We start from the raw sequence: 44,353 nt of genomic DNA, 5'->3' as shown, positions 1-44,353 counted from the left end.
ACTGGTTCTCCCGCCCGGGGGGTCAGACACCTGGGGCGCGGCGTGTCGGACAGGCGGCGCCACTGATATGCGTTGAAGTCTGATGCTCGGGGAATCCCGGCGACTCAGCCCACGTCCGGCGGGGTCGCGACGATCTTGGCCATGTACAGCTGCTCGCCGAGCTTGTCCATCAGTTCGAGCTGGGTCTCGAGGTAATCGATGTGGTGTTCCTCGTCCTTGAGGATCTCCTCGAACAGCTTCGCCGAGGTGATGTCACCCTTGCTGCGGCACAAGGCAATTCCAGGCTTCAGCCGGTCGACCACCTCGAGTTCGATGGCGAGGTCGGATTCGAACTGCTCGCGCAGGGTCTGCCCGATGCGCAGCGGCAGCAGCTTCTGATAGTTCGGCAGGCCTTCGAGGAACAGGATGCGGTCGGTGAGGATCTCGGCGTGGGTCATCTCCTCGATCGATTCGGCGCGGGTCTTGCCGGCCAACTCCGTGAAACCCCAGTTGTCCTGCATCTTCGCGTGCAGAAAGTACTGGTTGATGGCGGTCAGCTCACTGGTCAGCTGCTCGTTCAACAGGGCGATGACCTCGTCATCTCCACGCATGACACAACTCCGCTCGGGTCAAAGAATGATGAGTCGAACGGTAACACGACCAATGGCCCCATGTGAGGCATTCACATGAGGTCGAACTCGGCGTGTGTCAGGCGGCGCTGGTGACGGCGGTCCTTTCGCTGAGAATCTCGGAGAGTCGTTCGAGGCAGGTTCCGCATCCTTCACCGGCGCCACAGCGATCGCTGATGGCGTCGACGGTCCGCGCACCCTGGGAGCAGTGCTCGTGGACCTCGTCCTCGGTCACCGCGCGGCAGATACAAACGAACATCGGAACTCACCTCATCTGACTATTAGGTGAGGATTACATAAAATCCCGTGGTGCACAAGGGTTGCCTAACCTTGGACCCAGTCCAGATTGGGATGTCGGAGCGTAGACGTAGGGTGTGGAGCCGTGACAACCACGATCACCACCGTCAACGTGAACGGCATCCGGGCGGCCACCAAGGCGCGATCCGAGATCAATCCCGGCCTCCTGACCTGGCTCGATTCGGCAGATCCGGACATCGTGCTGCTCCAGGAGATCCGGGCGAGCGAACAACAGGCACGGGAGGCGCTCGGGCCGATGATCGATCGGGGTTGGCAGCTGACGATGACCGAATCGGTGGTCAAGGGCCATGCCGGGGTGGGAGTGATGAGCAAGGTCACACCGACGGCGGTGCGGACAGGCTTTGGCAGTGCCGAGTTCGACCCGACCGGGCGTTACCTCGAGGCCGACTTCGCCACCGGCGTCGCATCTGGAGCGGGACCGCTGACCGTCGGGAGTCTCTACCTCCCGAAGGGGGCGGGGGCCCCGACGCCGTCGAGCACCGACAAGGACGTCGCGAAGTTCGAGGAGAAGAAACGGTTCCTCACCGAATTCGGCGACTACCTGACCACCGCGGCACGACGCCGCCGCGACGTCGTGGTCGGCGGCGACTGGAACATCGCCCACGCCGAGTCCGACATCAAGAACTGGAAGGGCAATCTCGGTAACCCCGGGTTCCTGCCCCATGAACGGGAGTGGGTGGCGCACCGCCTCGGAACCGGCTGGGTCGACGTGGTGCGCGAACTGCATCCGGGCGTCGACGGCCCGTACAGCTGGTGGTCGTGGCGGGGCAAGGCCTTCGACAACGACTCGGGGTGGCGGATCGACTATCAACTCGCCAATCGGGCCCTGGCCCGGCGGGCGGTCAAGGCCTTCGTCGACCGCGCCGACTCCTACGACCGCCGCTGGTCGGATCACGCGCCGGTCACCGTGATCTACGAGTGAGTGCGTTTGAGAGAATCTGGTGTCATGAGTGACGTTTCGGATTCCGCCGCGCCGCGCCGGCGTGTGCTGTCGGGCATTCAACCCACCAGCGACTCCTTCCACCTGGGCAATTACCTGGGCGCGGTCAAGCAGTGGGTGGAACTGCAGGACGATTTCGACGCGTTCTACTTCATCCCCGACATGCACGCGTTGACCGTCGAGTTCGACCCGAAGACCCTCGCCGACCGCACCCGGCTGTCGGTGGCCCAGCTGCTCGCGGTCGGCGTCGACCCGGCTCGTGCGACGGTGTACGTGCAGTCCCACGTCCCCGAGATCGCGCAGCTGACCTGGGTCCTGCAGTGCATCACCGGATTCGGTGAGGCCAGTCGCATGACGCAGTTCAAGGACAAGAGCGCCAAGCAGGGCACCGACGCGACCGGCGTGGGCCTGTTCACCTACCCGATCCTGATGGCCGCCGACATCCTCGCCTTCGACGTCGATTTCGTGCCGGTCGGCGAGGATCAGCGTCAGCATCTGGAACTGACCCGTGATCTCGCGCAGCGGTTCAACAAGCGATTCGGGAAGGCATTCGTCGTCCCGCGGGCGCACATCGTCTCCGAATTCGCCAAGATCTATGACCTGCAGAATCCGACGGCCAAGATGAGCAAGTCCGCCGACACCGACAAGGGTCTGATCAACCTCCTCGACGACCCGAAGCGTTCGGCGAAGAAGATCCGTTCGGCGGTCACCGACACCGATTCGGTCATCCGGTTCGACCCGGCCGAGAAGCCGGGAGTGAGCAACCTGCTGACCATCCAGTCGGCGCTCAGCGGGGTGGGCGTCGACGATCTCGTCGCCAAGTACGAGGGCAAAGGGTACGGCGACCTCAAGGTCGACACCGCCGAGGTACTCGCCGACTTCGTGACGCCGCTGCGTGGCCGCGTCACCGAGTACCTCGACGACCCTGCCGAACTCGACGCCATCCTGGCACGGGGCGCCGGCCGGGCCCGCGACGTCGCGGCCGCCACGCTGGCATCGGTATACGACAAGGTGGGGTTCCTCGCGCCTACGGTAGGGGAGTAGACCCGCCGTCGGTGTAGTCCACGCCCGGCGGGTCGCGTGATCGCGGAGCGTGCGCTCCGCACCGAGGCGGAGGGTGGCACATATGGGTGCGATGATCGACCGGATCAAGCGACTGATCGCGCTCGCGCAACAGCAGTTCGCCGACGCACGCCGACGATGGCCATGGCTGGAGCACCTGATCGCGATGCAGCAGCGATACACCACCCGGCGCGGCAACCTGTATGCGGCGAGCATCAGCTTCAACGGCATCCTGGCGCTCGTCCCGATCGTGATGGTGGCCTTCGCGATCGCCGCCTTTGTGCTGGCCAGTAGGCCGGACCTGATCGACCAGATCCAGGAGTCGGTGGTCAAGGAACTGCCCGGCGAACTCGGCAGCCAGGTCGAGCAGGTCATCGATTCCGCGATCGCCTCACGCACCGCGGTGGGCGTCGTCGGTCTTCTCGGTGCCGCGCTGACCGGCATCGGCTGGATCGCCGGGGTCCGAGCGGGGATGACCGAGATGTTCGGTGGGCGCCTGAATCGTAATGCGTTGGTGTCCAAGGGAACCGACCTGCTGACCTTCGCCCTCCTCGGAGTCGCGTTCGCGGTGACGATGGCGTTCACCACGTTGGCCAACGGTGGCGGCATCGTGTCGACGATCCTGCGCTGGGTGAAGGCCGATGACGCCGCCTGGGCGCCGGTGGTGGTGCGTGGTGTGGCGGTGGTGATCTCGGTGCTGGCGAGCTGGTTGTTGTTCACCTTCATCTTGTCGCGTTTGCCGTTGGTGCCCTTACCCTTCCGCAACACCCTGAGGGCCGGCCTGATCACCGCGATCGCCTTCGAGATCGTCAAGGCGGTCGGCGGGATCTACCTGAAGTCGGTGCTGAGCAGCCCGGCCGGGGTGGCGTTCGGGCCCATCCTCGGCGTGATGGTCTTCGCCTACCTGGCCTCTCGCATCATCCTGTATGCCACCGCATGGTGCGCGACCGATCCGGTCAACGCCCCGTACCAGGTCGCCGACGAGGTCGATCCGGCCGAGCAGGCCGTCGTCGTCCGCCCGACGGTGGAGGTGAACCCGATGCCACGCGCCGCCGTGGTCGCCGGGGCTGCGGCGTTCGGCACGCTGGTCGGCTTGGCGCTCAGGAGGTTTCGCGACTGATCGGTACTGCTGGTCATCGGCTGCGGCGGCGGACCATCATGCGCCGGGCGGCGGCCACGAGGGCGACGACGGCCAGCGCCGCGACAAGTCCGATGAGCAGGCGTGTCGATGTGCTCCGGTTGGTGGCCGGGTCGGCGAGGCTCGCATTCTGTGGCGCCGCACCGGCGGTGGGACTTGCCGACGCCGGCCGGTCATCGGCCACCAACTCGCCGACGCGGATTCCCGCAGGTGACCGGAATCCGTAATCGAGAAGAGACGCGCCCTGTGTCCAGTAATTGTCGTCGGCGGTGGACAGCCCGTACATCTGCACGATCAGGATGCGACGATCCCCCTGCTGTGCGGCCCCGACGAAGGTCTTCAGGGCGTCGTCGGTGTACCCGGTCTTGCCGCCGAGCATACCCGGATAGCCTTCCAGCAGAAGGTGATTGGATGTCTGCATCTCATAGCCCGGGTGGTCGTTGTCGCCGGGGACGTCGGCCCGGGCCGGATAGCCGGGGAAAAAGTACGTCGGCTTGGCGATGATCTCGGCGAAGGTGGCGTTGTCCATCGCGGCGCGGAAGATCAGTGCCAGGTCATAGGGTGAGGTCGACATCCCGGCGGCGTCGAGTCCGGACGGGCTCGCCGCGCGGGTGTCGAGGGCGTGCAGGTCGCCGGCCAGCGTGTTCATCTTCGTCAGCGCCGCGTCCACGCCGCCGAGCTGTCGGGCCAGCGCATTCGCGCAGTCATTGCCCGACACCACGATGAGACCGCTGAGCAGGTCGCGGACGGCGTAGTGCCCGCCCGGTCCCATCCCGCAGGAGTCGCCTTCGGCGCTCCAGTCCTCGACGGTCGGCTCCACCACGCGATCGAGATCGAGTCCGCTGTCGAGGACGGTGAGCGCGAGCAGCACCTTGATCGTCGACGCCGGCCGATAGCGGCCATGCGGGTCCTTGGCCGCGATGACCGCTCCGGAGTCCATGTCGGCCACCAGCCAGCCGGCCGAGGTGAGCCGATCGGGCACCGGCCCGGCCGCCGGATCGGCGATCACCCCGCAGCCGGCGAGCGCGTCGCCGCCCACGGTCGCGGACGGGACCGGTAGCGGGGTGGGCGCCGCCGAACCGGGTGCGACGACCTCGGAGGTGTCCACCGCCGGGGGCGTGGCGACCCGGTGCGGGCAGTGATCGGTCACCGGTGTGGCCACCGGGGCCGCGAGGGCGGGAGCACCGGACAGGCCGGTCACCACGGCGGCGACGGCAAGGGCCAGGAGGCGGTGGCGCGAGGTCACCGGTGGGAGGTTACCAGCGGTGACCCCGGCCCGACGGTCCGGTGTAGACGGATCGGTGGGGTCGTCTCAGAGCAGGGTGTAGGCCTCCGTCAGCACCGTCCGCAGGATCTGCTCGATCTCGTCGAACTCGGCCTGCCCGGCGATCAGCGGCGGGGCCAGCTGGACGACCGGGTCACCCCGATCGTCGGCGCGACAATACAGACCGTTGTCGAACAGCGCCGAGGACAGGAATCCGCGCAGGATGCGCTCGGATTCGGCGTCGGAGAAGGTCTCCTTGGTGGTTTTGTCCTTGACCAACTCGATGCCGTAGAAGAACCCCTCGCCGCGCACATCGCCGACAATCGGCAGGTCGTGCAGTTTCTCCAGCGTCGCGCGGAAGGCCGGTGCGTTGGTCTTGACGTGATCGTTGAGCCCTTCACGTTCGAAGAGATCGAGATTGGCCAGGGCCACCGCCGCCGACACCGGATGGCCACCGAAGGTGTAGCCGTGCGGGAAGGTGGTGGAACCGTCGTTGAACGGTTCGAACAGTCGCTCACTCGCGATCATCGCACCGATCGGTGAGTATCCCGAGGTCATGCCCTTGGCGCAGGTGATGATGTCGGGTTGATAGCCGAAGTCCTCGCAGGCGAACATCGAACCGATGCGGCCGAACGCGCAGATCACCTCGTCGGAGACCAGCAGGACGTCGTACTCGTCGCAGATCTCGCGCACCCGCTCGAAGTATCCCGGCGGCGGTGGGAAGCACCCGCCCGCGTTCTGCACCGGCTCGAGGAAGACCGCGGCGACGGTGTCGGGGCCCTCGAACTCGATGGCCTCGGCGATACGGTCGGCGGCCCAGCGGCCGAACTTCTTGGGATCGGCGGCCAATTCGGCGTCGGGTGCGCGGTAGATGTTGGTGTTGGGGGCGCGGAAACCGCCCGGGGTGAGCGGCTCGAACATCTGCTTGAGGGCGGGCACGCCGGTGATGGCGAGTGCTCCCTGCGGGGTGCCGTGATAGGCGACCGATCGGGAGATCACCTTGTGCTTCAACGGTTTACCGACGAGCTTGTAGTACTGCTTGGCGAGTTTCCAGGCGCTCTCGACGGCCTCGCCGCCGCCGGTGGTGAAAAAGACCCGGTTGAGATCGCCCGGCGCGTAGGCGGCGAGTCGCTCGGCGAGTTCGATCGCCGGTGGGGTCGCATAGGACCAGACGGGGAAGAAGGCGAGCTCCTTGGCCTGCTTGGCGGCCGCCTCGGCGAGTTCGGTGCGACCGTGCCCGGCCTGGACGACGAAGAGGCCGGCGAGGCCGTCGAGGTAGCTGCGGCCGCGGTCGTCGAAGATGCGGACCCCCTCACCCTTGGTGATCACCGGCGGGGCGATGCCCTCACCGTGCCGGGCGAAGTGTCCCCACAGATGTGCGGCGCTGCGTTCGCCCCATGAACTGGAGCCGGCGGATTGTTGTGCGACTGCGGTCATCGTGTACCCCAATTGTATTGCTGTTTGACAAGTTTCAGATAGACGAGCGTTTCGGTGGCGGTCACCTCGGGGTGGCGGCGCACCGTCTTGTTCAGAATCGACAGGAGGTGATCGTCGTCCTCACACACGACCTCGATCAGGATGTCGAAGGACCCGGCGGTCAACACCACGTAGTCGATCTCGGCGTGGTCGGCCAGTGCGCGGGCCAGCGCCTCGGTGTCCCCGGTGCAGCGGATGCCGATCAGGGCCTGGCGCGAGAAGCCCAGCTTCAACGGATCGGTGACAGCGACGATCTGCAGCAGGCCGCTGTCCCCGAGCTTCTGGACGCGGTTGCGGACGGCGGCCTCGGAGAGGCCGACCTCTTTGCCGATGGACGCGTACGAGCTGCGTCCGTCGGCCTGCAGTAGCTCGATGATGCGTTTGGCGGTGTTGTCCAGATGTGCGGGTGGTGTGTCAGGCACACGACGATCCTGACGGATTTCGTGGTTTGGCGCAACATTTTATGACGATTTCGCAATCAGGATTCCGTTGACTGTCGCGAATTCGTTGTCCTGCCGGTAGTATCGCCGTCGTGCCGTACACCGCAACCGTCCCGTCCGGCTGGGTTGCCGGAGCAGCCGTGCCGGGCTCCGGTCCCGACCACGTCGTCGTCAATCCTGCCACCGATGAGGCGCTGGCGACCCTGACTCTGGCGAGTCCCGCCGACGTCGACGCCGCGGTGGCCGCGGCTCGTGACGCCCAACGGGAGTGGGGCGGTGCGACGCCCGCGGAACGGTCGGAGGTTCTCATGGCCCTCGCCGACGCCCTCGATGCCGAGTCGGAGTCGTTGGCGGCGGAGGAAACCGCGCACACCGGCAAGGCGATCAGGCTCGCCCGCGAGTTCGATGTACCGGGCAGCGTCGACAACGTCCGGTTCTTCGCCGGTGCCGCACGGCACCTGGAGGGCAAGGCGTCGGCGGAGTACTCCGGTGATCACACCTCGAGCATCCGGCGTGAGCCGGTGGGCGTCATCGGGTCGATCACCCCGTGGAACTATCCGCTGCAGATGGCGATCTGGAAGGTGCTGCCGGCGCTGGCCGCCGGATGTGCGGTGGTGCTCAAACCCGCCGAGCTGACTCCGCTGACCACCCTGACGCTGGCGCGGCTGGCCACCCGGGCCGGTGTGCCCGACGGCGTGCTCAACGTCGTGGTGGGGACCGGGGCGCAGGCCGGAGCCGCGATCGCGGGCCATGCCGGCGTCGACATGGTGACCTTCACCGGATCGACACCGGTGGGCCGGATGGTGATGGCCCAGGCTGCGCGCAACGGTACGCGCGTACAACTCGAACTCGGCGGCAAGGCACCCTTCGTGGTCTTCGACGATGCCGACCTCGACGCGGCGATCGCCGGTGCGGTGGCCGCGTCACTGATCAACGGCGGGCAGGACTGCACCGCCGCCACCCGGGCCATCGTCGCCGCCGACCTCTACGACGACTTCGTCGCCGGCGTGGCCGAGCTGATGTCGGGTGTGACGGTGGGCGATCCGACCGATCCCGCAACGGATCTGGGTTCGCTGATCTCGCGGGCGCATCGCGACAAGGTCGCCGGCATGGTGGAGCGGGCGCGCGCCGACGGCGCCCGCATCGTCGTCGGCGGTGCGGTCCCGGAGGGGAGTGGCGCCTTCTATCCGCCGACCCTGGTGGCCGACGTCGCGGAATCATCGGAGATCTACCGCGACGAGGTCTTCGGTCCCGTGCTGACGGTCTCGTCGTTCTCCGACGACGACGATGCGATCCGCCGGGCCAACGACACCGTCTACGGCCTGGCGGCCTCGGCGTGGACCCGCGACGTCTACCGGGCGCAGCGGGCGTCGCGGGAGATCCACGCCGGCTGCGTGTGGATCAACGACCACATCCCCATCATCAGCGAGATGCCGCACGGTGGTGTCGGCGCCTCGGGATTCGGCAAGGACATGTCGATGTACTCACTGGAGGAGTACCTGTCGGTCAAACACGTCATGAGCGACATCGCCGGTGTCGTCGACAAGGACTGGCACCGAACGGTGTTCGCCAACCCGGGGCGCGCGGTCCGATGACCTGGGCAACGCGGCCGGGCCGGCGCGCGGTCGAGATGGTGGCCCAGGCGTCGCCGGAATCCTTCTGGCTCGACCGGCCGAAGCGGCCCGCGGCGTGCGACCGGCTCTCCGACGAGGTCGACGCCGATCTGCTGGTGGTCGGTGGGGGATTCACCGGCTTGTGGACGGCGGTGACCGCGGCCGAACGCGACCCGGGGCGTCGGGTGGTCCTCGTCGAACGCGACCGGATCGCCGAACACGCCTCCGGTCGCAACGGCGGATTCTGCTCGGCCAGCCTCACCCACGGCATCGGCAACGGTCTGGAACGCTTCGCCGACGAGATGCCGACCCTGACGCGACTCGGCCGCGAGACGCTCGACGGTATCGAGGCGGCGATGGACCGTCTGGGTATCGACGCCGACGCCGAACGCACCGGTGAACTCGACATCGCCAACTTCGACTGGCAGGTCGACGGACTTCGCGAATTATCTTCTGCAGCAGCGTTTCTCGGTCAGGAACTGACCATGCTGCCGGGCCCGCAGGCCCGAGATCGGGTGAACTCGCCGATGGTGCGTGCCGCGGTGCACGACCCGGATGTGCTCATGCTCGATCCGGCCAAGCTGGCGTGGGGCCTCGCCGAGGCCGCGCAGCGGCTGGGCGTGCGGATCTACGAGGGCACCGAGATCACCGGGATCGGGCGCGAAGGTGAGTGGCTACGTGCACAGACCGGTTATGGTGACGTGCTCGCCCGCCGGATCGTGCTGGCGACGTCGGCCAGTCCGTCGGTTCTGCGCCGGCTGCGTCTGTTCACCGTCCCGGTGTGGGATTACGCCCTGATGACCGAGCCACTGACCGCCGAGCAGCGTGCGTCGCTGGGCTGGGCCGGGCGCGAGGGACTGGCCGATTCCGGACCGAGGTTTCATTACTTCCGGCTCACCGCCGACGATCGTATTCTCTTCGGTGGTTGGGATGCGTTGTATCACTACGGGTCCGACGGGGCGCGGCGGCACGAGTTCGAGCCGGGGGAATTCGCGCTCCTGGCCGAGCACCTGCTGCAGTTCTTCCCGCAGCTCGAGGGTATCCGCGCCACCCACACCTGGGGCGGTGCGATCGACACGTGTTCGCGGTTCTGCGCGTTCTGGGACCGATCCTTCGGCGGCCGCGTGGTCAGCGCGGTCGGCTTCACCGGGCTCGGGGTGGGTGCCTCGCACTTCGCCGCGGCGACCGCGCTGGATCTCCTCGACGGCCTCGACACAGAACGCACGGCTCTGAACATGGTGCGGTCCAAGCCGATTCCCTTTCCGCCGGAGCCGCTGCGGTGGGCCGGGATCACCATCACCCGTCACCAGCTGGCGCGCAGCGAACGGCGTGAGGGGCGTCGTGGCGCGTGGCTGAGCGCGATGGACAAGCTGGGGCTGGGCTTCGACAGCTGAACCTCAGACCCGTCGGAGATCGGCACACCCGGCGACGACCACCTCGACCCACCGGCGGATCGCCGTCGCGGCCAGTGGACGCGTGATCTGTTGCGCCCGTGCGACATCGGCTCGGATACCGGCGGGTCCGTCGGGACCCAGAGCGCTCTCGAGTTCACGACGGTACTCGGGGACCCCGAGCCACTCGTCGAACAGGGCGGTGTCGACCTCGAGGTGGAACTGCACGCCGTAATGCGGTCCGTGCCGGAACAGTTGATGAGCACAGAGCTTCGACGACCCGAGAAGTGTTGCGCCACCGGGCAGGTCGAAGGTGTCGTAGTGCCAGTGCATCGCCGGGATGGTGGCGGTGCCGGCCCACACCGGATCGGTGGCGGCGTCCGCGGTGAGGGTGACGTCGGCGATCCCCAGTTCCGGTTCCGGACCGGTCCGCACCGCCGCGCCGAGCGCCCGGGCGAGCAGCTGCGAGCCCAGGCAGACTCCCCAGATCGGGATGCCGGCGGCGATCGCGCCGGTCAGAAACGCGATCTCGGCGTCGATCCAGGGGAGGGTCGGGCCGTCGTTGGCACCCATCGGACCGCCCATCACCAGGATCGCGTCGAAGTCGGTGGGATCGTCGGGCATCGGTTCGCACCAGGAGCGCACCGTGCGGACGTCGGCGACCTCGTCGAGCCCGGCCAGGTAGGCTCCCGGCGACTCGCACTCGGCGTGGCGGAGTTCGAGCACCCGCGCCCGGGTCATGCACCCGTCCGCGGGATGACGATGACCGGCGCGGTCGTCCAGCGCAGGATGCGCGCGGCGGTACTGCCCAGGAACACCCGATTGGCCGCGCCGAGGTGCCCCGAGCCGACGGCGACGAGATCGTTCTGGTCCCACTCGAGATTGTCCAGCGCCTCGTCGAGGGTCGGGCCATCGGCGACGAGCACCTCGATGTCCAGGTCGGCCTCGACGGCCGCGCGGGTGTGTTCGAGGAGGTCGCGGGCCACCTCGACCTGCTTGGCGCGGGCCGCGCGGGAGGTGTCGTCCTCAAAGGGCGAATCCAGGGACACCAGCGACACCAGGCGCAGATCGAGGTGTGCCGACTCCGCCAGCTCGATCGCGAACGGCAACGGGTCCGATGCCGACGGCCGGACCGGCACGGCGACGGTCACCATGTCCAGGGCGACCTCCGAGCGGGTGGCGTACCCGCGTGGCGCCAACGCCACCGGCAGCGGTGCCGAGTGCAGTAGTTCGGTACTCACCGTTCCCAGGTTGTGCCGGCTGAACAGGCCGTCACCGGTACCGCCCACCACGATCAGGTCGGCCCCGTTCTCCTCGGCGATCTCGATCAGTCCGGCGGCGAAGGACTCGTTGACGGTGACGATCGCCCGGGTCTCGATGTCGTCGGGAACCAGGGTCGCGCCCTCGGCCAGCCACCGGCCCGCCTGTTCCTCGAGGCGTGCCTCGTACTGCTCGAGTCCGGGCGAACCGTCGTAGGGCACGGGATGCACCACGCACACCAGGTCGATGGACGCGCCGGTCTTGCGGGCCAGTGCCGCCGCGAGTACGACACCGTCGTTGCCCGACGGGGTCGCCAGATAGCCGACGACGAGGCGTCCCCGGCAGGCCGACGACCGCGCGGGGGTCGAGGTGTCGGGGGTCGGGTTCTCGGGGGTCGGTGACGATGGGGTGTCAGTAGACGGCGACGATGGGGTGTCAGTAGACATCGGGCACCTTCACTTCGGTGTTCGCGGTCAATGTCTTGCCCTGAAAGAACTCTCGGCGCTGGGCGAAGCACGCCAGCATCAGTGGGATGCCCAGGACGAGCATGCCGACGCCGAGGATGAACACGCCGCCGATGGGGCCCACGGAGGTGTAACCGTAGTCGGGCTGGACCATGTCGATGGCACTCTTGACGAACGCCCAGGTCATCGCGATCCCCCCGAGGAGGGGGAACAGGCCGCGCATGAAGAAGTTCCGGGCCGAGTCGAACAGGGTGCGGCGGAAGTACCAGACCGAGGAGTATGCGGTGATGCCGTAGTAGAACGCGACCGCCAGCCCGAGTGAGGCGATCGAGTCGGCCAGGGTGTTCTGGCTCGCGATCGACAGGACCAGGTAGAACACCAGCGCGGACACCCCCATCACCGCGGTACCGAAGGCCGGGGTCATGTAGCGCGGATGGATCTTCGAGAACCGATCCGGGATCGCCTTGTACACCGCCATCGACAGTGAGCCACGGGCCGTCGGCAGGATCGTCGACTGCGTCGAGGAGATCGCCGACACGCTCACCGTCAGCAACAACGCCGATGCCATGATGCCGCCGGCCACCGGCTCGCCGAGGATGGTGAGCACGTCGTCGACGTTGTCCTCGTTGTTCAGTCCGATGCCGGTGTCGCCGAAGCCGGCGAAGGACTGGATGGCGTAGGCGACGAGCACGTAGGTGGCCACCAGGATCACGCAGGTGATCACCGCCGCACGCCCGGGGGTCTTTTCCGGATCCTTGGTCTCCTCACCGACCGCGAGACACGCGTCCCAGCCCCAATAGATGAAGATGCACAGGATCACCGCCGCGGCGATCTCCGACTGACTCAGCCCGCCCGGCCACAGCCAGTTCCATTCCGGTGAAATCGCCTGCGGTCCAGCTGTTCCCAGTCCCACCTTGATCAGTGCGATGACGCTGGCCAGCACGAGCACCCCGAACTGGATGAACATCAGCGCCACGAGCAGCCGCTCGCTGATGACGATGCCCCGGATGCTCACCCAGGTCATGCCGGCGATGAAGACGCAGCCGAGCAGAACCTTGATCCAGAGGGTGTCCGCCAGCGACTCCAAGCCGAGGAACTCCAGCAGATAGACCGCGGCGATCTCGGCGACATTGGCCAGCACGATGATCGCCGACACCGCCAGACCCCATCCGCCGATCCACCCGATCCACGGTCCGAAGGCCTTGGTTCCCCAGGTGAAGGTGGTGCCACAGTCGGGGGTGTCGCGCGAGAGTTCCCGGTAGGCGAAGGCCACCAGCAGCATCGGGATGAACGCCACCACGAACATCGCCGGCGCCTTGGTGTGCACCGCGGCGACGACGAATCCGAGGGTGGCGGCCAGGCTGTAGGCCGGCGCCACCGCCGACAGCCCGATGATCACGTTGCCGACGAGGCCGATGGAGCCGGCGCGTAGTCCCTTGTCGCCGCCCTGGAGCTCGGCCTGAACACTCTCGGTCATGTGCTACTCCCACCTTGCGTGCGCATGCAGGGACTCAGACTAAGGTTTCCGTTGCCGACGCGCAGCGCTATCGCGGAATCAGTGGTTTCGGGCGGAAATTGCCTCGATTTCAGTTCACATTCGTGATCTCTTGTCGGGATTTACTCACAGATGGCCATCGCTCGTTCACCTTCTGCGGTGTCCTCGGCGACCGTGGAGTCCCCGCGAGCGATGGCACACGCCGCGTACTCACCGCCGCTGACGAAGACGACGCGCAGCAAGGTCTCGGCATCATCGGGGAGGAAGGTCAGCATCGCCACGTGGTGTCCCGTGTCGTCGTCGACGTCGGACAGCGGCACGTCGAACTGATGCCGGGGACGTCCGGCGGAGTCGTACCAGAGCAGTTGCTCGTTGATCTCGGTATCAGAGGTCAGGGTGATGGTCACCGGCGCCGGGGGTTGTGCGGAGGCGTGTGACGCAGAACCCCCGATGATCGTGACGGGGACGATCAGGAGCAGGGTGGCGGCGAGCGCGGCGGCACCGCGGGTGATGGTGTGTGTCATGCCGGTTTGGACGCAGCCCGGGCGCGATCGGTTCCATCCGATCCGGTTGTCCACAGGCCGGCAAGAACGGTGCTGGTCTCGCAAGCTGTCCGGTCCATACTCGTCGCCATGATCAAGGAGGCGCCCTACCATGACATCCATGACCAGCGAGACCTGGACCCTGCCGCGGGGCCGCGAACTGACCCGCGCGGATCTCGACGCGGCTCCTGATGACGGCTGGCGCTACGAACTCATCGACGGGGTCCTCATCGTGAGTCCGGCTCCGCGGCCGCGACATCAGCGTGCCATCCGCGATCTCTTTCTTCGTGTGCATGCGGCCTGCCCGGCCGACCTCGAGGTGCTCTTCGCCCCACTGGACGTGATCCTGTCGGAGAACACCGTGATCCAGCCCGATCTGCTGGTCGCGCCGCGTGCGGCGTTCACCGACGACGGACTTCCCGGACCGCCGGTGCTGGCCGTCGAGGTGCTCTCACCGTCGACGCGGGGGGTGGACCTGCTGCTGAAGAAGGAACGGTTGCAACGCGCCGCCTGCGCCCACTACTGGGTGGTCGATCCCGACGAGCCGTCGATCCTCGCGTGGGAACTGATCGACGGTGCCTACCGCGAGGTCGGGCGGGTCACCGGGGAGGACACGTTCACCGTCGAGCGGCCGTTCCCGGTGAGCGTGGTCCCGGCCGAACTCGTCGGCTGAGCCCGAGACACCACATCTCTCGAGACACAACGAAGGCCCGTGCCGTGCGGCGCGGGCCTTCGTTGGGCTGCAGAGGTGGTCTGCGTGTCAGCGCGAGAACATCAGAGCGCGCTTGACCTCTTGGATGGCCTGGGTGACCTGGATGCCACGCGGGCAGGCGTCGGTGCAGTTGAAGGTGGTGCGGCAGCGCCACACCCCGTCGACGTCGTTGAGGATGTCGAGTCGTTCGACGGCACCCTCGTCGCGGCTGTCGAAGATGAAGCGATGAGCGTTGACGATGGCGGCGGGGCCGTAGTAGCTGCCCTCGTTCCAGAACACCGGGCAACTCGTGGTGCAGCAGGCACACAGGATGCACTTGGTGGTGTCGTCGAAGCGGGCGCGGTCGGTGGCCGACTGGATGCGTTCGCGGGTCGGCTCGTTGCCGGTGGTGATCAGGTACGGCTTGATCGCGCGGTAGGCGTCGAAGAACGGCTCCATGTTGACCACGAGATCCTTCTCCACCGGAAGCCCCTTGATGGGCTCGATGGTGATGGTGATCTCTTTGCTCTTGTCCTTGGGGAGCAGATCCTTCATCAGGAGCTTGCAGGCCAGCCGGTTGACGCCGTTGATCCGCATCGCGTCGGAACCGCAGACGCCGTGCGCGCAGCTGCGACGGAACGTCAGGGTGCCGTCGAGGTAGCCCTTCACGTACAGCAGCAGGTTGAGCAGCCGGTCGGTCGGCAGGGCGGGGACGCGGAAGCTCTCGAAGCCCTGGGCATCGGGATTCTCCGGGTTGAACCGGTAGATCTTCAGCGTCACCATCGTCGCCTCGTCGGGGACGGCGGGCAGTGGCGGCTCGTCGGAGGAGGGAGCCGGGTTGTCCATGACGGCGGTCATCAGTACTTACGCTCCATCGGCTCGTAGCGGGTTTGGATGACGGGCTTCCAGTCCAGCTCGATGTCGCTGAGCAGGTCGGTGCCCTTCTTATAGGCCATCGTGTGCCGCATGTAGTTGACGTCGTCGCGGTTCGGGTAATCCTCGCGGGCGTGACCGCCGCGCGACTCCTTGCGGTTGAGCGCCCCGACCACGGTGACCTCGGCCATCTCCAGCAGGAAGCCGAGCTCGATGGCCTCGAGCAGGTCGGAGTTGAAACGCTTGCCCTTGTCCTGCACGCGGATGTGGGCGTAGCGCTCCTTGAGGGCGTGGATGTCGGTGAGCGCCTGCTTGAGGGTCTCTTCGGTGCGGAACACCGACGCGTTGGCGTCCATCGAGGCCTGCAGCTCGGTGCGGATGTCGGCGACCCGCTCGTGCCCGTGCTCGGACAGGATCGTCTCCAGCCAGCCGTCGACCATCGCGGTCGGCTCTTCCGGCAGGTCGGTGAACGACGCCGAGTTGGCGTAGTCGGCGGCGGCGATGCCGGCGCGACGGCCGAAGACGTTGATGTCGAGCAACGAGTTGGTGCCCAGGCGGTTGGCGCCGTGCACCGAGACGCATGCGCATTCGCCCGCGGCGTACAGACCGTGCACGACGTCGGTGGGGTTGCGCAGCACCTGACCCTCGATGTTGGTCGGGATGCCGCCCATCACGTAGTGGCAGGTCGGGAAGACCGGAACCCATTCGGTGACCGGGTCGACGCCCAGGTAGGTGCGGGAGAACTCGGTGATGTCGGGGAGCTTCTCGTTGAGCACGTCCTCGCCGAGGTGGGTCACGTCGATGTAGACGTAATCCTTGTTCGGTCCGGCGCCGCGGCCCTCGAGGACCTCGAGCACCATCGAACGGGCGACGATGTCGCGGGGGGCGAGGTCCTTGATGGTGGGGGCGTAGCGCTCCATGAAGCGCTCGCCCTCGGCGTTGCGCAGGATGCCGCCCTCACCACGGACGGCCTCGGAGATGAGGATGCCCAGACCGGCCAGGCCGGTCGGATGGAACTGGTGGAACTCCATGTCCTCCAGGGGAAGTCCCTTGCGGAACACGATGCCCATGCCGTCACCGGTGAGGGTGTGGGCGTTGGAGGTGGTCTTGTACATACGTCCCGAGCCGCCGGTCGCGAACACGATCGACTTGGCGTGGAACACGTGGATCTCGCCGGTCGCGAGTTCGTAGGCGACGATGCCGGTGGCCACCGGTTCGCCGTTCTCGTTCTCGGACAGGCACAGGTCGAGCGCGTAGAACTCGTTGAAGAACTCGACGTCGTGCTTGACGCAGTTCTGGTACAGGGTCTGCAGGATCATGTGACCGGTGCGGTCGGCGGCGTAGCAGGCGCGACGGACCGGCGCCTTGCCGTGATCGCGGGTGTGACCGCCGAAGCGGCGCTGGTCGATGCGACCCTCGGGGGTGCGGTTGAACGGCAGACCCATCTTCTCCAGGTCGAGCACCGCGTCGATGGCCTCCTTGGCCATGATCTCCGCGGCGTCCTGGTCGACGATGTAGTCGCCACCCTTGACGGTGTCAAAGGTGTGCCACTCCCAGTTGTCCTCTTCGACGTTGGCCAGCGCGGCGCACATGCCGCCCTGGGCCGCGCCGGTGTGGCTGCGGGTGGGGTACAGCTTGGTGAGGACCGCGGTGCGGGCGCGGGGAGCGGCCTCGATGGCCGCGCGCATCCCGGCGCCGCCGGCGCCGACGATCAGCACGTCGTAGCGGTGTTCCTGCATATGTATTCGTGTCTCCTGTGGTCGACGTGGGGCGCGTCAGCTCGCGCTGTTGACGTCAAAGGTCAGAAGGGCATAGGTGCCGAGCACCAGCACCAGGATCATCGAGATGCCGAGCAGCACGTTCAGCCAGAACCGGGTGGAGTCCTTGCGCGAGTAGTCGGCGATGACGGTGCGCACACCGTTGCCGCCGTGCAACTGGGCCAGCCACAGCATCGTGAGGTCCCAGATCTGCCAGAAGGGTTCCTTCCACCGGGCGGCGACGAAGGACGCGTCGATGCGGTGCACGCCGTTGTCCCACGCCAGCATGATGAACATGTGGCCGATGGTGAGGATGATCAGCGCCAGGCCGGAGAAGCGCATGAACAGCCATGCGTACTTCTCGAAGTTGCCGCCCTTGCGGGCGCGCGGCGAGCGCGGGTTGTCGAGACTGGCCGGCCGGTCGTAGTCGGTGCCGAGTGTCTTGGCGAGGTGCGGGGAGGATGCAGTCATCGGTGATCTCTCCTAGAACGAGTGCGTGATCAGGATCTGGAGGAGGCGGACCGCCGCCGCCGCGAACACGATCGCGAAGATCGACAGGATCACCCACAGCATCTGTCGCTGGTACTTGGCACCCTTCGACCAGAAGTCGACGAGGATGATCCGCACACCGTTGAAGGCGTGGTACAGAACACAGGCGACGAGACCGATCTCCATCAGGCCGATGAGCGGCGTCTTGTAGGTCTCGATGATCTCGGAGTACTTGTTCGGATCGATGCGGATGACCGCGGTGTCCAGAACATGCACGAAGAGAAAGAAGAAGATGGTGACACCGGTGATCCGGTGGAGCACCCATGACCACATCCCGGGGTCGCCTCGATACAGAGATCGCTTACGCACCGGCTCCGGTGCGGTTTCGGTCGGGGTGCTCATTGCGAAATTGGCCTCCAACATCGTCGATGGACGCAGGGAGCCGCCTTGTGGAGGCTCCACCATGGACCCATGCAAGAGACTTTAAACCTATGCTGAGGGCAGCCGTGAATTGCCCGAACAGATCTGGGCCACAAGAGATTCCGACTTAGGTTTGCCTTACCATTGCAACGGTGACCGCAGAGTCGTCTGTGTCCGGTTGTATCCCCGTTCAGAAGGAGTTTCCGCTGACTGCCGACATTGATTGGAATATGCTGCGCCACAAGGCAATTGAAATGGTGGGGCGAGCCTACGCGCCGTACTCGAGGTTCCCGGTCGGTGCGGCCGGGAGCACCACCGAGGGGCGAAACGTCGCCGGCTGCAATGTGGAAAATGTCTCATACGGACTCGGCGTCTGCGCCGAGGTGGCGTTGGTGACCGACCTCATCGGATCGGGTGGCGGTCGGCTGCGTGCGGTCAGCGTCAGCGACTCCCGCGGCGAGGTGCTGATGCCGTGCGGCCGGTGCCGGCAGGTGCTCTTCGAACACGGTGGCGTGGAGCTGCTCATCGACCACCCCGCCGGTCCGCGCGCGCTCGGTGAGTTGCTGCCCGACGCGTTCGGACCGGACGATCTGGCCGCAGGGGAACTCGGCGAGGCGTCCCGGTGAGCGGGGAGAGCGTCGGGATCGACCCGATCTCGGTGATCACCACCAAACGGGACGGCCGGGCACTGACCGATGCGCAGATCGACTGGGTCGTCGACGCCTACACCCACGGTGTGGTGGCGCCGGAACAGATGTCGGCGTTGCTGATGGCCATCGTGCTGCGTGGGATGGACCGCCGGGAGATCTCCACCTGGACCCAGGCGATGATCGACAGCGGCGCCCAGGCCGACTTCTCCGGACTGAGCCGGGACGGCCGACGGTTGGTGACCGTCGACAAGCACTCCACCGGTGGGGTCGGCGACAAGATCACCCTTCCGCTCGCACCGCTGGTCGCCTCGTACGGGGTGGCGGTACCGCAGTTGTCCGGACGCGGCCTGGGCCACACCGGCGGAACCCTCGACAAGCTCGAGTCCATTCCGGGATGGCGGGCCGATCTCACCGTCGCGGAGATGATCACCCAACTCGAGCAGGTCGGCGCGGTGGTGTGCGCGGCCAGTCCCGACCTGGCACCGGCCGATCGCCTGCTCTACGCGCTGCGCGACGTCACCGGCACCGTCGAGTCGATCCCGCTGATCGCCAGTTCGATCATGAGCAAGAAGATCGCCGAGGGCACCGGCGCCCTGGTGCTCGACGTGAAGGTGGGTTCGGGTGCGTTCCTGCCGGGCGAGGACGACGCGCGCGAACTGGCCGCCACCATGGTCGACCTGGGCGAGCGGGCCGGGGTGGCGACCTCGGCGTTGCTGACCGACATGGACACGCCGCTGGGCCGGGCGGCCGGCAACGCCGTCGAGGTGGCCGAATCCGTCGAGGTGCTCGCCGGTGGCGGACCGGCGGACGTGGTGCAACTGACCGTGGCGTTGGCCGTCGAGATGCTGACCCTCGCCGGTGTCTCCGACGTCGACCCGGCGGAGAATCTGCGCAACGGCCGGGCGATGGACTCGTGGCGGGCGATGATCACCGCGCAGGGCGGAGATCCGGACGCCCCGTTGCCGCGGGCACGGCACACCGACGTGGTGACCGCCGAGCGGGCCGGGATCGTCGCACGGGTGGACGCCCGGGCCGTCGGCGATGCGGCCTGGCGACTCGGCGCCGGACGATCGGTCCCCGGCGAATCGGTGCAGGCCGAGGCCGGTGTCATCGTGCACGTCGCACCCGGCGACGAGGTGCGCGCCGGCGAGGTGCTCTTCGTCATGCACACGCAGACCCCGGAGCGGTTCGCCGCCGCGCGGGCCGCGCTGGTCGGCGCCGTCGACATCGGGGCGCACACGCCCGTCGTCCGGCCCCGCGTGATCGAACGCGTTAGGTTCGGGGCATGACGTCAATGCCGCCGCGTTCACCGCTGGATCCCGCCGCACTGCTGCTCGCCCCGAAGGTGCTGTTGCACGATCATCTCGACGGCGGACTGAGGCCGTCGACGGTGCTGGAGCTGGCGCGGGAGACCGGCTACGACGAACTGCCCGCCGATACCGCGGACGATCTCGCCATCTGGTTCCGCGAGGCCGCCGACAGCGGCTCGCTGGAACGATATCTGGAGACCTTCGCGCACACCGTCGGCGTGATGCAGACCGCCGACGCGCTGGTCCGGGTGGCCCGCGAATGTGTGGAGGATCTCGCCGCCGACGGCGTCGTGTACGCCGAGGTGCGCTACGCCCCCGAACAGCACCTCGAGGCCGGACTCGACCTCGACGAGGTGGTCGAGGCGGTGCTGACCGGATTCGCCGAGGGGGAGGCGATCGCCGCGGCGTCGGGCCGTCGGATCATGGTGCGCTGCCTGGTCACCGCGATGCGGCACGCCGCCCGCTCCCGGGAGATCGCCGAACTGGCGGTGCGCTACCGCGACCGCGGGGTGGTCGGATTCGACATCGCCGGCGCCGAGGCGGGCCACCCGCCGACCCGGCACCTCGACGCATTCGAGTACATGCGGGCCAACAGTGCGCCGTTCACCATTCATGCCGGCGAGGCGTTCGGCCTGCCGTCCATCCACGAGGCCATCGGCTTCTGCGGCTCCGACCGGCTCGGTCACGGGGTGCGCGTCATCGACGACATCGTGCTGCCGGCCGGGTCCCGGCCCGACGACGAGGCGTTCCCCGGAGCCGAACTCGGCCTTATCGCGAACATCGTGCGCGACAAGCGAATCCCGTTGGAGCTGTGCCCGAGCTCGAACGTGCAGACCGGCGCGGTCGCCTCGCTGGCGGAGCATCCGTTCAACGTGCTCGCGCGGTTGCGTTTCCGGGTGACGGTGAACACCGACAACCGGCTGATGAGCGACACCACGATGAGCAAGGAATTCGCCAAGCTCTCCGAGCAGTTCGGTTACGGCTGGGCCGACTTCGAACGCTTCACCGTCAACGCGATGAAGTCGGCGTTCATCCACTTCGACGAGCGTCTCGCGGTCATCGACAACGTCATCAAGCCCGGCTATGCGGTGCTGATCGAGGGCTGATCAGGTCGGCGGGAAAGTGGGTCGTGCGTGAGAAGGTGGGTGCGGTAGCACCCACCTTCTCCAACACGACCCATTAGTGGCGCGGCGTCAGCGCTTCTTGACGAGCCGATCCTCGAACTCGTGCTCGAGGGCGCGCCACGCCTCGGCCTCGTTCTCGAACGGCGGGCTCGGGGCCAGCCGCTTGGGATCCGGGTTGATCGCGTAGTCGACGAACCAGCCCAGCGGGGTGGTGGACCCGAGTGCCTCGCCGACGGAGTCGTCGTCGGCGTAATCGGCTGCGTCGGTGAATAATTCGACGGCCAGCTCGAGCTGGTTGCGGTCGATGCGGCGGGGGCCGTCGGAGATGTCCTCACTCAGCCCGGGCAGCACGTAGACGTTGTCGTCGATGACGTCGAACTCCAGTGAACCGTCGGTGGCGGCCACCCGCACCTCGTCGAAGGTCGACACACCCGACAAGTCGTGGCTGTTCTCGTCGGCGAGGAACTTCGACAGCACCCGCGGCGAGGTGAAGACGAAGATCTTGCCGTCCTTGCCGAGGAAGACCGGGTCGTCACCGAGGTAGCAGCGCAGCGACAGGTATTCCCCGGCGCCGGTGACGATGCGGATCGGGTCGATGCCGACCGAGGCCCAGAAATCGTCGTCGTCGATCTCCTCGTCCTCGTCCTCGTCCTCGTCGTCGTCGGAGTCGGAGTCGTCGAGGTCGTCGTCGGTCTCCTCGGTGGCCTCGTCGTCCTCGGATGCCTCCGCGTCGGCGTCGCCGACGAGGTCGAGATCCTCATCCGGCTCGTCCTCGTCCTCCGCCGACGCCGCGGCCTCGAGTTCGGCGGCGGCGGTGGTGACGGCGTCGTCGGGCACGTCGGGGGTGGTGATGACCTCGTCGATGGCGTCGAGGACGTTGTCCCAGTGCTTGGCGATGAGACGGCCGATGCGCACCCACAGGTCGGTGCCGTCGCGGCCCTCGAAGTTGCGGGTGCCGGTGGTCACCGCACCCAGGATCGGGTTGCCGTTGAAGAACTTGGTGATCACCACCAGCTCGCACACCTCACCGAGGATGCGCACGATCTCCAGCGCGTCCTCGAGTTCGGCGATGACCTCGGGGGTGGGATCCTCGGCGGCGAGCTCCGGCACGCCCACCAGGTCATAGGTGTGCCGGTCGTCGGGAACCAGCTCGTCGGCCTGCAGACCCTTCACGGTCTCCCACGCCGGATGCTCGACGAGGTCGTTGTCGTCGTCGGTGCGGATGAACGCGACGAGTTCGGCGACGCCCGGGAAGACGTAGAGGTCCTCGTCGAGACCCAGGAACGCCTCCCACTCGTCGTCGCCCTCGCGCCAGCGGGGCGCCCACAGCGTGAAGCTGTTTCCGTCGGTGAGTCCGAGCTCGATGGGGACGATGTCTCCGGCCATGACGTCACAGCGTAGCGATCATGCCTGTGACATCCATACCGACCCCACGACGAGTTGATGAACACCTCGGTGCACCGACGACGAGGACGTCATCGCGGGCATCACCGCGGCCGGAAGAAACCCTGGAATCCCTGCCCTGCGTTGCTGGTGCGCAGCGGTGACACCTGGACCGGATCGCCGGCTTCGACGAGTTGGTTGTTGCCGATGTACATCGCGACGTGCCCGTCCCACACGGCGAGGTCGCCGGGCAGCAGGTCGCCCTGCGCCACCGCGATCCCGGCGGTGTCCTGCTCCTGGGCCAGCCTCGGCAGCTCGAGTCCCGCCTGCCGGTAGGCCCATTGGGTGAGGCCGCTGCAATCGAATCCGCTCGGGTCGGTGCCGCCCCACACGTAGGGCACACCCTGCTGACTCAGCGCGGCCCGGACCGCGGTGGCGGCGCGTTCGTTCGGTGCGTACGCCACCGACCCGTCGGGAAGGGTGATCGCGACACCGCCGTGATCGGTGCCGGGACCGGCGGGCACCGAGGCCGGGGTGGGCAGCGATGCAGGCACACCGGCGGGGGCCTCGGTCTGCGCCGACGCCATCAATTCGCGGGTGTCGCCGGCGAGTTCGGCCCGGGTCCGGGCGACGACCGTCACGCCGCGTTCGATGTGGTCGAGGGCCACGGGCAGCAGCATCATGAGCCCGGCCGGGGTGAACAGCCCGTCACCCAGAGCCCGCGCCGCCGCGGCAAACGAGTCGAGCAGTCCGTTGAGTTCGGCGGCCGCCCGTTCGACACGGCCGGCCGCGGTCCCGGTGATGCGGACGATGTCGGCGGTGTCCTCCTCGATCGCCACGGTCGTGGTGGTGGCGCGTCGTGCGGCGGCGGTCGCCGCGGTCCCGCCCGCACCGTCCCATGCGGCCTCCACGTTCGACGCCGCGGCCATGGCCTCGTCCCGGATCGCGGCGAGATCGGGCGCCAACGCCGCGATCGCGGTCACCGGGTCGTTTCCGGGAAGGACACCGGTGCCCAGGGCGGGCATCAGCATGCGCAGGGGCGCGATCAACACATCGGCGGTCAGCATCAGAGTCGCACCCCGGTCATGTCGGCGGCAGTCATGTCGGCGGCGGGCATGGTGGGAGCGGGCATGGTGCGGGTCGGCATCGTGGGGCCCGGCACAGCGCCGGTCAGCACCGCGCCGGCCGTGTCGTCGGTGCTCGTGTACCCCGACGCCGCTGCCGAACTCTGAGCGGAGATGGCGAGGTGGGTCTCGGCGATGCGGCGCAGGCGGGTGCGTCGGACGTCGATCACCTGTCCGAGTGCGGCCAGGAAATCCGAACCGATCAGGCCGAAGGTCAGGGCCAGCGGCGTGAGGTCGGTGGCGGCGGTGTGCATCCCGAGGCGGGTGGCGGTGGTGGCCTCGTGGCCGGCGAAGGACTGCACGGCTGCGGGGGAGACGGAGAGTGGCGGAGTGGTGGTCATGCAGGGTTGGACGCGGCGAAACCCCCGACGGTTCCATCGTGGCCGGTATTGATGTGGACGATTTTCGTTGCCGGGCCCCGGCCAGGTGTGCGCACTATGGTTTGCTCATGGCTGTTCACATCGTCGATCACCCGCTCGCCGCGGCACGACTGACCACGATGCGCGACAAGACGACCGCCAATGCGGGTTTCCGGGCGGCATTGTCGGACCTGACGCAGATGCTCGTCTACGAGGCACTGGCCGACGCCCCGACGGTCGCCGAGACGATCGACACCCCGATCACCCGGTGCGCCGGGTCGCGACTTGCCAAGCCGCCGTTGTTCGTTCCGGTCCTGCGGGCGGGACTCGGCATGGTCGAACAGGCGCATGCGATGGTCCCGGAGGCGCTCGTCGGGTTTGTCGGCGTGGCCCGCGACGAGTCCACCGCCACCCCGGTGCCGTATCTGGAATCGTTGCCGGACGACCTGTCGGATCAGCCGGTGTTCGTGCTGGATCCGATGCTGGCCACCGGCGGATCGTTGCTGTACACGATCGAGTTGCTGGTGGCCCGCGGTGCCACCGACATCACCGCGCTGTGCGTGGTTGCCGCCCCCGAAGGTGTTGCGGCGCTGGAGAAGTCGGGTCATCCGATCCGGTTGTTCGTGGCCGCGGTGGACGAGGGTCTCAACGACGTCGCCTACATCGTTCCCGGCCTCGGCGACGCCGGGGATCGTCAGTTCGGCCCGCGCTGAGCAGATACCTGCTGAGCAGATACCTCAGGCGGCCACCGCCGAGCAGATATCTCAGGCGGCGACCGCCGACCAGCGCCCGCCGTGCCTGCGCACCGTCACCGGATGATCGAAGGCGGTACTGATGGCCGCCGACGTCAGCGTGTCGTCGACCTCGCCGGCCGCGATCGCCTCGCCCTCGCGCAGCAGCATCGCGTGGGTGGTGCTCGCCGGTAGATCCTCGAGGTGATGGGTGACCAGCACGCTCGCCAGATCCGGCACGTCGCCGCGGAGGCGATCGATCGCCGAGAGCAGTTTCTCCCGCGCGGCGAGGTCGAGGCCGGTGGCCGGCTCGTCGAGGAGCAGTAACGCCGGCTGCGGCATCAGCGCCCGTGCGATGAGGGTGCGTCCCCGTTCGCCCTGACTCATCACCGGCCACACCGAGTCGCGTCGCTCGGTCATCCCCAGCAGGTCCAACAGGTCGTCGGCGCGCCGGTGTTCGGCGTCGGTGTAATGGTGTCGGCGGTCGAGTTCGGGTGTGTTCGTCAATCCCGTCAGCACCACATCGTGCGCGCTGATCGGCACGTCGATGCGCCACCGCGGATCGACATGTCCGATGTGCGTGCGCAATTCGCGCATGTCGACGCGACCGAGCCGCTTGCCGAGCACGTCGACGACGCCGGTCGTCGGATGCGATCGGGCACCGAGGATGGCCATCAGGGTCGACTTCCCGGCGCCGTTCGGGCCGAGCAGCGCCCAATGCTGACCCGGGTGCACGGTCAGACTCACATCGTGCAACAGCGCACGCGAACTGCGGATCACATCGAGATGGCGGGCATCGAGAACCGGGGGCACCCGTTCAGTTCTAGACCCAGGGGTCTGCGGTTCTGGACCCAGGGGTCGGTGGTTCTGGACCCAGGGGTCGGCGGCGCGGACGGTCGGCGTCAGCTCGCCGCCCAGTATTCGAGCATCGGTTCGGTGGACTGCGTGACGCCACCGTCGGCGATGACCAGCGCGGACGGCGACACCGTGTAGGTCACCGATCCGTTGCGGGCGATGAAGGTGTTGCCCACATGCTGGGGGAACCCGACCTCGATCTCACCCGCGTCCGCGGCGCCCTTGTAGTAGTACCGCCCGGTCTGGTCACCCACCTGGCAGATCACCACCCGGGATCGGGCGGTGCGCCCGATCGCCACCGCCGGATCGTCGGCGGCATTACAGCGCGGGCCGGACAGGAAGCCCTGCCAGTCGGCCCCCGACACGGTCGGTGACGGGCGGGCCTGGGTGAGGGTGGTGGTCGTGGTGGTGGTCGACGTCGATCTTCCGCCGGGGACCTGCGTCACCCCGGGCGCGGTGGTCGTGGTGGTCGATGACGACGCGGCCGCCTCGTCGGAGCCGCCGCTGTTGTGCAGCAGCAGATAAGCGCCCACGCCTGCGCCGAGCACCACGACGACGCCGAGCACGATCGCCGCGATCACCAGGGGCGACGACCACGGCGACCGCGGCGGCGGGGGACCGTAGCCCTGCGGCGGCGGCGTCGGATATCCGTATCCGCCGGCGGGTGGGTACCCGCCGGAATTGTCGGGCGGATAGGTCATCGCATCCCCTTGCGTTCGGTCGGTGGTCCGTCGGGCGCTGATCCGTCACGGTCGGTGGGTACTCGCATAGGTCACAGGGTCCCGATGATGCTCGCCAGCAGTTCGCCCATGCGGGTGGCCGACGCGCGGCCCACCTCCAGCACCTCGGCATGGTCGAGCGGTTCACCGGTGATCCCGGCCGCCAGGTTGGTGACGAGTGACACCCCGAGGACCTCCAGCCCGGCCTCGCGGGCCGCGATCGTCTCGTGGACCGTCGACATGCCGACGAGGTCGGCGCCGAGGGTCCGCAGCATGCGGATCTCCGCGGGCGTCTCGTAGTGCGGGCCCGGCAGTCCCGCGTACACGCCCTCGGTCAACGTGGCGTCGACGCCGCGGGCGATCTCCCGCAGCCGCGGGGCGTAGACGTCGACCATGTTGACGAAACGCGCGCCGACCAGCGGGGACCGGGCGGTCAGGTTCAGATGGTCGGAGATCAGCACGGGTTGACCGACGCTCATGCCCTCGCGGAGCCCGCCGGCGGCGTTGGTCAGGATCACCGTGTGCACCCCGGCCGCCGCCGCGGTGCGGATCGGATGCACCACCCGGGCCAGATCGTGTCCCTCGTAGGCGTGCGTGCGGCCGAGCATGATCAGCACCCGCCGGTCGCCGATGTGCACCGATCGGATGGTGCCACCGTGACCGGCGGCCGAGGGGGCGAGGAATCCCGGGACATCCGACATCGCCACGGTCGCGATCGGTGTGCCGAAGGCGTCCGCGGCCGGCGCCCACCCCGAACCCAGGATCACCGCGATATCATGTGCGGCACAATCGGTTTCGGCAGAAATCGTGGCGGCGGCGGCGATCGCCGCGGCGTCCGCGTCGACGGTGGGATCCATGCCGCCAACCCTAGTGGCCCGAGCCGACGATCTCATACGACGACGCGCACGGGCGGCGAGATCGTCGTCGATGTGCGCGGCAACGATGGATGAGTGGTTGCGGGGACCCCGGCGTCGACGGCGCCGAAGATCGCCTGGCCTCAGGCGATAAGGTCTCTGCATGCCATTTCTGAGCGAACAGCCCACCGCCGCCGGCGTCGCGGAACTCTTCCTGGGCACCCCGGGTGTCGAACTCGACGAGGCGAATCCGGAGAACCGTTTCCGCCTCGAGTGGATCGACACCGTCACCTCGCTGCTCGACGGGGCGGTCTCCGGTGGGGCGAAGGCCGTGGTGATCACCGCGACCGGCAAGTTCTTCACCAACGGCCTCGACACCGACTACATCGCCACCAACGCCGCTGACCTCCCGGCCTACCTGGACCGGGTCCATGCGCTCTACCGCACGGTGCTGACCCTGCCGGTGCCGGTGATCGCGGCCGTCAACGGTCACGCCTTCGGAGCCGGGGCGATGCTGGCGCTCTGCGCCGATCACCTGGTGATGCGCACCGAACGTGGTTTCTGGTCGCTGCCCGAGGCGGCCCTGGGCATGCCGTTCACCAAGGGGATGGCCTCGTTGGTCCGCACCCGGCTGACCGATCGGGCCGCCACCGAGGCGATGCTCACCTCACGTCGTTACGGCGCCGACGACGCGGTGGCCGCCGGTATCGTCGACGAGGCGGTGCCGGCCACCGACCTGCTCCGACGGGCCGCCGAGGTGGCCGCAGCACGCGCTCCGCTGGCCGGCCCGACGCAGACACTGATCAAGCAGGGACTGCGGCAGCCGTTACTCGCCGACCTGGCCGTACCCACCCCGCCGTCGCTGCTGTGATCGGCCCACGATGAGCGGGAATCTCCGACCAGCGGAAGGAACAGTGGCGGTGACACAGGCGGGCATCGGTGACCCATCCGGCGGCGTGATCGACGCCTGGCTGGCGGCGCACCGCGATCGGCTCATCGGGTGGCGGCGGCGGATCCACGCGACTCCGGAACTCTCGCGGCAGGAGGTCGCCACCACCGAACTGGTGATGACCGAACTGGCCACCCTCGGGCTGTCGCCGCGTCGACTGCCGCTGGGCACCGGCGTGGTCTGTGATCTGGGGCCCGCCACCGGGCCGCGGCTGGCGTTGCGCGCGGACATGGATGCCCTGCCGATCACCGAGCACACCGGTCTGCCCTTCAGCTCCACCACCGACGGCGTCTCGCATTCCTGCGGTCACGATGCGCACACGGCGATCCTGTTGGGTACCGCCGCGGTGCTCGCCTCGGCGCCTGCCCTGCCCGTCGGGGTGCGACTGATCTTCCAGCCCGCCGAGGAGGTGATGCCCGGCGGCGCGCTCGACGCGGTCGCGGCCGGGGTCACCGAAGGCGTGAGCCGCATCTTCGCGCTGCACTGCGACCCGCGGCTGCCCGTCGGCTCGGTGGGACTGCGGGAGGGGGCGCTCACCTCGGCCGCCGACCACATCGAACTACAGTTGCGCTCACCCGGCGGACACACCTCGAGACCGCATCTCACCGGGGATCTGGTGTACGCGATGGGGACCGTCATCACCGGACTGCCCGGAATCCTCTCGCGGCGGATCGATCCGCGGTCGGGGACCGTGATGGCGTGGGGGGCGGCGCACGCCGGCAACGCACCCAACGCGATCCCGCAGGAAGGGCAACTGCGGGGAACCGTGCGCACCGGTGAACATCTCACCTGGGCGGAGATGGAACCGTTGGTGCGCAGCGTCGTCGGTGAACTCCTGGCGCCGCTGGGGGTGTCCTACGACCTGTCCTACTTCCGGGGTGTCCCACCGGTGGTCAACGACGCGACAGCGATCGAGATGCTGACCCGGTCGGTCGCGGCCATCGGCGAGGATGCCGTGGCCGACACCCCGCAGTCGCCCGGCGGGGAGGACTTCTCCTGGTATCTCGAGCAGGTGCCCGGGGCGATGGGACGCCTGGGCGTGTGGAGCGGTTTCGGCCCACAGGTCGATCTGCACAGCCCCAACTTCGACATCGACGAGCGCGCCCTGGACGTGGGTGTACGGGCGCTGGCCGGGGTGATCTTCGGCGTCGATTCCGGGGGCTGAGCCCTCGGCCGATTCGGCCCCGCGCCGCTCAGGCTTCCGCGGCGCCCGGGCCGGGACCGACGTTGCGCGACTCGCGCAGACGGAGATCCTGCACGTATTCAGCAGGCGCACCGGCGATTTCGGCCGCCTCGGCCATCACGCCCAGGTAGCGCGCAGAGGGGAGTCCGCCCTCGTAGGCGTCGAGGACGTACAGCCAGGCCAGCACACCGTCACCGCCGTCGGTGTCGACGCGGGCGCGGATCTTGCGGTGGATACCGAGCTCGGAGCCCTCCCACCGATCGAGGTTGTCCTCGTCCTCGGTGGGGACGTCATAGAGCACCACGAACACCTTGGCGTCCGGGTCGTCGCGGTCCTCGGTGACGGTGGCCAGTGATCCTTCCCACCCGATGTCACCGCCGGCGAAGGTCAGTCGCCACCCGTGCAGCCACCCGGTCCCCGACATCGGCGAATGCGGCGCGCGCTCCGCCATCTGTTCGGGATGCATGTTGCTGCCGTAAGCCGCGTAGATGGGCATAGTCGCCTCTGACCTGCACTTTCCCGTCGGGATGGGCCCGACCTCATCGTTTTGCGCACCGCGTGGCCCTCGGTGGCCACGATGATCGTATTACGCGGACGCCGATCGCACGACGCTCACGAACACACCCCACCCGGCCCCACGGGTCGCCCGCGCGGCGGTCCGCCGGTCCGATGGCCTAGGTTGGTGAGCGGAGAAATCGCATGCCCGGCGCACCCGCGGAGGAGACACACCAGTGACCAGGATCGTGATCATCGGCGGAGGTCCGGCGGGCTACGAGGCGGCGCAGGCCGCCGCGGCCTATGGCGCCGACATCACCCTGATCGACTCCGACGGCATCGGTGGGGCGTGTGTGCTCTGGGACTGTGTCCCCTCCAAGACGTTCATCGCCTCGACCGGTATCCGCACCGAGGTGCGTCGTGCCGCCGATCTGGGTATCAACATCCGCACCGACGACACGCTGGTGACGCTCCCGCAGATTCATCAGCGCGTCCGCGACCTGGCGTTCGCGCAGTCCGCCGACATCCGATCGCGACTGGTCAGCGAGGGCGTCAAGCTGGTGTCCGGGCACGCGGCACTCGACCAGACCCAGGTCGGGGTGTCCACCCACGGCGTCACGGCGACCCTGCCGGACGGGTCCACCGAACACTTCGAGGGTGATGTGGTGCTGATCGCCACCGGCGCCTCACCCCGGGTACTGCCCGACGCGCAGCCCGACGGCGAACGCATCCTCACCTGGCGTCAGCTCTACGACCTCGAGACCCTGCCCGAGCACCTGGTGGTGATCGGATCCGGTGTGACCGGTGCGGAGTTCGTCCACGCCTACACCGAACTCGGCGTCAAGGTCACGCTGGTGTCCAGTCGCGATCGCGTCCTTCCCCACGAGGACGAGGACGCCGCCCTCGTGCTCGAGGAGGCGCTCGCCGAGCGTGGTGTGGAGCTGGTCAAACACGCCCGGGCGGATCGGGTCGTGCGGACCGGCAACACGGTGACCGCACACCTCGCCGACGGCCGGACCGTGACCGGCTCGCATGTGCTGATGACGGTGGGATCGGTGCCCAACACCGACAACCTGGGGTTGAGTGGTGCCGGCGTGGACACCCACCGTGGCGGATACATCACCGTCGACCGCGTCTCGCGGACCTCGGTCGCCGGAATCTACGCCGCCGGCGACTGCACCGGACTGTTCCCGCTGGCCTCGGTGGCCGCGATGCAGGGCCGGATCGCGATGTATCACGCCCTCGGCGAGGGCGTCAGCCCGATCAAGCTGAAAACCGTTGCGTCCGCGATCTTCACCCGTCCGGAGATCGCCACGGTCGGGGTGTCGCAGAACGCGATCGACTCCGGTGAGTACCCGGCCCGCACGGTGATGCTGCCGCTGGCGACCAATCCGCGCGCCAAGATGAGCGGCCTACGACGCGGCTTCGTCAAGATCTTCTGCCGACCGGCGACCGGTGTGGTGATCGGCGGCGTGGTGGTTGCGCCGACGGCGTCGGAGCTGATCCTGCCGATCGCGGTCGCGGTGCAGAACAAGCTGACGGTGTCCGATCTGGCCCAGACCTTTTCGGTGTATCCGTCGCTGTCCGGGTCGGTCACCGAGGCGGCCCGCCAGCTCGTGCGCCACGACGACCTCGACTGACCGGGCGGGCCGGTCGAGGCGGACCGATCCCCGATCCACAACCGAACGCCGGGCACGCCGCGACGGCACGCACGGCGATAGAGTGCGTGCACGGGTGCCGGACCGTTCGCGTCCTGCACCGGCGACGATCCCGGGGGGCGACAGCGATGACATCTGGGCGGGGTGAGCGGCCCACCGCCGGCGCGGAGCATTGCCGTCCCGGTGCGCAGACCCCGTGGGGATCGATGAGCATCGGCGAGATTCTGCACATCCTCACCACGATGAGCGAGAGTTCGGCCCGCGGTGACGCCGAAGCCGTGACCATCGCCATCGCCACCATCGCGGGCATCGCGGATGCTCTCGCGGGCGCCTTCGACAACGTCGGTGTGCTGCGGGGCCGGGCCGCCGAGGGTGCCGTCGACGCCGCGGATCGTCTGGTGGCCGAGATCCGCGCGACCGCCGAGGGTGCTGCGACCAGCGCCGCGGCCATCGGTGCCGCCGCCGGAGTCCTCGGCGCCACCCGGGCGCAGGAGCCGGTCCTGGTCGAGCATCAGCGTCGACTGCAGGAGCATCCCGAGGACGCGGCGACCGTGCGCGCGCTGGTCACCCGGCTGATGACCGGCAGCTACAGTTCTCCGATGCTCGAGGCGGCCGACGCGTTGCCCGAGGTCACGAGTGTGGAGAAGGACAACTTCCACTCCGGTGGGGTTGCCGGTGGCACGACGACGGGTGCCGGCTCCACCTCCGGCCCGGCCGGGGGTGGCCAGTCGGGCGCCATCGCCGACATCGACGGCGCGGATCCGTCGGCACCCGGCGGGGTCATCGAACTCTCTCCGACGACCACCGACCCGGACACCGCGACACCGGCCGCCCCGGCGACCGGGACCACCCCGGTGACGACGTCGACCACCACCGGGTCCCCGTCGGCCGATGACGGGGAGGATCCGTCCACCCTGACCCGTGGCGGGCTAGGCGACCCGGTCGGCGTCGGCGGCGGGGCCGGTGCACCCGGCGGGCGAACCACCGGATCGGGTGAGGGCGGCGGCGGGCGCGGGTCGAATCCGGTCGGTCCGGTCGGCGGCGCGCCGTCCGGGGTGCCGAGCGTGGTGCCCCCGTTCCTCGCTGCCGGTTCCGCGGGGCCGGTGGCCTCCGCTGCGCCCGCCGGGTCGGGCGCCCCGTCGTCGGGTCCGGGATTGCGTGGTACCCCGCCCGGTACCGGCCCGGGCGCGGCGCCGACGGGTCGCGATCGCGACACCCGGCACCGGCCCGCCCCCTACCTGCATCACGGCGAGCACGGCCGCGACATCGTCGGAGATCTGCCGCTCGTCGGACCGCCGGTCATCGGCGACTGGACTCCGCAGGCCTATCCCGCGACCGCGGATCCGGGCGGTTCGTCGGCGGCCACCGTGCCCGTCAGCGATCGCGAACCGGTGGGCGCCGCCGGCTCGGCGGGCGATGCGGTTCCCGTCGACTCCGCGGCAGGCGGTGGTGACGGTGATGCCGTCCCGCCGACGCGAGCCGGGGGCGCCGATCGCGATGGCTGAGAACATGATTCGCGGTCGGCTGGCACGACTTCCGGGTGCGGCGGTAGCGGAGCTCGTCGCCCGGGTAGGTGCCGCCGACATCGACGACTGCCTGCGAATGCTGGTGATCTCGGCGATCGACGTCACCGAGGCCAATGCCGATGCCGTTGTCCGGGAGGCCCTTTCGCAGTGGCGGGAGGAGGGTCGGGTGTCGCCGGCGACGCGTTCACGCTTGGTCGCGGCGCTGACCCGTCGTGACATCGACGCCGCCGTCGCGCACCGGTCCGGTGACATCGCCATGCAGCGAGCGGCATTCGTGCGGGCCCGGGCGGTGCATGCGCTGAGCATCGCCGTCGATCCCGACGTCGATGCCGCCGAGCGACTCTCCGAAGCGGCCTACGAGGCAGCGATCGCGATGGGCGGGACCGCGGGCGTCGTCGCGGTCCTCGTCGAATTCGTGGTGTGACCGGCTGGAGCTCGATCGCGCCCGATCGTCCTCGACCGGCCGGGTCAGGCCAACCCGAAACTGTGCTCCACAGCGCGATTCCACTCCCGGTACAGGCGGTCGCGCTCGTCGGTGTCCATCGCGGGTGTCCACCGGGTGTGTTCGGCCCAATTCTGCCGGATCTCGTCCTCGTCGTCCCAGTAGCCGACGGCCAGTCCGGCCGCGTATGCCGCGCCGAGGGCGGTGGTCTCGTTGACCACCGGCCGCACCACCGGCACATCGAGGATATCGGCCTGGAACTGCATCAAGAGATTGTTGACCACCATGCCGCCGTCGACCTTGAGGGTCGACAGGGTGACACCGGAGTCGGCCTGCATCGCCTCGATCACCTCCCGGGTCTGAAAAGCGCTGGCCTCCAACGCGGCCCGGGCGATGTGCCCCTTGTTGGCGAAGCGGGTCAGGCCGGCGATGACGCCGCGGGCATCGGGTCGCCACCGCGGCGCGAACAACCCGGAGAAGGCGGGGACGAAGTACACGCCGCCGTTGTCGTCGACGCCGGCCGCGAGTTGCTCGACCTCACCGGCGGAGGAGAAGAGGCCGAGGTTGTCCCGCAGCCACTGCACCAGCGAACCGGTGACGGCGATCGAGCCCTCGAGGGCATAGTGCGGCGGTGCCTCACCGATGCGGTAACACACGGTGGTCAGCAGTCCGTGATCGGAGAACACCGCGTCGGTTCCGGTGTTGAGCAACAAGAAGTTCCCGGTGCCGTAGGTGTTCTTCGCCTCGCCGGGTGACAGGCACGCCTGGCCGAACGTCGCCGCCTGCTGATCGCCGAGGATGCCGGACAGGGGCACCCCGTGCAGGGTTCCCTGTTCGCGTAGCGTCCCGTACACCTGCGAGCTGCTGCGGATCTCGGGGAGTGCGTCGACGGGTATCCCCATCTCCGCGCAGATCTCCTCATCCCAGGACAGTGTCCGAAGATCCATCAGCATGGTGCGCGACGCGTTGGTGACGTCGGTGATGTGCAGGCCGCCGGACGCGCCTCCGGTGATGTTCCAGGCGATCCAGGAATCCATTGTGCCGAAACAGAGTTCGCCGGCCTCGGCACGTTCGGCAACGCCCTCCACATTGTCGAGCAGCCAGCGCATCTTGGGCCCGGCGAAGTAGGTCGACAGCGGTAGCCCGGTGCGGTCGCGGTACCGGTCGGCGCCGGCATCGCCGGCGAGCCGGTCGCACAGTTCGCCGGTGCGGGTGTCCTGCCAGACGATCGCGTTGTGCAGCGGTTCGCCGGTGGTGCGGTCCCAGGCCAGGGTGGTCTCCCGTTGATTGGTCAGTCCGCACGCGACGATGTCGTCGGAGGTCAGATCGGCCGACGCCAGTGCGGATGCCACGACGCGGCGGGTGTTGCGCCAGATCTCGGCGGCATCGTGTTCGACCCATCCGGCGCGGGGGAAGATCTGTCGGTGTTCGAGTTGTTCGGCGGCGATGACCTGTCCGCGGCGGTCGAAGACCATGGCCCGCGTCGACGTCGTTCCCTGATCGATGGCCGCGACGTATCCGGAAGCGCTATCCACGGGGGTCAGTGTCGCACGGTGCGGGTCGCAGACGGTGGGTTCCGCCGAGATCAATTACGCTGGCCGGTATGGACACCGAGCCGAATGAGACCGGATTCAACCCGGACCGACCAGCGGATATGGGTCCGCTGTATCGGGCCGAGGCCTGGAAACGACTCTCGAGTGAGCAATTCGACATCGTCGTCGTCGGCGGCGGTGTGGTGGGCGTCGGCGCCGCACTCGACGCGGCGACCCGCGGCCTGCGGGTGGCGCTGGTGGAGGCCCGCGACATCGCGTCGGGAACCTCGAGCCGATCGTCGAAGATGTTCCACGGTGGGCTGCGCTATCTCGAGCAACTCGAGTTCGGTCTGGTCCGCGAGGCTCTGCGCGAACGTGAACTGTCGCTGCGGCTGCTGGCCCCGCACCTTGTCAAACCCCTCCCGTTTCTCTACCCGCTGACCCAACGCATCTGGGAACGCCCGTATGTGGCCGCCGGAATCTTCCTCTACGACCGTATGGGCGGCGCGAAATCGGTTCCCGGACAACAGCATGTGACCCGTTCCGGGGCGCTGCGGGTGGCCCCGGCGCTCAAGCGGGATTCGTTGATCGGCGGCATCCGCTACTACGACACCGTTGTCGACGACGCCCGGCACAGCCTGACCGTGGCGCGCACCGCAGCCAACTACGGCGCGGTGATCCGCACCTCGACGCAGGTGGTCGGATTCCTCCGGGAGGCCGACCGGGTGATGGGCGTCAAGGTCCGCGACACCGAGAACGGTGAGACCGCCGAGGTCCGGGCGCACTGCGTGATCAACGCCGCCGGCGTGTGGACCGACGAGGTACAGGCGCTGTCGCATCAGCGTGGCCACTTCCGGGTACGGGCGTCCAAGGGTGTGCACATCGTGGTGCCCCGTGACCGCATCGTCAGCGAGACCGCGATCATCCTGCGCACCGAGAAGTCGGTGCTCTTCGTCATCCCGTGGGAGACGCACTGGATCATCGGCACCACCGACACCGACTGGAATCTCGATCTGGCTCATCCGGCCGCGACGCGGGCCGACATCGATTACATCCTCGAGCATGTGAACACGGTGCTGGTCACCAAACTCACCCACGACGACATCGAGGGGGTGTACGCCGGTCTGCGGCCGCTGCTGGCCGGGGAGGACGAGGCGACCTCGAAGCTCTCACGGGAACATGCGGTCGCGCGGGTGGCGCCCGGACTGGTGTCGATCGCCGGCGGCAAGTACACCACCTATCGGGTGATGGCCGCCGACGCCGTCGACGCCTGCGATGACTTCATCCCGACCCGGGTGGCCCCGTCGATCACCGAGCGGGTGCCGCTGATCGGCGCCGACGGGTACTTCGCGCTGATCAATCAGTGCGAGCACCTCGGCAAGCGGTTCGGCTTGCATCCCTACCGGGTTCGACGACTGCTCAACCGGTACGGCTCGCTCATCGACGACGTGCTGTACTACGCCGACGCCGATCCGTCGTTGCTGCGCCCGCTGGCCGCCGCCCCGCAGTATCTGCGGGTGGAGATCGTCTACGCGGCGATCGACGAGGCGGCCCTGCATCTCGAGGACGTGCTGGCCCGGCGGACCCGGATCTCCATCGAGTACTCCCATCGTGGTGTGGGCTGTGCGCAGGAGGTCGCCGAGTTGCTGGCGCCGGTGCTCGGCTGGGACGACGAGCGGATCGCCTTCGAGGTGGAGACCTACAACGCCCGGGTGGCCGCCGAGGTGGCGTCGCAGCAGCAACCCGACGACTCGTCGGCCGACGCATTACGCGCCGCCGCGCCCGAGTCGCGCGCCGAGATCCTCGAACCGGTGCCGGTGCCCCAGACGTGAGGTGACATGCCGTGGACGGTGCGGACACGGCTTTAAGAGTTTCGGCAGGACCTTTGGCTCTGGGACCGGTAACGTCGAGGATGCGACGATGAGGTATGGGAAAAGGACAGGTCATGGTGGACAACCCGATTCAGGAACTTCCCGCTGACGAGGCCTGGAAGTTGCTCGGCTCGAAGCAACTCGGTCGCCTCGCGGTGAGCGTTGGTGGACAACCGGACATCTTCCCGGTGAACTATTACTCCGACGAGGGCCGTATTCTCTTCCGCTCCGCGGAGGGCACCAAGCTGTCCGAACTCGTCGTCAACGAGCATGTGGCCTTCGAGGTCGACGAGTACACCGACGACGGCGGGTGGAGTGTGGTGGCCAAGGGCGCCGCACGGGTGCTCGCGCGCGGCGACGAGATCGCCGAGGCCGACACCCTGCCGCTCACACCGTGGGTTCCCACCATCAAGTACAACTACGTCGAGATCAGTGTCGGCGACATCACTGCCCGGCGTTTCGAATTCGGACCGGAGCCGGAGCGCTACCCGGTGTAGGGCGTGTCTCTCACGTCTGGCACCGCGGGCACCAGTAGATGACGCGGTCCTCGGTGTCGGTCGCGAGAAACCCCCTCTCGATGGGTGTGGCGCATCGACGGCACAGTCGTCCGCGTCGGCCATAGACCCACACACGCGCACCACCCCGGGTGTCACCGGTGGTGGTGCGCGCCGTTCTGAGCCGATTGGCCCACAACATCCGATGCGCCAGATCGACCATCGGTGCAACGTCGACATCTGTGACCGGGGTGCCCGGTAGCACCCCACGCAGGAAGCACAATTCGCTGCGGTACTCGTTGCCGACGCCGGCCATCAGTCGCTGATCGAGCAGGGCGTCGCCGATCGCGCGGTCCGGGTCGCTCTCGATCCGGCGCACCGCCTCGGCGGCATCCCAGTCCTCGCCCAGCAGATCGGGCCCCAGGTAGCCCAGTGCAGTGTCGGGGTCGTCGAGCAATTCCAGGATTCCCAGGGCGAATCCGACCGCCTCGTGCGCTGCGGTGCGCAGGATGATGCGCGCCTGATGCGCCGGGCGGCGCCAGCGTGTGCCGAGCGGTGCGACAATCCAGATCCCCTCCATCTTCAGATGCGAGTGGATGCTCACCTGTTGGCCGCCCTCGGGGTCGGTCACATCGATCAGCAGGTGCTTGCCGCGCGACCGTACCGATGTGACGGTGTGGCCGCTCAGATCGACGGTGGCCAGCGAGGGAACCCGAAAATCGCTGTGGGTCAACATCTTTCCGGCCAATCCGCGCCGTAGTCGGTCGGCGGCGCGGAAGACGGTGTCACCCTCGGGCATGGGTGTGCCGCATCCGGAGTCCGCGGGGAGTGGTGGAGAACCCGGCGTCGACGAAGACGGCGGCGAGGTCCGATCGCAGGGCCTCGACGCCGTCGATCTGATCGATGGACAGCCGTGCGACCCGACCGGTGCCGACCGCCTCGGCCAGTGCGCCGGCGGCGACCCGCACGGCCTGGCCGGAATCACCGAAGGTGAGCACCGTCTTGCCGCCCCGCTCGACGAAGGCCGCGAGCCGGCCGTCCACCAGCACCACCAGGGCGCCCGGCTTGCGGCCCGGGCGATGGCCGGATCGGTTCTCGCCGTCGGGCCGGGATGGCCACTCCAGTGCTGCGCCAAACGGATTGGCGGGATCGGTGGCGGCGATCACCACGGCGGTGCCGCGGTTACGACGGGAGTCCTCGCCCGGTTCGAGGGCATGCCGGCGGAGATCGTCGACGACGGCGGGGGCGGCGAACTGGGCGCCGCCGAGCCCGTCGACGTAGTAGCCACGCCGAACCTGTCCGCTGTCCTCGAAGACGTTGAGGGCCTTGTAGATCCGGGAGAACCCGCCGATGATGCCCTCGGCGACGACCGGTCCGCGCGTCACCACGCCGTAGCGGGTGAGCAGTTGGTCGCAGGTCACCTGGGTGCGTAGCGTCGAATCCGAGATGAGGGCGGAGCGGGAGAACCACCGTCCGGCGAGCTGTGGTGGGGTGGCCGGCGTACCCACCGTGGAGATCAGGTGGCGTGTGGTCAGCCGCGACGGCCGCAGGCGGGGCGCGCGGGCCCGCGTGCGGTGGGCCGGGGTCGCGGCGGAGCGGGAACCCGACGCCCGGCGCGGCATGAGCAGTGCCCGAATCGGTGCGAAGGAATCGTTGGACACCCGACCCGACCAGACGAGGTCCCAGAGCGCGGCCTCCACCTCGGCGCCGCCGACCCCGGGACGCTCCGACCCGGCGTCGGGTGCTGCGTCGAGGATCTGTGCGTAGCGCAGGCCACCGCCGCCGGCCAGCCGGTCGATCACCAGGCGGTGTGCGTCGGTCACATCGATCTCGTCGGGTTCACCGAGGATGACCTCGGCGAGATCGTTGGGACACAGGCGAATCCAGCCGTCGGAGCCGCCGATGCGTCCGGCACCCGACCAGGTGACCTCACCGGAGGACAGCAGTTCGTCGAGCATCGCGGGGGAGTAGTCGGTGACGCGGGCCGGCAGGATCAACGATTCCCACGCGGAGGCGGGCAGTGGATAACCGGCCAACTGATCGATCACCACGGCGACGCCGTCGATGCCGGACAGTCGGTCGTCGGTGGGGGTGACGTGTTGCCAGGACAACAGGAAACGGGTGAGGGTGGCCGGATCGACCGGCGCGACCTCGGCGCGGCCGGCGGCCAGGGATCCGCGCCGGATCTGACCGAGGACCTCGCTGTGACACCACTGGGTCCCCGTTTGATCGGGAAGGAAATCGCCCTCGATGATCTTGCGGTCGCCGGCCAGGCGGATCAGGGTGTCGCGGACGACGGCCGCTCCCAGTCCCAGGGAGTCGGCGGCCTGTTCGACGGTGAAGGGACCGTGGGTGCGGGCGTAGCGGTGGACGACATCGCCCAGGGGGTCGGCGACCGCCTCCAGAAAGGCCGCGGGCACGCCCATCGGAGCAGGGACGCCCAGCGCATCACGTAGTCGAGCGGTGTCCTCGATCGCCGCCCACAGCGGTCGACCGCGGTGACTGATCGAGATGATCGCACCGTCGCGGTGGAGTGCGGCGAGAACCGTTGCTGCGGAAGTGTTCTGGTCCTCCGGATCGCCCCGGTATCGGGTGGCCACCTCGTCGGTGGTCAGTGGCCCGAGCCAGCGCAACAGGTCCACGACATCCTCGGCGTCACGCGCGGCGCGCGCCGGGTCGGTGCGTTGCAGGCGTGCGGTGACCTCGGCGATGACCGCGGGATCGAGGAGTTCACGCAGGTCGACCCGGCCGAGGAGTTGCGCGAGCAACGCGGTGTCGAGGGACAGGGCCGCCGCCCGGCGTTCGGCCAGCGGGGCGTCGTCGTTGTACATGAACGCCCCGACGTAGCCGAAGAGCAACGACGCCGCGAACGGCGACGGGGCCTCGGTCTCGGTCTCGACGAGCCGGATGCGACGAGTGCCGATGCCGCGTAACAACTCCGTCAGCGCGGGCAGGTCGTAGACGTCCTGCAGGCATTCCCGGACCGCCTCCAGGACGATCGGGAAGTCGGGGAATTGCGAAGCGACGGCAAGTAATTGGGCGCTGCGCTGGCGTTGTTGCCACAGCGGTGCGCGACGGCCCGGATCGCGCCGGGGCAGCAGCAGGGCTCGGGCCGCACATTCGCGGAAACGGGAGGCGAACATCGACGAGTCTGCCAGTGCATCGGTGACGAGTTGCTCGATGTCGTCGGGGGAGATGGTGAACACCGCGGCGCCCGGTGGGGTGTCGTCGGTGTCGGGCAGGCGCACGATGATGCCGTCGTCGGAGGCGGTGACGGCGCCGTCGAGCCCGAGGGAGGTCTTGAGCTGTGCCGAGATCGCCGACGCCCACGGGGCGTGTACCCGTAACCCGTAGGGGGAGTGCAGGATCACGCGCCAATCGCCGAGTTCATCACGGAATCGTTCGACCACCAAGGTGCGATCGCTGGGCAGGTATCCGGTGGCGTCGCGCTGTTCGGCGATGAGTGCGGCGAGATTGTCGCGGGCGAAGGTGGTCAGACCGAGTTCGGTTGCGCGACGATCGAGTTCGGCGTCATTGGCGATCTCGGCGGTGAATCTGCCGATGGCCGCACCGAGTTCGGCGGGGCGGCCGACGGAGTCACCGATCCAGAACGGCAGACGTCCGGGCTGGCCGAAGGCGGGGGTGACCAGCACACGGTCGTGGGTGATGTCCTCGATGCGCCAGCTGGTGGCGCCGAGGGCGAAGACGTCGCCGACGCGGGATTCGTAGACCATTTCTTCGTCGAGTTCGCCGACGCGGCTGAGTTTTTCACCGACAAGGAACACACCGAACAACCCGCGGTCGGGAATCGTGCCGCCCGAGGTGACCGCGAGGCGTTGTGCCCCCCGCCGGCCGCTGAGCAGGTTGCGGTCCCGATCCCAGGTCACCCGAGGGCGGAGTTCGGCGAATTCGTCCGACGGGAACCGTCCGGAGATCAGGTCGAGCGTCGCCTCGTACACCGAGCGGGCGAGCTCGCGATACGGCGCGGCGCGGCGCACCACGTCGAACCAGGCATCAACGTCGAGGTCGTCGACGGCAGCGGCGGCGATGGTCTGCTGGGCCAGCACGTCGAGCGGGTTGATGGGGATGCGCAGTTCCTCGATCTCCCCGGCGCGCATCCGGGACACCGCGACGGTGCAGTGGATGAGGTCGGTGCGGTGTTTGGGGAACAGCACACCTTGGCTGATCTCGCCGACCTGATGGCCGGCACGCCCGATGCGTTGCAGGCCACTGGCCACCGACGGCGGCGCCTCAACCTGCACGACGAGATCCACCGACCCCATGTCGATGCCGAGCTCGAGGCTGCTGGTCGCCACGACGCACCGCAGCCGACCGGTCTTGAGGTCGTCCTCGATCTCGGCGCGCTGCTCCTTGCTGACGGATCCGTGGTGGGCGCGTGCCAGCACCGACGGAGCGCCGGTGGTGGCGCCGCTGCCCAGTACGAGGGCGGGGGCGCCACCACCGACCCGGGTGTTACGGGGTGGTTCGCGCACCGGGCTGTCGCCGGCGGCCCGGGTCTCGGCGATCTCGTTGAGCCGGGCGGTCAACCGTTCGGCGAGGCGGCGCGAATTCGCGAAGACGATGGTGGTGCGGTTGGCCTCGATGAGGTCGACGATCGCGGACTCGACGTAGGGCCACAGCGATCCCGCGGTCGGGGAGAAGGCGTCGTCGAGGTCGGCGTCCCCGGCGTCCGACGGCGGCGGGATGTTGGACATGTCCTCGACCGGCACATCGACCCGCAGATCGAAGGTCTTGGCGGCGGGCGGCCGCACGATGGTGGCGCCGGCCGCTCCGGTGAGGAAGTCGGCGACCACCTCCGGTGGCCGGACCGTCGCCGACAATCCGATGCGCTGGGCGGGCCGCTCGAGCAGCTCGTCGAGACGTTCCAGCGACAGGGCGAGGTGGGTGCCGCGTTTGGTTCCGGCCACCGCATGGACCTCGTCGACGATGACGGCCTCGACGCCGGTCAGCGTCTCCCGCGCCGACGACGTCAGCATCAGATACAGCGACTCGGGGGTGGTGATGAGGATGTCCGGCGGTGTGCGGACCAGCAAGCGGCGGGTGGCCGCCGGGGTATCACCCGAACGCAGGCCGACTGTGATCGCCGGTTCGGGTTCGCCGAGTTCCTGTGCGGCGCGGGTGATGCCGGTCAGCGGCGCCCGCAGATTGCGTTCCACGTCGACCGCGAGGGCCTTCAGTGGGGAGATGTAGAGCACCCGGGTGGTGCCTCGGGACCGTTCCGGCCGGGCGGCGAGGCGATCGAGGGCCCACAGGAAGGCCGACAGCGTCTTACCCGACCCGGTGGGCGCGATGACCAGTGTGTTGTCACCGTCGGCGATGGCCGACCACGCGCCGACCTGCGCCGGGGTGGGCTCGGCGAACGCGCCGCCGAACCACCGTCGGGTGGGAGCGGTGAAGCGGTGCAGAACCTCGGCCGGGGTGGGCATGAATCCATCATCCACGAGGGCACCGACAGTCGGCGGTGCCGACATCGCCGCAGGTGTGCTCGCAACATCAGGTCGTGACCCCGGGGCGATCCGGTATATGGTCATTTCAGACTTTGGACGGGAAACCCGGTGAAAGCCCGGGACGGTCGCGCCACTGTGAGCCGTATGCCGGGGACGCCTCCCCGGGATGGGGCGAGTCAGAACACCGCACAATGTCGAGCCCGACACCCCGTAGGGACGCGTCATCCCACGAAAGGACATCAGTTCGATGGTCGCAACAACTCATCACGGCAAGGGTCTGTCCCTTGCGGTTCCCAATCTTTCGGCTGCGTCGGCCGCACTGTGGCTGACCGCCACCGTCATCCTCGCCGCCATGGCGTACTACTTCATCGGCTACGACCAGGGCGCGTGGTCGGTGTTCGGCAGCGACACCCACATCCATGAGTTCGTCCACGACTCCCGGCACTTCCTCGGATTCCCCTGCCACTGATCCGAGATAAGGGAGACAACCGAACATGGAGAGAAAGTTCATCGGCGCGGGCGTGCTGTCAGGCCTGGTCGCCGGCATCGTCGCATATGTTTTCGCCCGGCTGTTCATTGAGCCGCAGGTCGCCAAGGCCATCGACTATGAGGACGGTCGGTCGCAGGCGCAGGAGGCACTCGAGGCCGCGCATGGTCACGCCGGCCACGAGCACGGTGCCGAGCTCTTCACCCGGTCCGTGCAGGAGAACATCGGCGCAGGCGTCGGCACCGTGATCTTCGCGGTGGCGATGGGCGCCTTTTTCGCGGTCGCGTTCACCATCCTGTGGACCTATCTGGGGCATCACTTCCCGGACACCGATCCCCGGTGGGCGTCGGCGGCCGTCGGCGTGCTGGGTTTCATCGCGTTCTTCGGAGTCCCGTTCTTCGCCTACCCGGCCAATCCGCCGGCAGTGGGTGACGACGACACCATCGGGGCACGATCGAGTGCCTACCTCACCATCACGATCGTCGCAGTGGTGGCGATGATTGCGGCCGTCGTCCTCGCATTGTGGCTGCGGCCCCGGTGGGGTGGCCTCGGCTCGGCCGTGGTTGCGGCGATCGGATTCCTGGTGGTGGTCACGATCGCGATCGCGTTGCTGCCGGAGTTCCACGAGGTTCCCGAACCGTTGATGAACGGTGATCGGATCGTGTTCCCCGGTTTCCCGAGCGCGGTCATCGGAGATTTCCGGGTGTACGCAATCGCCAATCAGGTGATCCTGTGGACCGTCCTGACCACGGCGTTCGCCGGCTTGCTGACGTGGATGAGTCGATCGTCGGCCAACCGATCGTCGGCCATGGCCGACGCGAACAGCTGATACGAAGACCGAAGACGAACCAGACCACGGCGAAGATGACGGCCACCACGACAGCCATGATAAGCAGGT

Annotated in this window: 42 protein-coding genes and 1 riboswitch; of the genes, 19 read left to right on the top strand and 23 right to left on the bottom strand. The window is 68.2% G+C overall.

Annotation, left to right across the window (positions count from 1 at the left end):
* Positions 1 to 104 precede the first annotated feature (104 nt).
* Both bfr and ACWDPV_RS23270 read right to left on the bottom strand, forming a co-directional pair.
* Positions 105 to 590, bottom strand: coding sequence for a bacterioferritin (gene bfr, locus ACWDPV_RS23275; RefSeq protein WP_348802620.1), 486 nt, complete (start codon positions 588 to 590; stop codon positions 105 to 107).
* A 97-nt stretch (positions 591 to 687) separates the two neighbouring features.
* A complete protein-coding gene (locus ACWDPV_RS23270; RefSeq protein ID WP_348802619.1) occupies positions 688 to 867 on the bottom strand; it encodes a (2Fe-2S)-binding protein in 180 nt (59 codons plus the stop codon).
* A gap of 123 nt (positions 868 to 990) precedes the next feature.
* On the opposite strand from ACWDPV_RS23270, the gene ACWDPV_RS23265 reads away from it, so the two are divergent.
* From ACWDPV_RS23265 to ACWDPV_RS23255, 3 genes are all read left to right on the top strand, one after another.
* Positions 991 to 1,848: an exodeoxyribonuclease III gene (locus tag ACWDPV_RS23265; protein ID WP_449744865.1), complete on the top strand. Its 858-nt coding sequence runs from the start codon at positions 991 to 993 to the stop codon at positions 1,846 to 1,848.
* A gap of 24 nt (positions 1,849 to 1,872) precedes the next feature.
* The gene (gene trpS / locus ACWDPV_RS23260) at positions 1,873 to 2,910 is read left to right on the top strand and encodes a tryptophan--tRNA ligase (RefSeq protein ID WP_449744864.1); all 1,038 of its coding nucleotides are present in this window, start codon (positions 1,873 to 1,875) and stop codon (positions 2,908 to 2,910) included.
* An 82-nt stretch (positions 2,911 to 2,992) separates the two neighbouring features.
* The gene (locus ACWDPV_RS23255) at positions 2,993 to 4,048 is read left to right on the top strand and encodes a YhjD/YihY/BrkB family envelope integrity protein (protein ID WP_449744863.1); all 1,056 of its coding nucleotides are present in this window, start codon (positions 2,993 to 2,995) and stop codon (positions 4,046 to 4,048) included.
* 13 nt (positions 4,049 to 4,061) lie between these two features.
* Here ACWDPV_RS23255 and ACWDPV_RS23250 read toward each other — a convergent pair whose 3' ends face one another.
* The 3 genes from ACWDPV_RS23250 to ACWDPV_RS23240 form a co-directional block, all read right to left on the bottom strand.
* Entirely contained in the window at positions 4,062 to 5,312 is a 1,251-nt protein-coding gene (locus ACWDPV_RS23250) for a D-alanyl-D-alanine carboxypeptidase family protein (RefSeq protein ID WP_449744862.1), read from the bottom strand.
* A gap of 66 nt (positions 5,313 to 5,378) precedes the next feature.
* Positions 5,379 to 6,767: an aspartate aminotransferase family protein gene (locus ACWDPV_RS23245; protein ID WP_449744861.1), complete on the bottom strand. Its 1,389-nt coding sequence runs from the start codon at positions 6,765 to 6,767 to the stop codon at positions 5,379 to 5,381.
* Complete coding sequence (locus tag ACWDPV_RS23240; RefSeq protein ID WP_348802613.1) at positions 6,764 to 7,228, bottom strand: Lrp/AsnC family transcriptional regulator; 465 nt, start codon at positions 7,226 to 7,228, stop codon at positions 6,764 to 6,766. Before ACWDPV_RS23240 ends, ACWDPV_RS23245 begins: the two co-directional genes overlap by 4 nt.
* A 110-nt stretch (positions 7,229 to 7,338) precedes the next feature.
* Between ACWDPV_RS23240 and ACWDPV_RS23235 the strand changes: the two genes are divergently transcribed.
* Both ACWDPV_RS23235 and ACWDPV_RS23230 read left to right on the top strand, forming a co-directional pair.
* On the top strand, positions 7,339 to 8,841 hold the full coding sequence (locus ACWDPV_RS23235) for an aminobutyraldehyde dehydrogenase (RefSeq protein WP_449744860.1): 1,503 nt from the start codon (positions 7,339 to 7,341) through the stop codon (positions 8,839 to 8,841).
* Entirely contained in the window at positions 8,838 to 10,253 is a 1,416-nt protein-coding gene (locus tag ACWDPV_RS23230; RefSeq protein WP_449744859.1) for an NAD(P)/FAD-dependent oxidoreductase, read from the top strand. The genes ACWDPV_RS23235 and ACWDPV_RS23230 overlap by 4 nt, the downstream gene beginning before the upstream one ends.
* 3 nt (positions 10,254 to 10,256) lie before the next feature.
* On the opposite strand, the gene ACWDPV_RS23225 is transcribed toward ACWDPV_RS23230, so the two are convergent.
* From ACWDPV_RS23225 to ACWDPV_RS23210, 4 genes are all read right to left on the bottom strand, one after another.
* Complete coding sequence (locus ACWDPV_RS23225) at positions 10,257 to 10,991, bottom strand: type 1 glutamine amidotransferase (RefSeq protein WP_449744858.1); 735 nt, start codon at positions 10,989 to 10,991, stop codon at positions 10,257 to 10,259.
* Positions 10,988 to 11,956: a universal stress protein gene (locus tag ACWDPV_RS23220; RefSeq protein ID WP_449744857.1), complete on the bottom strand. Its 969-nt coding sequence runs from the start codon at positions 11,954 to 11,956 to the stop codon at positions 10,988 to 10,990. The genes ACWDPV_RS23225 and ACWDPV_RS23220 overlap by 4 nt, the downstream gene beginning before the upstream one ends.
* The gene (locus ACWDPV_RS23215) at positions 11,946 to 13,451 is read right to left on the bottom strand and encodes an APC family permease (protein ID WP_449744856.1); all 1,506 of its coding nucleotides are present in this window, start codon (positions 13,449 to 13,451) and stop codon (positions 11,946 to 11,948) included. Before ACWDPV_RS23215 ends, ACWDPV_RS23220 begins: the two co-directional genes overlap by 11 nt.
* 140 nt (positions 13,452 to 13,591) lie before the next feature.
* A complete protein-coding gene (locus ACWDPV_RS23210; protein ID WP_449744855.1) occupies positions 13,592 to 13,993 on the bottom strand; it encodes a hypothetical protein in 402 nt (133 codons plus the stop codon).
* Positions 13,994 to 14,123: 130 nt separating this feature from the next.
* Here ACWDPV_RS23210 and ACWDPV_RS23205 point away from each other — a divergent pair, with 130 nt between their 5' ends.
* Positions 14,124 to 14,684, top strand: a complete 561-nt coding sequence (locus ACWDPV_RS23205) for a Uma2 family endonuclease (RefSeq protein ID WP_348802606.1) — start codon at positions 14,124 to 14,126, stop codon at positions 14,682 to 14,684.
* 87 nt (positions 14,685 to 14,771) lie between these two features.
* Here ACWDPV_RS23205 and ACWDPV_RS23200 read toward each other — a convergent pair whose 3' ends face one another.
* From ACWDPV_RS23200 to sdhC, 4 genes are read right to left on the bottom strand one after another with little or no spacing between them, the layout of a single operon-like run.
* On the bottom strand, positions 14,772 to 15,560 hold the full coding sequence (locus tag ACWDPV_RS23200) for a succinate dehydrogenase iron-sulfur subunit (RefSeq protein WP_348802605.1): 789 nt from the start codon (positions 15,558 to 15,560) through the stop codon (positions 14,772 to 14,774).
* On the bottom strand, positions 15,560 to 17,314 hold the full coding sequence (sdhA, locus tag ACWDPV_RS23195; protein WP_348802603.1) for a succinate dehydrogenase flavoprotein subunit: 1,755 nt from the start codon (positions 17,312 to 17,314) through the stop codon (positions 15,560 to 15,562). Before sdhA ends, ACWDPV_RS23200 begins: the two co-directional genes overlap by 1 nt.
* Positions 17,315 to 17,350: 36 nt before the next feature.
* Positions 17,351 to 17,803 (bottom strand): succinate dehydrogenase hydrophobic membrane anchor subunit, encoded by a 453-nt coding sequence (locus ACWDPV_RS23190; RefSeq protein ID WP_348802602.1) that lies wholly within the window; start codon positions 17,801 to 17,803, stop codon positions 17,351 to 17,353.
* Between the two features lie 12 nt (positions 17,804 to 17,815).
* Positions 17,816 to 18,223, bottom strand: a complete 408-nt coding sequence (sdhC, locus tag ACWDPV_RS23185) for a succinate dehydrogenase, cytochrome b556 subunit (RefSeq protein WP_348802601.1) — start codon at positions 18,221 to 18,223, stop codon at positions 17,816 to 17,818.
* Positions 18,224 to 18,447: 224 nt separating this feature from the next.
* On the opposite strand from sdhC, the gene ACWDPV_RS23180 reads away from it, so the two are divergent.
* The 3 genes from ACWDPV_RS23180 to ACWDPV_RS23170 are packed head-to-tail and all read left to right on the top strand — an operon-like array spanning position 18,448 to position 21,307.
* Positions 18,448 to 18,867, top strand: a complete 420-nt coding sequence (locus ACWDPV_RS23180) for a cytidine deaminase (RefSeq protein ID WP_449744867.1) — start codon at positions 18,448 to 18,450, stop codon at positions 18,865 to 18,867.
* Entirely contained in the window at positions 18,864 to 20,180 is a 1,317-nt protein-coding gene (locus ACWDPV_RS23175) for a thymidine phosphorylase (RefSeq protein WP_449744854.1), read from the top strand. The genes ACWDPV_RS23180 and ACWDPV_RS23175 overlap by 4 nt, the downstream gene beginning before the upstream one ends.
* Complete coding sequence (locus ACWDPV_RS23170) at positions 20,177 to 21,307, top strand: adenosine deaminase (RefSeq protein WP_449744853.1); 1,131 nt, start codon at positions 20,177 to 20,179, stop codon at positions 21,305 to 21,307. The genes ACWDPV_RS23175 and ACWDPV_RS23170 overlap by 4 nt, the downstream gene beginning before the upstream one ends.
* An 87-nt stretch (positions 21,308 to 21,394) precedes the next feature.
* Here the strand turns inward: ACWDPV_RS23170 and ACWDPV_RS23165 are convergent, their stop codons facing one another.
* From ACWDPV_RS23165 to ACWDPV_RS23155, 3 genes are all read right to left on the bottom strand, one after another.
* Complete coding sequence (locus tag ACWDPV_RS23165) at positions 21,395 to 22,711, bottom strand: primosomal protein (RefSeq protein WP_449744852.1); 1,317 nt, start codon at positions 22,709 to 22,711, stop codon at positions 21,395 to 21,397.
* A gap of 101 nt (positions 22,712 to 22,812) precedes the next feature.
* Positions 22,813 to 23,775, bottom strand: a complete 963-nt coding sequence (locus ACWDPV_RS23160) for a C40 family peptidase (protein ID WP_348802596.1) — start codon at positions 23,773 to 23,775, stop codon at positions 22,813 to 22,815.
* Complete coding sequence (locus ACWDPV_RS23155; RefSeq protein WP_348802594.1) at positions 23,775 to 24,173, bottom strand: type VII secretion target; 399 nt, start codon at positions 24,171 to 24,173, stop codon at positions 23,775 to 23,777. The genes ACWDPV_RS23160 and ACWDPV_RS23155 overlap by 1 nt, the downstream gene beginning before the upstream one ends.
* 107 nt (positions 24,174 to 24,280) lie before the next feature.
* On the opposite strand from ACWDPV_RS23155, the gene upp reads away from it, so the two are divergent.
* Positions 24,281 to 24,904: a uracil phosphoribosyltransferase gene (gene upp, locus ACWDPV_RS23150; RefSeq protein ID WP_348802593.1), complete on the top strand. Its 624-nt coding sequence runs from the start codon at positions 24,281 to 24,283 to the stop codon at positions 24,902 to 24,904.
* Between the two features lie 51 nt (positions 24,905 to 24,955).
* Here the strand turns inward: upp and ACWDPV_RS23145 are convergent, their stop codons facing one another.
* The 3 genes from ACWDPV_RS23145 to ACWDPV_RS23135 form a co-directional block, all read right to left on the bottom strand.
* Positions 24,956 to 25,735, bottom strand: coding sequence for an ABC transporter ATP-binding protein (locus ACWDPV_RS23145; protein WP_449744851.1), 780 nt, complete (start codon positions 25,733 to 25,735; stop codon positions 24,956 to 24,958).
* Positions 25,736 to 25,824: 89 nt separating this feature from the next.
* A complete protein-coding gene (locus tag ACWDPV_RS23140; RefSeq protein WP_348808543.1) occupies positions 25,825 to 26,478 on the bottom strand; it encodes a hypothetical protein in 654 nt (217 codons plus the stop codon).
* A gap of 71 nt (positions 26,479 to 26,549) precedes the next feature.
* A complete protein-coding gene (locus ACWDPV_RS23135) occupies positions 26,550 to 27,353 on the bottom strand; it encodes a purine-nucleoside phosphorylase (protein WP_449744850.1) in 804 nt (267 codons plus the stop codon).
* Positions 27,354 to 27,513: 160 nt separating this feature from the next.
* Between ACWDPV_RS23135 and ACWDPV_RS23130 the strand changes: the two genes are divergently transcribed.
* Positions 27,514 to 28,221 (top strand): enoyl-CoA hydratase/isomerase family protein, encoded by a 708-nt coding sequence (locus tag ACWDPV_RS23130; protein WP_449744849.1) that lies wholly within the window; start codon positions 27,514 to 27,516, stop codon positions 28,219 to 28,221.
* A gap of 49 nt (positions 28,222 to 28,270) precedes the next feature.
* Positions 28,271 to 29,464, top strand: coding sequence for an amidohydrolase (locus ACWDPV_RS23125; RefSeq protein ID WP_449744848.1), 1,194 nt, complete (start codon positions 28,271 to 28,273; stop codon positions 29,462 to 29,464).
* A 28-nt stretch (positions 29,465 to 29,492) separates the two neighbouring features.
* On the opposite strand, the gene ACWDPV_RS23120 is transcribed toward ACWDPV_RS23125, so the two are convergent.
* Positions 29,493 to 29,978, bottom strand: a complete 486-nt coding sequence (locus tag ACWDPV_RS23120) for a gamma-glutamylcyclotransferase (protein ID WP_348802586.1) — start codon at positions 29,976 to 29,978, stop codon at positions 29,493 to 29,495.
* 235 nt (positions 29,979 to 30,213) lie between these two features.
* Between ACWDPV_RS23120 and ACWDPV_RS23115 the strand changes: the two genes are divergently transcribed.
* The 3 genes from ACWDPV_RS23115 to ACWDPV_RS23105 all read left to right on the top strand — a co-directional run bounded on the left by ACWDPV_RS23115 (position 30,214) and on the right by ACWDPV_RS23105 (position 33,585).
* Positions 30,214 to 31,617, top strand: a complete 1,404-nt coding sequence (locus ACWDPV_RS23115) for an NAD(P)H-quinone dehydrogenase (protein ID WP_348808539.1) — start codon at positions 30,214 to 30,216, stop codon at positions 31,615 to 31,617.
* 146 nt (positions 31,618 to 31,763) lie between these two features.
* Positions 31,764 to 33,140 (top strand): hypothetical protein, encoded by a 1,377-nt coding sequence (locus ACWDPV_RS23110; RefSeq protein ID WP_449744847.1) that lies wholly within the window; start codon positions 31,764 to 31,766, stop codon positions 33,138 to 33,140.
* Positions 33,133 to 33,585, top strand: a complete 453-nt coding sequence (locus ACWDPV_RS23105; RefSeq protein WP_348808537.1) for a hypothetical protein — start codon at positions 33,133 to 33,135, stop codon at positions 33,583 to 33,585. The genes ACWDPV_RS23110 and ACWDPV_RS23105 overlap by 8 nt, the downstream gene beginning before the upstream one ends.
* Before the next feature lie 44 nt (positions 33,586 to 33,629).
* On the opposite strand, the gene glpK is transcribed toward ACWDPV_RS23105, so the two are convergent.
* Positions 33,630 to 35,138 carry a glycerol kinase GlpK gene (gene glpK, locus ACWDPV_RS23100; protein ID WP_449744846.1) on the bottom strand — a complete coding sequence of 503 codons (1,509 nt, stop codon included), beginning with the start codon at positions 35,136 to 35,138 and terminating at the stop codon, positions 33,630 to 33,632.
* 68 nt (positions 35,139 to 35,206) lie between these two features.
* Between glpK and glpD the strand changes: the two genes are divergently transcribed.
* Both glpD and ACWDPV_RS23090 read left to right on the top strand, forming a co-directional pair.
* Complete coding sequence (gene glpD, locus ACWDPV_RS23095) at positions 35,207 to 36,967, top strand: glycerol-3-phosphate dehydrogenase (protein ID WP_348808535.1); 1,761 nt, start codon at positions 35,207 to 35,209, stop codon at positions 36,965 to 36,967.
* Between the two features lie 113 nt (positions 36,968 to 37,080).
* Positions 37,081 to 37,503: a pyridoxamine 5'-phosphate oxidase family protein gene (locus tag ACWDPV_RS23090; RefSeq protein ID WP_449744866.1), complete on the top strand. Its 423-nt coding sequence runs from the start codon at positions 37,081 to 37,083 to the stop codon at positions 37,501 to 37,503.
* Between the two features lie 10 nt (positions 37,504 to 37,513).
* On the opposite strand, the gene ACWDPV_RS23085 is transcribed toward ACWDPV_RS23090, so the two are convergent.
* Positions 37,514 to 38,299, bottom strand: coding sequence for a DNA-formamidopyrimidine glycosylase family protein (locus ACWDPV_RS23085; protein WP_449744845.1), 786 nt, complete (start codon positions 38,297 to 38,299; stop codon positions 37,514 to 37,516).
* Entirely contained in the window at positions 38,286 to 42,947 is a 4,662-nt protein-coding gene (locus ACWDPV_RS23080) for an ATP-dependent helicase (RefSeq protein WP_449744844.1), read from the bottom strand. The genes ACWDPV_RS23085 and ACWDPV_RS23080 overlap by 14 nt, the downstream gene beginning before the upstream one ends.
* A 120-nt stretch (positions 42,948 to 43,067) precedes the next feature.
* Positions 43,068 to 43,154, top strand: a riboswitch (cobalamin riboswitch).
* 61 nt (positions 43,155 to 43,215) lie between these two features.
* Between ACWDPV_RS23080 and ACWDPV_RS23075 the strand changes: the two genes are divergently transcribed.
* Together ACWDPV_RS23075 and ACWDPV_RS23070 are read left to right on the top strand one after the other, a co-directional pair.
* Positions 43,216 to 43,437 (top strand): CbtB domain-containing protein, encoded by a 222-nt coding sequence (locus ACWDPV_RS23075; protein WP_348802574.1) that lies wholly within the window; start codon positions 43,216 to 43,218, stop codon positions 43,435 to 43,437.
* Between the two features lie 25 nt (positions 43,438 to 43,462).
* Positions 43,463 to 44,284 (top strand): CbtA family protein, encoded by an 822-nt coding sequence (locus ACWDPV_RS23070; protein ID WP_348808531.1) that lies wholly within the window; start codon positions 43,463 to 43,465, stop codon positions 44,282 to 44,284.
* Positions 44,285 to 44,353: the final 69 nt, after the last annotated feature.

This window comes from Gordonia sp. NPDC003504 (genome assembly GCF_053587995.1).
Note: the sequence above shows the minus strand (reverse complement) of the source record. Positions and strands in the feature narration are given on the sequence as shown.

Bases quoted from the DNA above. Each gene is read 5' to 3' on its own strand.
- bfr (WP_348802620.1), bottom strand. From the start codon at position 590: ATGCGTGGAGATGACGAGGTCATCGCCCTGTTGAACGAGCAGCTGACC.
- ACWDPV_RS23270 (WP_348802619.1), bottom strand. From the start codon at position 867: ATGTTCGTTTGTATCTGCCGCGCGGTGACCGAGGACGAGGTCCACGAG.
- trpS (WP_449744864.1), top strand. From the start codon at position 1,873: ATGAGTGACGTTTCGGATTCCGCCGCGCCGCGCCGGCGTGTGCTGTCG.
- ACWDPV_RS23255 (WP_449744863.1), top strand. From the start codon at position 2,993: ATGGGTGCGATGATCGACCGGATCAAGCGACTGATCGCGCTCGCGCAA.
- ACWDPV_RS23245 (WP_449744861.1), bottom strand. From the start codon at position 6,767: ATGACCGCAGTCGCACAACAATCCGCCGGCTCCAGTTCATGGGGCGAA.
- ACWDPV_RS23230 (WP_449744859.1), top strand. From the start codon at position 8,838: ATGACCTGGGCAACGCGGCCGGGCCGGCGCGCGGTCGAGATGGTGGCC.
- ACWDPV_RS23225 (WP_449744858.1), bottom strand. From the start codon at position 10,991: ATGACCCGGGCGCGGGTGCTCGAACTCCGCCACGCCGAGTGCGAGTCG.
- ACWDPV_RS23220 (WP_449744857.1), bottom strand. From the start codon at position 11,956: ATGTCTACTGACACCCCATCGTCGCCGTCTACTGACACCCCATCGTCA.
- ACWDPV_RS23215 (WP_449744856.1), bottom strand. From the start codon at position 13,451: ATGACCGAGAGTGTTCAGGCCGAGCTCCAGGGCGGCGACAAGGGACTA.
- ACWDPV_RS23210 (WP_449744855.1), bottom strand. From the start codon at position 13,993: ATGACACACACCATCACCCGCGGTGCCGCCGCGCTCGCCGCCACCCTG.
- ACWDPV_RS23205 (WP_348802606.1), top strand. From the start codon at position 14,124: ATGACATCCATGACCAGCGAGACCTGGACCCTGCCGCGGGGCCGCGAA.
- ACWDPV_RS23200 (WP_348802605.1), bottom strand. From the start codon at position 15,560: ATGACCGCCGTCATGGACAACCCGGCTCCCTCCTCCGACGAGCCGCCA.
- sdhA (WP_348802603.1), bottom strand. From the start codon at position 17,314: ATGCAGGAACACCGCTACGACGTGCTGATCGTCGGCGCCGGCGGCGCC.
- ACWDPV_RS23190 (WP_348802602.1), bottom strand. From the start codon at position 17,803: ATGACTGCATCCTCCCCGCACCTCGCCAAGACACTCGGCACCGACTAC.
- sdhC (WP_348802601.1), bottom strand. From the start codon at position 18,223: ATGAGCACCCCGACCGAAACCGCACCGGAGCCGGTGCGTAAGCGATCT.
- ACWDPV_RS23170 (WP_449744853.1), top strand. From the start codon at position 20,177: ATGACGTCAATGCCGCCGCGTTCACCGCTGGATCCCGCCGCACTGCTG.
- ACWDPV_RS23165 (WP_449744852.1), bottom strand. From the start codon at position 22,711: ATGGCCGGAGACATCGTCCCCATCGAGCTCGGACTCACCGACGGAAAC.
- ACWDPV_RS23160 (WP_348802596.1), bottom strand. From the start codon at position 23,775: ATGCTGACCGCCGATGTGTTGATCGCGCCCCTGCGCATGCTGATGCCC.
- ACWDPV_RS23155 (WP_348802594.1), bottom strand. From the start codon at position 24,173: ATGACCACCACTCCGCCACTCTCCGTCTCCCCCGCAGCCGTGCAGTCC.
- upp (WP_348802593.1), top strand. From the start codon at position 24,281: ATGGCTGTTCACATCGTCGATCACCCGCTCGCCGCGGCACGACTGACC.
- ACWDPV_RS23140 (WP_348808543.1), bottom strand. From the start codon at position 26,478: ATGACCTATCCGCCCGACAATTCCGGCGGGTACCCACCCGCCGGCGGA.
- ACWDPV_RS23135 (WP_449744850.1), bottom strand. From the start codon at position 27,353: ATGGATCCCACCGTCGACGCGGACGCCGCGGCGATCGCCGCCGCCGCC.
- ACWDPV_RS23130 (WP_449744849.1), top strand. From the start codon at position 27,514: ATGCCATTTCTGAGCGAACAGCCCACCGCCGCCGGCGTCGCGGAACTC.
- ACWDPV_RS23120 (WP_348802586.1), bottom strand. From the start codon at position 29,978: ATGCCCATCTACGCGGCTTACGGCAGCAACATGCATCCCGAACAGATG.
- ACWDPV_RS23110 (WP_449744847.1), top strand. From the start codon at position 31,764: ATGACATCTGGGCGGGGTGAGCGGCCCACCGCCGGCGCGGAGCATTGC.
- ACWDPV_RS23105 (WP_348808537.1), top strand. From the start codon at position 33,133: ATGGCTGAGAACATGATTCGCGGTCGGCTGGCACGACTTCCGGGTGCG.
- glpD (WP_348808535.1), top strand. From the start codon at position 35,207: ATGGACACCGAGCCGAATGAGACCGGATTCAACCCGGACCGACCAGCG.
- ACWDPV_RS23090 (WP_449744866.1), top strand. From the start codon at position 37,081: ATGGTGGACAACCCGATTCAGGAACTTCCCGCTGACGAGGCCTGGAAG.
- ACWDPV_RS23085 (WP_449744845.1), bottom strand. From the start codon at position 38,299: ATGCCCGAGGGTGACACCGTCTTCCGCGCCGCCGACCGACTACGGCGC.
- ACWDPV_RS23080 (WP_449744844.1), bottom strand. From the start codon at position 42,947: ATGCCCACCCCGGCCGAGGTTCTGCACCGCTTCACCGCTCCCACCCGA.
- ACWDPV_RS23075 (WP_348802574.1), top strand. From the start codon at position 43,216: ATGGTCGCAACAACTCATCACGGCAAGGGTCTGTCCCTTGCGGTTCCC.
- ACWDPV_RS23070 (WP_348808531.1), top strand. From the start codon at position 43,463: ATGGAGAGAAAGTTCATCGGCGCGGGCGTGCTGTCAGGCCTGGTCGCC.